The sequence below is a fragment of the Bacillus sp. LH1 genome (assembly GCF_057924895.1).
Window position 1 is genome coordinate 1,898,060 of the sequence record NZ_CM175007.1, and the last position, 57,671, is coordinate 1,955,730.

A 57,671-nucleotide genomic window follows, 5' to 3' on the forward strand; every position below is an offset into this window, starting at 1 on the left:
TAGCAATGGAAGAAATGCTTCATATTATTCATGCAGGGCTTGTTAAAAAGAATAACCCAAAACGGATTACGATTGCAGGTGCAGGGATTTCTGGATTAGTTGCAGGTTCTTTATTAAAAGAGGCTGGGCACGAAGTAACGATTATAGAAGCAAATAACAGAATAGGTGGCAGAGTGTATACGATTCGGGAACCATTTAGTGTGGGTTTATATTTTAATGCGGGACCGATGAGAATCCCTGACACCCATAAGTTAACCTTAGCGTATATTCATAAATTTAAACTACCTTTAAACCTTTTTATAAATAAAACTTTTGCAGATATCATTTATACGAATAACATTCAAACGAGATTGAATGTGTTTGAAAATGATCCAAGTGTACTTGAATATCCGGTTTTGGATAAAGAAAGAGGAAAAACGGCAGAAGAGCTAATGATTGAAGTATTAGAACCAATACTAAATTACATTAAGAAGGATCCTGATAAAAACTGGCTTATCGTTGAAAAAAAGTATAAAACGTATTCGCTTGGTTCATTTTTAATGGAGTATTATTCAGATGGTGCGATAGATATGATTGGGGTACTTCTTGATATGGAAGCTTATATGGGAATGTCCTTAATTGAAGTATTACGTGAAATGATTTTCTTTACTTCAACAACGAAATATTATGAAATAACTGGTGGAATGGATAAGTTATCGAATGCATTCTTACCACAATTAAGGGAACATATTTTAATGCCGTATAAGGTTGATAAAATTATACAAGAAGATAATAAAGTAATGTTACAAGGAAATCATGAACAAACGTTAGAGCAATTTACAATAACAAGTGATTTTGCTATTATTACAATTCCATTTTCAGCGTTAAGATTTGTAGAAGTTCAGCCATACTATTTATTCTCTTATTTTAAAAAAAGAGCAATTCGTGAATTAAATTATATTGCTGCAACTAAAATTGCAATAGAGTTTAAAAGTAGATTTTGGGAGAAAGCGGGACAGTGTGGCGGTAAATCTATTACTGATTTACCGATACGGTTTACATACTATCCGAGTTATGGCATTCATACTTCAGGACCAGCTATCGTTATAGCAAGTTATACGTGGGCAGATGAGGCGTTAACATGGGATAGTCTCCCGCAAAGAGATCGTATTCGTTACGCATTAAAAAATTTAGCGGAAATATACGGTGACATCGTCTATAGTGAGTTTGTCACTGGAACATCTTTTAGCTGGAGTAAAAATCCGTATTCTTGCGGTGCATTTACAGCTTTCGAACCAGGCCAAGAGCTCGAGTTATTTCCGTATATTACACCACCATCTGGAAAAGTACATTTTGCAGGAGAGCATACGACATTAACACATGGATGGATGCAAGGGGCGATTGAGTCTGGAGTTAGAGTTGCATATGAAGTAAATGAACAGTGAATCTCTTATATTTACAAATGGTCATTCTTTTAATAAAATGATAAATATAAATCGTAATTATTACGCTTTGAATACATTTGAAGTAAAGAAATGGATGGTCGGTTGAATGAATAAAGTGGAGATTCATATATTAGGTGGTTTTTTAGGTAGTGGAAAATCAACATTATTACAAAATTTATTGTTAGCAGAGAAAAAGAAGAATAGAAAAGTTGCAGTATTAATGAATGAAATTGGTGAATACTCAGTAGATACAGATATTATTGGAAAAGAGAATGTTTTAAGAGAACTTCTTAAAGGATGTATTTGTTGTACGTTAAAAGAAGAGCTTGAAATACAATTACATTCGTTATACCAACAAGAAAGACCAGATGTAATTTATATAGAAACGACAGGTGTTGCGCATCCAATTGAAGTGTTAGACGCGTGTGTCTCGCCAATTTTAGCTCCTTTTCTGGAAGTGAAATCAATTGTAGTCGTTTTAGATGCAGTAAGGTGGTTAAATCGAAGTATATTAAGTGCAAATGTACAACAGCTATTGCATGAGCAACTGAAATTTGGTAGTCACATTCTTGTTAATAAAGCAGATTTACTAACAGATGAAGATAAGAATACAGTATTTGAAGAAGTAAAGGCAATAAATGATCATGCGAAAATGTATGAGACAAAGTATTGTAATATATCTTTAAAAGATATAGAAGAAGCAGAATTTCCAAATGATGAGGAACACGAGACACTACATGTCAAACAGCATTTACATATACAAACAATGACATATCAATTTACGAAACCGATTGATCAAGACAAATTATATGAATGGCTTTCGAATTTACCAGATAGTATTTATCGAGTGAAAGGTTTTGTGAAATTCCATGGAGATAAATACCCTCACCTATTCCAATATTCGTTCGGAGTACCAACTTTATTAGAACAAGACTTCGGTTTCCCGACAAACTTAGTAGTAATAGGAGAAGGACTAGATAAGAAACAATTGGCTGAAGGGTTAGAGAAAGTAGAACTTAACTCTAATTAAGGGGAAAAGACTAACTTAAAAATAAGTTAGTCTTTTTGTATGGTCATTACTGAAATGAAACAGTATTTTCAATTGGATTGCAGAATATATATTGATTGTATGTCCGTTTCCATTACATAGGAAGGTGATTATATATTTGTGCCGAATGTAGAGGGTACTACAAGAGTTTTCCATTATCTATCGAATTAGTTAGTCATGATTACGGACAGGGGATTTTGGCGTGTTTGATTCTATCAGAAAGTAAAGCATGGGGAGGATCACAATGTCGATGAAAAAACGTAAGTGGCTAAAAACAATGTTTACTGGTTGTGTTTTAGGTTCGTTATTAATAACGGCAGCTTGTTCAGGAAAGAAAACAAGTACAGAGGATGAAAAAACGATTAAGGTAGGAGTCCTTGCTTCTTTAACAGGACCGCTAGAATCGTATGGAAAACAAACAGTGAACGGATTTGAATTAGGGTTAGATTATGCAACTGGTGGAACTGGGAAAGTAGATGGGAAAAAGATTAAGTTTGTTGTAGAAGATACAGAAACGAAAGCGGATGTAGCAGTTAAAAAAGCTACGAAGTTATTAGAAGAAGAGAAAGTTGATTTTTTAGTTGGATCGTCTAGTTCAAGTGATACGTTAGCGGTTTTACCACTGGCTGCAGAATATGAAAAGATTATGGTTGTAGAACCGGCAGTTGCGGATAGTATTACCGGGAAGAACTGGAATAAATATATTTTTAGAACTGGAAGAAGTTCCTCACAAGATGCGATTGCAGGAGCAGCAGCAATTGCGAAAAAAGATGTAAAGATTGCAACATTTGCCCCAGATAACGCTTTTGGTCGTGAAGGGATTGCTGCATTTAAAGCGGGTGCGAAAAAATTAGGTGCGAACATTGTGAATGAGCAATACGCGGATACAAATTCAACAGATTTTACAGCGAATATTCAAAATATCATTAGTTCAAAACCAGATTATTTATTTATCGTTTGGGCAGGGGCAAATTCACCTTGGAAACAGTTGAAAGATATGAATGTGGAAGCGCAAGGTATTAAAATTTCTACAGGTGCGCCAGATATACCAGCATTAAAAACAATGGATGCATTAGTAGGTATGCAAGGTTTTTCTGTATATTATCACACACTTCCAAAAAATAAAGTGAATGATTGGCTAGTTGAAGAGCATAAAAAACGTTTTAATGGTGCAGTGCCAGATTTGTTTACAGCAGGAGGAATGTCAGCAGCAATTTCTATTGTAGAAGCCTTAAAGAAAACAAAAGGTGATACAGATGTAGATACCTTGATTAAGAAAATGGAAGGAATGGAATTTGATACACCGAAAGGAAAGATGAAGTTTAGAGAGAAGGACCACCAAGCGATGCAGACACTGTATTCTATCACATTGAAAAAGCAAGACGGTGTTGATTATCCGGTGCCAGTGTTAGAGCGAGAATTAACGATGAAAGAAACAGAACCACCAGTTCAAAATAAATAGACTGAATTTTCTGTTGTTTTTGTATAAAGAGGGGGGACTCTCTTTATACATATTTCTTTCATACTCACGGCTTTAAAGGGAGGGATTTCGTGACACATTTGCTAGAGACGAAAAATCTTAGTGTATCTTTTGGTGAACATCAAGTTATTAAAGATGTAAATTTAACTGTCCAAAAAGGAAAGCTCATTTCTATTATTGGGCCAAATGGTGCGGGGAAGACAACGTTATTTAATTTACTAAGTGGACAGATTTCACCCACAACAGGTGAAGTGTATTTTAAAGGGCAAGATATTACAAAACTATCGATTTCAGATCGAACACGCTTAGGAATCGGTCGCTCTTTTCAGCTTACAAACATATTCCCAGAATTAACGGTACTTGAAAATGTCCGTTTAAGTGTTCAATCATTCGTACAAGATTACTATAGTTTTTTCCCGAGTTCAGCAAAATTAAAGCAACAAGTTGGAGAGGCGAGACGTTTCTTAAAAACAGTATTACTTCATGAAAAAGAGAACGTATTAGCGAAAGATTTGGCACATGGAGAGAAAAGGAAGCTAGAACTTGCGATGTTATTAGCTTTAAAAACGGATGTGTTATTACTTGATGAGCCGACGGCAGGTATTTCGGTTGAGGAAGTCCCTGCTATATTACAAGTGATTGAAAATATTAAGAAACATCCAGAGAGCACAATTGTACTTATCGAACACAAAATGGATATGATACTAGGTTTGTCAGATCATCTTATCGTTTTATTTCATGGAGAGTTATTGGCTGAAGGATTGCCAGAAGAAATTATGAAAGATGAGCGTGTACAAAGTGCTTATTTAGGGGGATTATATAGTGGCACTATTACAAGTGAATAATATAGAAACGTATTTAGATCAGTTTCATATTTTGCAAGGAGTATCTCTTGCTGTTGAGAAAGGGACGATTACTGTACTGTTTGGTAGAAATGGGGCAGGGAAAACAACGACATTACGTTCAGTGATGGGGTTTCACCGCATTGCAGATGGTGAAATTTATTATGATAGTGCAAAAGTGAGTGGATTACCTACACATTTAATTTCAAGGAAAGGAATAGGGTATGTACCAGAAAATCAAGGTATTTTTCATGATTTGACAGTAGAAGAAACTTTCGCTCTTGCTAGGGGAAAAGGTGAGGAAGTAGAAGGGAAAATAGAGTGGATGCTGGAACTATTTCCGGATTTAAAGCAGTTTTGGAATAAGAAAAGTGGGCTCTTGAGCGGAGGGCAAAAGCAAATGTTGGCTATTTCAAGAGCGTTTATTAATAGTGATGGATTATTACTTATTGATGAACCGAGCAAAGGGCTATCCCCGATAATGGTGGAGAAATTAATGGTAGCTATTTTGAAGATGAAAGAGAAAACAACAGTTTTACTTGTTGAGCAAAATTTTATGATGGCCAGTCAAATTGGCGATTATTTTTACATTATGGATAACGGACGAATTGTTCATAACGGTTTTATGAATGAATTAAAAAAGGATAAGGAAATGTGTCATAAATATTTAGGAATCTCTTAACATGAATCCGAGGTGAAAAGGATGGATGTGTTAATCAATTTATTTGTAAATGGGATTTCAACAGGGATGCTCATTTTTTTGTTAGCATCAGGTCTTTCACTTATTTTCGGTTTAATGAGCGTTTTAAACTTTGCACACGGTGGTTTATTTGCATGGGGAGCATTTACAGGTGTTTGGTTATTTAATGTGACAGGAAGTTATATATTAGCTTTAGTTGGAGCAGTAGCCATGGGAATGTTCCTAGGATTTATTTTAGAAAGGTTTCTTATTAGGCCGGTATATGGAAATCATGTTCGACAGCTGCTCGTTACGCTTGGAGGAATGCTCGTTCTTAGTGAGTGTATTAAAATATTTTGGGGGCCAAACCCTATGAGTGCAAAATTACCGTTATGGTTACAAGGAAGTTTTACATTCGGAGGTATTATATTAATTAAATATCGTCTATTTGTTATTTTGATTGGGATAATTATTTACATTGCACTACTACTATTACTCAAAAAGACGAAGATAGGTCTTATGATCCGTGCAGGTGTAATGGATAAAGAAATGGTTCAAGCGCTTGGTATTAATGTAAAAGCGATATTTTCTTTCGTCTTTTTATTAGGGGCAGGGATGGCAGCTTTGGGAGGATTCTTATTAGCACCGTATTCGGGCGTTATTTTCGCCGAGATGGGCATGCAGTATGCAATTTTAGCTTTTATAGTAGTAATTATCGGTGGATTAGGAAGCGTTCAAGGTTCAGCTATTGCTTCTTTAATTGTCGGATTAGCTGGTGCTTTTACAGCGTATTTTATACCAGATTTATCACTTGCAATTAATATGTTAATGTTACTATTTTTCTTAATAGTGAAGCCAACTGGACTTGTTGGTGAAAAGGGGTGAAATGGTGAACAACACATCGGACCGAATTAAAGTATACTTCGGAGTATGTATGCTCATTTGTTTAAGTGTATTTCCGTTCGTAAATGATTCACGGAGCCTGTTAATTTTGTTCACTCAAATCTTCATCTTTGCTATTTTTGCAATGAGTTTTGATGTATTACTTGGGTATACAGGAATTGTATCGTTCGGTCATTGTATGTTCTTTGGGATAGGAGCATATGGGGTAGCGCTTTTATTTGATCGACAAGGCGTATCAATAACGAACTTTTTAATTGGAATAGTAGCTGCAATTATCGTTTCAGCAATCGTTAGTTATATAATTGGTTTGCTTTCTTTACGATTGAAAAGTCATTTTTATGCAATGTTAACACTTGCTATTTCACAGTTATTTTTTGTACTTGCTGAAAAATGGCGTGGGCTTACTCACGGAGGAGATGGTTTTACATTTGGTGTACCAGACGTATTCCGTGATCGTTTTACGTTTTATTATGTAACACTTATATGTTTACTTATCATTTTTGTTCTGTTACGTCTTTTCACCAAATCTTCTATTGGAAAAGTATTAAAGGCAATTTCCCAAAATGAGCAACGTGTTGAAGCACTAGGATATAAAGTGCTTCATTATAAAATTATTGCTAGCATTGTTGCAGGAGTAGTAGCTGCGATTAGCGGTGGTTTATTTGTTATCACATTGCGTTTTGTTAATACGACTGTATTTTCAATTGAAATGACATTAAATGCATTATTGATGACGATGATTGGTGGGGTTGGAACGTTAATTGGAGCAATTGCAGGAGCTGGAATTATTGAATCTCTAAAATATTATTTATCAGAACTAGCTACAGAGTATCCGATCTTTGAACGATGGACGATTATTCTTGGTTTATTGTACATTATCGTATTGCTAGTTTTCCCGAAAGGATTAGTTGGCACGGTTAAGGGACTGAAGAATATGAAGCGGAATAAGAAGGAGAAAAGTGCAGAAGTGGAGCAAAATGTGTGAAAAATCAATTGTATAGAATATGAAAATCCCTCTTTTAGATTCATAAAGGAGGGATTTTTTATTAACCGAATAGTTCATCAGGGATTTGTTTGAAAGAGTTTTGATTTGTAAAAAAATGAACAGCTAATTTTTCAACTGGAACATCTTCAATTGGTACCAATTTATCATTTTTAATCGGCAAAAAGGCTATCCCTTTTCCGTCCTGAATAAACTCTTCCATAAGCGAATAAGAATCTAATTGTTGAAGTTGACGCTGAGATAAATTATTTTCTTTTAGAAATTGTATCGTCTTATTTCTAAAAGGGCACTTTTTGTCATTGCTAACGAAGAAGAGTTCCTTTGAATAGTCAATGATACATTTTTCTTGATCTTTTAGTAAGCCTATAGAAATTGAAGTAGTAAATACTTTTTTAAAACCTGCACCAGAATCATCCTCATAAGTGATGACCATATCAACTTTTTGTTGCTGCAGTAATTTTGGCAAATGACTACTATTTTCTACATATATTTGATAATTCATGAAATTTTCTTTAATACGCTTACTTAAATAATTAGTCAAAATCGATTGTGACGTCGCGATTATATAAGAAGACCCACTTGTTTTAATTTTATCTTTCGCTTCTTCTAATAGAGTTAATATTTGATTCGTGTAATCTAATAAAATGTCACCAGAAGGTAATAAGGAAACGCCTTTGTTATCTCTATGTAGTAAGGGTGTTTCTAATTCTTGTTCTAATTTTTTGATTCTTTCAGTTACGTTCGGTTGAACATAACCTAACTCTTTAGCAGCTTTACTAATAGAACCCTCACTGGCTACAGTTTTGAATATAATAAGATCATTTATTTCCATATATCTCAGCCCCTTATGCACTATCATTATAAATGATACCAAACATAATTTATACCTATTTTACGTTAGCTACTTATCGATTTATCATAATGTATATAAGATTGAAAGCGAGTGATAAACATGATTGGAATGCAATATAAGGTCATTTTGCCAAAGGATTATGACATGGAAATTATTAAGAAAAGGGTAAAGGATAATGGTTATAAAACTGATGGTTTCCAAGCACTAAATTTTAAAGCTTATTTAATTACGGAAACGGAGAAAGACGGGAATTTTTATAACTGCTATGCACCTTTATATATTTGGAATGGGCATGAAGGGATGAATAAATTTATCTTTGAAGGGTATTACGATAATATTTTACAATCGTTTGGTTGGCAACAAATACATATAGGTGTTCCATTAGTTGTTAATCTAAGTGATGATTTTAAGAAATGTAAGTATGTTGTTGAATACGTGGGGAGTATTTCTCAAAAGAATTCATTGATTGAAACTCAATTTAACTTTTTTAATAAGAATGTCCAGAATACAGAAAATTGTAAAGGGAATGTAATAGTGTATAACCCAGATAAGTGGGGATATAGTCAGTTTGAATTTTATGAAGTAAAGCCTGAAATTGAAGAGATAGAGGATATTACATTATATGAGGTTTTACACATTTCACAGTAGATGCGGAATTGAAATAGAAATAAATTATTTATAAAAAATCCATTTTGATTCAAGTAATAATGTTCAAAATGGACTTTTCTTAATTATCTTATGTATATTCAAAACAAATTACTGCTTTTCTTAATTCTTTATTAAAGAATAAGTAAATACGATCGGCACCATAAGCTTGAAAATAATATCCTGTAACAAATCCAACATATGTAAAGGGATGTCCATATTCATCTTTTGGTACATATAGAAGATTCGTAAAGTCAAAAATTTCGTCTTCGTTATCGCAGTCTTCTAATAATTCTTCACCTTCTTCTGTCATAAAACGAACATCATCTAGGATACCATTTACCACAGGATAATTTAATCCCCAGCCATTTGTTTGTTTTTCAACAAACTCTTGTTCTAATACTTCTACAGATGTTATTTCTTTTCCTAAGCTAGAATAAGGATAAATTTTTTGATTACGTTGAAAATACTCTTTACGGATTTGATAATCTCTTTTATTACTCTCATAGGCTTGTTCTATTATGTCAGAATTATTTTGTTCGATTTCGAAATAATTCCAATCCGCTTCAAATTTATATTTTCCATTAATGACATCGAATCCTAATGTATCTGCTTTCGTAAAATTTGTGTGAAATGGTTTGGTGAAATCACCCACGCAACCATCATGGATTTCTTTTGCTGACACAATATGTACCCATTCGTCCAATTCCGGTTCAATACATTGTAAGTTTATAGAACAAATGGGTAAAAAGTGCTTTTTATGTTGTTCCAAATCATCATAAAATATGTCTTCATATTCAGGGAATGGTTTTATAAATTGTTTAGAAATATGCATGTTCTGCCCACCTTTACATTAGTGATTTGTTTAATTTTATCATTTTATTTTAATTTTTTCTTATTTAAAAATTTATGATACACATAGTTATGGGAATAAAGAGTTCGTAAGTAAGGTGGATGTCTTATTGTTAAAATTTTATCATATGTCGAACAGTTGAGAGATGAAGCAAAGTAAGACTTCATACTTATACATAGCCTTATTACATTCGACACATAACGACAATATGCTGTTCATTTATCTGTTAGTATAATATATAGTTTTTGAGGATTTTTATCATTTTTACATTGGGGGAAGGGAATTTATGTTTAAAAAAATCGCAACAGTCACTTTAGCAGGGACGTTAGCTTTCAGTTTATCGGCATGTGATGAGAAGAAAGAAGTAGCTAAAACTGTATCAAATAATAAGAAGGAAGAGCAAAGTAGTGCCAAAAAAGAAAATACGAAGAATGAAGATACAAGAGAATATAATGTTGAAAAAACTACTCAAATTAGAAATCAAAAATTAACAGTCCATAAAGTACAAATAGCACAAGTGGCAGAATATGATAAGCTGGAAAAAGGTAATGAGTTTGTTATTGTTCATGTTACAGTAGAGAATATTGGTAATCAAAAAGTTAGAATTAATCCATTAGATTTTTACCTTGAAAGAGGAGATGGAAGTATCGTGGACCATACATTTTCAACTAGTAATAAAAACGTTTTTAAAATTAAAGATGTAGATCCAAACGGTAAGATAACAGGAGCCATAACGTTTGAAGCGAAAAAAGGTGATTCTAATCTTGAATTAATTTATAGACCTGATGTTATGTCTAAAGAGGAAGTAAAGGTAGAACTTAAATGATATATCCTGTAAAAGCCCAATTGGTGTAAACAAGGGTTTTTTATGCAAACTTATACAGGTTTTACATGAAGACGGTATGCTCAAATGAATTTACGCTACGATAAAAGAAAATAATAGATTAGATGGTGTGAATTTCAAACATACGGTTTTGAAAACAAAAAATAAATGCATGATAAGGATTGGCGTTGGAGCTTAATCCTTTTTTTATGAAGATGTAGAGAATGGCAAGTAGAACTAATACTACACGAGTGATGCCTTTAGTTAAGTAAAAGTAAGTTGAGTTATATAAAAAATGTGATTTTCTCTTGCATTACTATCACTTGAGTGGTAAAGTGATAGTAAGATTCACGATAGGAAGTGATCAAACATGCGTGATAATACGATAGGATCATTAATATGGTTACGTTTAATACGATTTACGAACCAAAGTAATCAATTGTCAAATGAGTTTTTAAAACGTTTTGATTTAACGACAGCTCAATTTGATGTGCTTTTGCAAATACGTACGTATCAACCACTAACACAAATGGAGTTAGCTGAAAAGGTAACTGTTACACAAGGTGGCATTTCTCGAATGTTAACTCGTCTTGAAAAAGAAGGATATATTGTACGAAAACAAGATTGGAAAACGAAAACAATTAGTCTTACAGAGCAAGGAGAAGCAGCTTTAGAGAGAGCATTGCCAGAACAACTTGCATTTCAATCTTCGTTTTTTGATGATGTATTAAATGAAGAAGAGCAGAAAATATTATACGAGCTGATGACGAAAGTTCATAAGCATAGCGAAAAAAAAGAATTACCGCAAGAGTAATTTTTTTTACACTATCAATTGACTAATCAAGTGATGGTGTAGGTAATACGGAGATAAACTTGACTTACCAACGTTTTTAGAAAAAAACTAATACTACTTTATTAAAGGGGAGAGTAACTATGGAAAAATACCGTATAGATACAAGAAAAGGAATTGAGTTTGGATTATATTCAATTGGTGATCATGTTTTAAATCCACATAATGGGGACAAAATTACGCCAGAGAAAAGAATTCACGAACTAATTGAAACAGCTAAGTTAGCAGATGAGGCAGGGCTTGATGTGTTTGCTGTCGGCGAAAGTCACCAAACACATTTTACAACGCAAGCTCATACAGTTATTTTAGGTGCGGTCGCGCAAGCTACGAAAAATATAAAAATTGCAAGTTCCGCAACGATATTAAGTACATCTGATCCAGTTCGAGTATATGAGGATTTCGCTACCATTGACTTGATTTCTAATGGACGTGCAGAAATTGTGGCTGGTCGTGGATCTCGTATTGGAGGATATAGTTTACTTGGTTATGACGTGAATGATTATGAAGAATTATTTGAAGAGAAGATGGATCTTTTATTAAAAATTAATAACGAGGAACATGTAACATGGAATGGACAGTTCAGAGCACCGCTCGCACATGCATCGGTTATTCCAAGAGCGAAAAATAATAACTTACCAATTTGGCGTGCAGTTGGAGGTCCACCAGCTAGTGCAATTAAAGCAGGACGTGCAGGTGTGCCAATGATGATAACAACACTTGGTGGTCCAGCAATTAACTTTAAAGTGTCAGTAGATGCTTACCGCGAGGCTGCTCAGCAAAGCGGATTTGATCCAGCTAGTTTACCAGTTGCGACAACGAGTTTATTTTATACGGCAAAAAATTCACAAGATGCACTTAGTGAATATTACCCTCACATTAATGCTGGTATGCTTACACTGCGCGGTGATGGGTATCCGAAACAGCAATTTACAAATGCAATAGATTACCGTGATGCTTTAATGGTTGGTAGCCCACAACAAATCATTGAGAAAATGCTTTACCAATATGAATTGTTTGGCCAACAACGCTTTATGGCACAAATTGATTTTGGCGGTGTACCATTTGATAAAATTGAGAAAAATATTGAATTAATTGCTACTGAAATTTTACCAGCCGTTAGAAAACATACAGCAAAATAAATAAAAAAACTGAGAGTTTAATCGACTCTCAGTTTTTTTATTTGTTCTGGAAAAATGACAAAAAAATGAACTTTTAGTCGAGGAAGAGGGAAGTTGTTTTCTATTTTTGAATAACATTATTTCGAGTTTGAATTTTGAAAATACATTTTTCTCTTGACAAAAAATAAGCATTTATCGTGGGTGCTTTCGAGGACATTTTTCCGAGTAAAAGTCAAGCGTATGAAGAAAAAACGATTGTTTTATAGATATAAAAGTAAGAAGTATATTGAAAAAACACATTTTGCTAATGAGAAAAATCTGATTCAAAAAAATGACAAAAGACATATTTCAGACAAAATGATGTCAATAATACGTCAAAAATAACCTGAATTTACTATGCAGGTATATTATACAATTCGATTAACGAATAAAACACTACAGAAATAGTGAAAAGGTAAAAAATAGCATTACAATAGTTTGAAAAACTGAAACTTCATATTTTTCGACAATACATACAAAATGTTTTTGTCTTTTCGTATTTCTTAATAATTGAGTTTGATAAGATTGCTCAATTAACTTTTATTATAAAAACTATGAAGGAAGTGATTTTAGTATGGAAACGCTCGAATTGGCACGAATACAGTTCGCATCAACAACGATTTTCCATTACTTTTTTGTTCCGCTGTCAATTGGTTTAGCTTTTATTATTGCGATCATGCAAACGTTGTATGTGGTAAAAGGGCAAGAGGTATATAAGAAGATGGCAAAGTTTTGGACGCAATTATTCCTTATTAACTTTGCAGTAGGTGTAGTAACAGGTATTTTACAAGAATTTCAGTTTGGTATGAACTGGTCAACGTATTCACGTTTTGTAGGTGATGTATTTGGTCCCTCGCTTGCAATTGAAGGATTACTGGCATTTTTCATTGAGTCTACATTCCTAGGTTTATGGGTATTCGGTGAGGACAAATTACCGAAGCGAATTCACTTAATGTGTATTTGGCTCCTTTCAATTGGAACGATGTTATCAGCATTCTGGATTTTAACTGCAAGTGCATTTATGCAGTCACCTGTCGGGTATGAAATGGCAGCTGATGGTCGTGCGCAAATGAATGATTTCTTAGCCATTATTCAAAACCCACAACTATGGGTACAATTCCCGCATACAATTACAGCGGCAATTGCAACAGGTGCATTCTTTATTGCTGGTGTAAGTGCATGGAAAATTACAAAAGGACAAGAAACTGTAGTATTTAAAAAATCTTTCCGAATTTCTATCATTGTTGGAACAATTACAACGGCGCTTGTATTATTCTTTGGTCATGCACAAGCGCAACAATTAATTAAGACACATCCAATGAAGATGGCGGCAGCTGAAGCGCTATGGAATACAAGTGAGGATCCAGCACCATTTACAGTATTTTCGAAAATTGATACAGAGAAGAAAGAAAATTCGTTTGAAATTCAAATCCCTTATATGCTAAGTCTATTATCGTATGATAAGTTTAGCGGTCAAGTTGAAGGGATGAATCAAATTCAAAAACAATATGAGGAAAAATATGGACCTGGAGATTATATTCCTCCAGTGCATACAATGTTTTGGAGTTTTAGAGCGATGGTAATGAGTGGAACATTCATGCTTCTTCTAGGAGCTTACGGATGGTTCTTATCAAGAAAAGATCGTTTAGCTGAAAAAACGTGGTATTTAAAATTAATGGTGTATGCAATTTCTCTTCCGTTCATCGGTAATACAGTAGGGTGGATTATGACTGAAATGGGTCGTCAACCTTGGGTAGTATTTGGTGTAATGAAAACAGAAGATGCTGTATCACCAAATGTAACATTCGGTGAAGTATTATTCTCACTTATTTCATTCACATCAATGTATTTAATTATGGGTGGAATTTGTGTGTACTTATTCGTTCGTACCATTAAGGGCCACACGAATAAGAAAACGAAAAAGGATTATCAAAGCCATGATCCATTTGATAAGGAGGAAGAGTATGTTATCTCTTAATGAGTTGTGGTTTTTAGTTATTGCAATCTTGTTTGTTGGATTCTTTGTACTGGAAGGTTTCGATTTTGGTGTAGGAATGGTTTCGAGGTTTTTAGGAAAGAATGATTTTGAAAAACGAGTTTACTTAAATACAATAGGACCGTTCTGGCACGCGAATGAAGTATGGCTTGTTTGTGCTGGTGGAGCCATGTTTGCGGCATTTCCGCACTGGTATGCAACTTTATTTAGTGGTTTTTATATTCCATTTGTATTTATGCTTCTTGCTTTAATTTTAAGAGGTGTTTCCTTTAAATTTCGTGCGAAAATAGATAATCATAAATGGAAGAGTGCATGGGATTGGGGGATGTTTATTGGAAGTATGTTACCTCCTATCCTTTGGGGAGTTGCGATTGCAAACTTTATGGTAGGTGTACCTATTGATGAGAGTAAAAATGTTGTAGGTGGATTCTTGCAATTACTTCATCCATTTGCGTTACTTGGAGGAGTAATGTTTCTCCTACTATGTATTGTCCACGGATTACAATTTCTTACGATACGTACAACTGGTAAATTGAGAGAACGTGCACGAATTGCTGCAATAAAAATTGCACCATTTTCATTACTTACACTTCTTGTTTTTGCTGGTGTGGGGTTATGGAAAACCGACATTTTCACTGCTCATGGAACAGAATGGATTATGGTACCAATCGGAGCTTTTGTAGCACTATTAGTGTCCACTTTATTAAATAAAAGAAGAAGAGATGGTTGGGCTTTCTTTATGACGAGTTTAACGATCATTTTACTAAGTGCGAGTGTATTTATCGGTATGTTCCCACGTGTTATGATTAGCTCTTTAGGAGCAATGAATGATTTGACAATTTACAACGCAGCATCAGGAGCTTATGCATTAAAACTTATGACTTACTTTGCGATTGCTATTTTGCCTTTCGTTATCGGAAGTCAAATATGGAGTTATTATGTATTTAGACAACCTGTTAAGTCAGACAACGATTTGGAGTACTAATGAAAAGAAAAAGAGGACTTCCGTCTTATCCCGGTAGCCGTATTTTATATGTAGCGTTAACGATTATTAGTATTTTAGAAGCTTTTAGTATTATTGCGCAAACAGTCTTTTTAGCACGAGCTATTACGTTTTTATTTCATGGAGAGACAGTACAAACAATATTAAGTGAAGTTGTTTATTTTGGTATCGCGTTTGCAGCGCGTAACATAGTAGTTCGAACATCACAAATATTAGTGGAACGTTTTGCTGAAAAAACAGGGTCGTTACTAAGAAAACAATTGATAGAGGCATATTTCACATTAGGTCCAAGGTATGTTCAAACTGTTGGAACTGGTCATCTGGTTACCTTATCAATTGAGGGGATTGAGAAATTTAAAACATATATTGAATTAACGATTCCTAAAATGATTAGAAGTAGTATCGTTCCAGGTCTAATTGTACTATATGTTTTTACGCTAGATATTGAGTCTGGAATCATTTTAGTTGTAACGATTCCTATCGTGATCATATTTATGATTCTTCTCGGATTAGCAGCGCAAAAAATGGCAGATAGTCAGTATGAGATATATCGTGTACTTTCGAATCATTTTGTAGATACGTTAAAAGGTTTAGAAACATTAAAGTATTTAGGGAAAAGTGAACAGCACGAAGGAAAGATTGAAAAAGTAAGTAAAAGATATAGAAAAGCAACGATGCGTACTTTGCGAGTTGCTTTTCTTTCTTCTTTTGCATTAGATTTCTTTACGAGTTTATCAATTGCGTTTGTGGCAGTTGGATTAGGGATACGTTTAATAGATGGAACGATTATACTATTACCAGCCCTTACAATTTTGATTTTAGCTCCGGAATATTTTCTGCCGATTAAACAAGTGGGAGCAAATTATCATGCGACATTAGATGGACAAATTGCGATGGAGCAAATAGAAGAGATTTTGCAACAACAAAAAGGAATACAAAAGAAAGATTTAAATGAAGATATAGTATGGAATGCCTCTAGTAGCTTGAAATTACAAGATATCAAAGTTAATAATACTGAATCTGAAAAGGCTATATTAGAAGGAATTAATTTTACTTGGGAAGGTAACGGTGCTATTGGTGTTATTGGTGAAAGTGGTGCAGGGAAATCGACGTTAATCGACGTATTAGCAGGTTTTTTATCTCCTTCGAGTGGAAAGATTTTAGTAAATGGTGTAGAAGTTGATGGATCTACTCGTGAAGATTGGCAAAAAAATATTGCTTATATTCCGCAGCAACCTTATATTTTTCCGCTTTCATTAAAGGATAATATTCGTTTTTATGAAACAAATGCAACAGATGAAGAAGTTGAAAGAGTTATTAATGAAGTCGGCCTTCGTTCACTCGTTACATCACTTCCAAATGGGATACACGAAAGAATTGGAGAAGGTGGACGTATGCTAAGTGGCGGACAAGAACAGCGTGTTGCTATGGCGCGTGCGCTTTTAAGTAAAAAACCAATCATTTTATTAGATGAGCCTACGGCACATCTTGATATTGAAACCGAATTTGAAATAAAGCAAGCGATGTTACGTCTATTTAATGGAAAGTTAGTATTTTTAGCAACTCACCGTCTACATTGGATGAAACAAATGGACCATATTCTTATTCTAAATAAAGGGGAAATGAAAGAAAGTGGGACGTATGAAGAACTTTTAGAGAATGAGACATTACATTTTCATAGGGAAGAGAGGGGAGAGAAATGAGTAACTGGGTTAAACCTTATATAAAACAAAATAAAGGTAGAATGACTTTAACTATTTTCCTTGGTCTTCTTGGAGTTAGTTCAGGAGCGATGTTACTTTTTATTTCAGGTTATTTGATCTCAAAATCTGCCCTTAGACCAGAAAATGTAATGGCTGTATATGTTCCTATTGTTGCAACAAGAGCGTTTAGTATAGGGCAAGCTGTATTTCATTATATAGAGCGTCTAGTCGGACATGATGTCGTACTACGTATATTAGAAAAAATGAGAACGAGGCTATATAGAATAGTAGAACCACAGGCGTTATTTTTCCGTTCTCGATTTCAAACGGGTGATATGTTAGGAGTGTTATCCGAAGATATAGAGCATTTGCAAAACCTATATTTACGTACAATATTTCCTAGCATATTAGCGCTAGTTGTTTATAGTATCTTCGTACTTGTTATCGGTGCATTTGATTTTGTTTTTGCACTTATTGTAGGTTGTATGTTAGCTATTATCGTTTTTCTTCTTCCGTTTGTATCATTACTTTTGATGAAGAAACATCATGTTACTTTAAAGCAAGGAAGAAACCGTTTGTATCAACAACTGACAGATGCTGTTTTTGGATTATCTGATTGGCAAGCAAGTGGTCGTAAAGATGAATTTATTAATGAGTATGTAAAACAAAATGATCAGTTGTTAAAAATCGAAAAGAGAGTGAAACGCTGGTATCATATTCGGGACAGTATCATTCAATTAGTAGTAGGTATTGTAGTTATTTCGATGATCATATGGACTGGGAATGAAGCGGCAAGTGAACAAATTGCTCCTACAGTTATCGCAGCTTTCGTATTAATGACTTTATCTGTAACAAACGCGCTTATTCCTATTGCAGATGCCATCGATCGAATACCGTCGTACGTAGAATCTACCCATCGTCTTAATGGCGTAGAAAGTGATAGTGTTTTACATGATGAAACGGATTTGCATGGAGAGAAAGATTATATTGAACCAAAACATGTAGATATTGAACTGATTCACGTATCGTATAGTTATCCAGATAGTAATGAGATTGTATTAAAAGATGTATCATTACAAATAAAAGCAGGGAAGAAAATTGCTATTTTAGGGAGAAGTGGGACAGGGAAATCTACTTTACTAAAATTATTAACAGGGGCGTTAAGCCCAGTAAATGGCCAAGTTGTATTGAATGGTGAACGAGCTCATACGAATCTTTTATCTAAATATATTTCTGTATTAAATCAAAAGCCGCATTTGTTTGATACGACAATTGGAAATAATGTACGAATTGGCAAACCGGAGGCGACGGATGAAGAGATATGGCAAGCTTTAGAGAAAGCACAATTAGCTTCACATGTTACTTCTCTTCCAGACGGATTACAAACAAAAATGCATGAAATGGGAAAGCGGTTTTCTGGTGGGGAAAGACAAAGGGTTGCTTTTGCTAGAACTCTTATGCAAGAAACACCAATTATTGTACTTGATGAACCGACTATCGGTTTAGATCCAAAAACAGAATTGTCTTTAATCGAAACAATGTTTTCTGCAACGGAAGAAAAGACGGTTATTTGGATTACGCACCATCTTGTAGGAATAGAACATGTAGACGAAGTTATATTCCTTGATCGTGGCCAAATTGTCATGCAAGGTAGTCATAAACAACTTCTGAAAGAAAATGAAAAGTATCGTAAACTTTATGAGTTAGATAAAGGAATATGATTTGAATAAGCAATAATTGTAAAAATAGCTACGCCTAATGGTGGAGCTATTTTTTTGTTAGATTGCAGGTGTATATGATTGTTACGAATTAAAAATGAATTTCATATTATACATATAGTGGAGGGGATGTACATGAAGGAGCAATATAAAATCATTGTTTTAAGTGATGAGTTATCAGGGGAGAGGATTCGAAATACGTTAGACAAAAATAAATGTAAAACAATAGTTCATGTTGTAGACGTTTCAGATGTTGTTCGTATAGAAAGTTCTTTTCAATATATAGTCATTTGGAGAGGGGACGCAGAAAAACTTACAAATGACTTGATAAATAGGGGCGTGCAAAGTTCAAAAATTATTAATTTAACAAAATACATGTATGAATGGAAGGATAAATTAATTTCTATCTATCAAATAAATCCGGATCTTATGTCTTTATACATTTCTATGAAAAAAGCAAAGAGTGATCCGACGTATGAATTGTTTGCTACCGGTTTGTCTTATCCACATTGTGGCATAAGTACGGAGCTTCTCTCAAAAAAGTCAATAAAATTAACACTTCCATCGCAAGATCTATACTATGATTATTTAATAGCGTCACAACTTTTATCAAACAATCATTCATTTCAATATTGTTTAATAGGAATAGCCTATTTCTCGTTTTACTTTGATATGTCGTTATCATCTGAATCATATAGAATTCACAAAGTATATTATCCATTGTTTCAAGATGGTCATCATACTGTAGTTCATTCTCCTCTACCCACTGATGGATTCTCACATCTAAATACTCCGAAACCACTTCTTTCTATTTTTAATTTGCATTTTGAATATATTTTATTAGACGAACTAAAAGATGAATCATTGACGCTGCCTTGGATAAATGCTGAATGGAATACAACTTCTCTTCATATTCCTTTTGAAGAACACGGGAAAATAAGAGCAGCTTCACATGCTAAATTGGCGTATCCTCATACTTTAGTTGAAAATAAAATGATTTTTAAGAAATATTTAGAATTACTGTTAAAAAACGATATAAAGCCATTAATTGTTGTGTTCCCTGTTACTTCACATTATTTCAATTGTAGCAGTAAGAAATTAAAAGAAGATTTTTATAAAGTTATAAATGATTTTCAAACTCAATATTCTTTTCAAATTATAGATCTATTTGATTCACCATTATTTTGTGATGATGATTTTTATGATAGCGATCATATGAATAAAAAAGGTGCAAATAAAATGTCCGCGTTATTAAATATGTTTATTTAGGAACGAAAAGTATGATATTTTGTTTCATGTTTGCATAAAAGTATATAGGCTCCATACAGTTAAAGTAATGTGATTTTTGTGTCGCGTATATAAATAATATGCGAAGAGGTGAGAGAGTTAAAATGAGAACTCGTATTGAAAGAAATGAAGAGATGGTAGAGCAACTTCCGTTGGTAAGTGTATTAATTCCTACGTATAATCGTCCTCGTTACTTTGAAAAGGCGTTATGTAGTGTATTAGAACAAACATACCCTAATATAGAAATTATAGTTGGAGATGATAGCACGAATGATGAAACAGAAAAAGTGTTACAAAAATACTTATGTGACCATTCAAATATTATTTATATAAAGAATAAGTCAACTCTCGGACAATTTGAAAATGCGTTAATGTTATTTAATGAAGCGAACGGTGAGTATATAAATTTTTTAATGGATGATGATGTATTTCATGTAAATAAAATTGAAAAAATGATGAAGTATTTTTTCAATGATTTAGATAATGAAATTAAGCTTGTAACATCTCATCGGCAAGTCATTGATGATAAAGGGAAAGAACTGCGACATATTTATTCAACTGTCCGTTTATTTGAGGAAGATACGATTATAGAGGGAACAGAATTAGGAAATAAGGTAATTGTGGATCAAAAAAATTATATCGGAGAACCGACAACAGTTTTATTTCGTAAAAATGATTTACAAGAACCGTTTGGGATTTTTGATAAGAGGCGGTATTTATGTAACGTAGATATAGCTTCATGGTTATCTTTATTAAGTAAAGGAAAAGCAGTATATATAGCAGAGACGCTTAGTTACTTTCGATTACATCCAGATCAACAGTTAAATGAATCTAATAAAATGATGGATGGGTTAGAAGATTTTTCACACAGTATTATAGCAGGAGAACAATATGGTTTCTTATCCACCGAAAAAGAGTTAGACAAAGCGATAACTAATTTTCTAGATTATGCAAGAAGGATAGTTCCATCATCGATATTATATACATTAGACTATTACCAAAAAATTAGAGCGAAGAAAATAAACATAGAAAAGAAAAAACAACATATAAATAATAATTCTTCATTACCGAAAGTAAGTATACTTATTCCTGCATACAATAGACCTTATTACTTGGAATTAGCACTCAACAGCGCTTTGAATCAAACATATGAAAATATTGAAATTATTATTTCTGACGATAGTACAAATAATGAAGTCAATGCTATGATTCAACCGTACTTACGTGAATATGAGTGTATTACATATGTTAAAAATGAAACGCCGTTAGTTGCCGAAAACTTTAATAAGTGTGTAGAACTTGCGAATGGGGACTATATAAACTTTTTATTAGATGATGATTTATTTCATCATGAAAAGATCGAGAGAATGATGAAATACTTTTTGACGTTAGAAAATATTTCATTTGTGACGTCATATCGTGAACTGATTGATGAGAATGGAGAGATATTACCACCTTCAACATTAAATATGAAAATCGCGAAAGAAACTACACTTTTTGAAGGAAAAGAATTAGGAAATTATATGTTAAAAAACTTAAAAAATGTAGTTGGTGAGCCGACAACTGTTTTGTTTAATCGGGATTTGTTTGACGGGAAGTTTGGATATTTTAAAGGAAAGGCTTATTCTGCTATTAATGACATTGCAACTTGGCTAGATATGATGAGGAAAGGAAAAGTAGTTTATATGCAAGAACCTCTTAGTTATTTTAGACAACATAGTGGACAAAATCAAAAACAAATGCATTTTATTTTAATGACAATTGAAGAGTGGATTGAATTAATTATAGATGCATATAATAGTGGATTTTTAAGCTCCGAAAGTGAGTATAAAGAGAGTTTATCTTATTGTTTAGAAAATGCGGGATTTATAGTTAAGGATGCAGTAAGAAATGGCGAACTAGATCAAATTTATAATGAAAAGATAAAAAAAGGGTTAAACAAGTTAGTTGCTCATATGTTTGAGAAAGAATCTTGTTATTGTCAATATTGCAATCAACAATTTGAAAAATTTTCACCTTGGCCAGCGCATTATGATTTTCCGAAATATAAATTTGAGATGTGGAATAAAGATACAGGGATATGTCCAGTTTGCAATTCGATGGATCGTGAAAGATTGTATCGTGCGTACATTGAAACGGAAACGGACTTGTTAAATAGAAACTATACAATGCTTCATATTGCACCTGAAGCGAAGTTAAGAGATTGGTTTAACGAGTATAAAAATATTACGTATGTATGTGGTGACTTAGAACCAAAGGATCCATTAATGAAGGAAATTGATGTTACAAGGATTACATATGATAGTAATACTTTTGATGTAATATTATGTAGCCATGTGTTAGAACACGTTCCTGATGATGACAAAGCAATGCGAGAGTTATATAGAGTGTTAAAGCCAAATGGATGGGGAATTATTCAAGTACCGATCGTAATGAATGTAGATTTTATTATAGAGAATGAATTAATTGTAACACCACAATTGAGGAAATTAGCTTTTGGTCAAGAAGATCATGTGAGAATTTACAATCAATCGGGATTTATTCAACGATTAATGAATGCAGGATTTAAGGTAGAATTATATAACATAGCGGAAAAACAAGGAATGAAAAGTGCTAGGAAATTTGGATTATCTGAAACAGATATGCTCTATATTGTCCGAAAATGATAGGAAGGAATAGATAGATATGGAGAATATTCCTTTTTTACGTGCTTCAACTGTACCTGTAAGTGAGTATTTGGACGAATTGAAGGAAATTGATACATCTCACATATATACGAATTATGGACCTATAAATCAACGTTTTGAGGAAACAATTATGTCGTCATTTTTTCAAAACAGGGGAGCTGTTACAACAGTAGCAAACGCAACGTTAGGGTTAATGGCGGCTATTCAACTAAAGAAAAGAAGAAAGGGAAAGTATGCTCTCATGCCTAGTTTTACATTCCCTGCGACTGCCTTAGCCGCTATTTGGTGTGGACTGGAACCGTACTTTATTGATATTTCAATAGATGATTGGTATATGGATAAAACCGTACTTTTGGATAAAATAGAAGAATTAAAAGAAGAGGTTGCGATTGTTATCCCGTACGCCACTTTTGGATCATGGATGAACTTAGAAAAATATGAAGAATTAGAGAAGAAGGGGATTCCGGTTGTCGTAGATGCGGCGCCGGGATTTGGTTTAATGAATGGAGGGATGCATTACGGTCAAGATTTTAGTGGAATGATCGTATATAGCTTTCATGCAACAAAGCCTTTCGGAATTGGTGAAGGAGGGCTCATATATAGTAAAAACGAAGAAGATATACAACGTATTAAAAGAATGGGGAATTTCGGATTTGATAAAAATCGTGAATGTACGATGATGGGGTTTAATTGTAAAATGTCTGAATACGCAGCAGCTATTGGGATAGCGACTATAAAAAAGTGGGATCAAAAATTAAAAGAACGCAGCCGTATTTCTGAATGGTATAAACAGTTGTTACAAAATACTGGGTTAATGAAAAAAGGGTGGAAAGTCCAAAAGACAGAAGCGGTTATTCACCAATTTATGCCTATCATTTGTCCAGAAGAAGTTCGCAATATACAAGTAATAGAAGAACTGAAAAAACAGAAAATAGAAGCTAGATTATACTTTTCACCATCTTGCCACCAACAAGTTCTTTTTAAAAACTATAAGTCTACAGATTTAACAAAGACGAATAAAATAGCAAAACGAATCGTAAGTTTACCTTTATGGGAAGGAATGACGAAAGAACTAGTAGAGCAAATTGTAATCTGTTTAGAGCAGAAGGTGGTGTCGGTAGATGAATAGTTTTTATAGTCAAGAAGAACTAAAGCAAATTGGATTTTTATCTGTTGGGAAAAATGTATTGGTTAGTAAAAAAGCAAGTATATATAATCCGAGTGCTATATCAGTTGGCAATCATGTAAGAATTGATGATTTTTGCATTTTAAGTGGTAAAATCACAATTGGAAGTTATTCGCACATATCAGCGTATACAGCGTTATATGGAGGGGAAGTTGGGATTGAAATGCATGATTTTGCAAACATCTCAGCTAAAACAATCGTATATGCAGTACTTGATGATTTCAGTGGAAATACATTAATGGGGCCAACCGTCCCGAATCAATATAGGAATGTGAAAGCAGAAAAAGTTATTTTAAAAAAACATGTGATTATTGGTGCCAATTCTATTATTTTTCCAAATGTAATTGTAGGAGAAGGTACGGCAGTCGGCGCGATGAGTATGGTAAAAGAGAGTTTAGATGATTGGTATATTTATGCTGGAATTCCCGTAAGGAAAGTAAAACCTCGTCAAAAAAAGATGCTAGAGCTAGAAATTGATTTTTTAAAAAGCATTCATTCTTAACAAAAAAGAATGAATGCTTTTTATTTTTATCCCGCTATTTGCCGATAAAGATTCGACTGGTGAGGGCTAATTAAAGTTTCACTTTATGATAGAGCAGAGTGTATCTTAACTTATTATGTTTTAAATTTTGCTGACCAAGGCAATACTGAGCCATAGTGAATGTAAAGTTGGAGGGCGAGCGTATATGTTTGATGAGGATGGGATTGTTTTAATTATGGAACCAGCTGATGAAAGAAACTTGAGGAGATTTATTTTTTCAGTGCCAAAGTCAGTGTATGAAAAGAAGGGGCTTACATTACACTATGGAACAGCTATAGGACAAGGATATATGGATATAATTGAAGATATTATAAGCGTACATATAGAAATAGATGTTGTAACGATAATAGGGCATGTAAGAGGATAAATAGCTATTTGAAAAAGGTTATAAACAATTTAGCTAGAAGTTATGTATAGAGAAAATTACAGACAATGATAAAGACGAAGGGGGTCTAAAATGAAAATAAAATCAATTTTATTAGTATTTATAGTTTCAATTGGTTTAATGGGATGTTCAATAGTGGAAGAAGGAAAGAACTCCATAGATTATGCTCAAAAGGCGACAGACTATGTAAATGAAATAAGTGCATTTGCAAATGATGCACCAGCATTAGCAGAAAAGGCCGTTAATGATAGCGAGGCTCGAAAAGAATTAGAAACGAAGCTTAGTGAAATTAAACAAGATATACCCGCATTCAATGAATTAACGCCACCTGATGTAGCAAAGGATATTCATCAACAAATCGTCGGATATAACGAAAAGTTAAATACGTTAATTGATACGGCGATGACAAAGATAGAAGAAGGGAAAGTGGATGTAGAGCAATTTAAAAACTCTGAGCTTATGCAGACGGTAGATCAAGTTCGAGATTTGAAAGATAAAGTGCAAAATTTAGGTCAATAGTAAAAAGCTCCGTTTGTGATAAACGGAGCTTTTTGTATAAGTGATTACTTAATAAAATACACCACAACACCCATTAAAATGATAGCATTCCCAATTACTTTTCTTTTCGTTACTTTTTCACCTAAAAAATACCAACCGAAAATTAATATGATGATATAACTTAATGATTCTAATGCAGAGACTTGATTTATTGTCAGTCCCTTTAAGGCGATAATATTGAATCCTGCGTTAAGTACAAATAAAGAGTAACCGATGATTACATATGGATTTACATATTCTTTTAATTTAGAATCATATTGCTGTAAAGTAGCCTTTTTTAATAAAATTTGTGAGTAATTGGCCAATACGATTCCAAAGATCAATAACAACATATAACTATTCATCTTTTGTCACCACCACAATTCCGACGATAATAATAGTCGCACCAAGTAAATGATTCCACTGTATCGTATCTCCAAATAGAACCACTGACCAAAGCATTGACCACAGTATAATAATTCCGCGATGTGAATATGCTTTTGATATTTCAAAATGCTTAATTGCTTGTTGCCATAAAATTGCATATCCGAATAAAAGTACAACTAGTCCGAAATAAGCAATAAAAAATGAGATGGAAGCAATGGGAAACTTAGCTGCCCATTTCATGTAAACCACAATGATAGAATATATCAAAAAAGCTACATGTAAAAATACGTAATTTTTAATAGTTGGTTTCATTTATTCACTCTCTTTTACATATAAATATATATTTATATCTATCTTTTCCTAATAATAGATATTGGAACGTATTTTGTTTAATCTTTCACATTCCAAATTATATAGTATCATGGCTTTTATTGTAAAACAATAGAAGCTATGCATTCATTTTTTCCAAGGTTCTACAATATGTATCGTTTTATTTGTTGCATCCAACTCTACTTGAACACCGATAGGTATAGTAATCATTGGATGTGTATGACAACAATCGAAGTCAGCTAGAAAAGGAATTCTTTGATTTTGAAGTACTTCTAATAGTATTTCAAAAGGTTTTCGATTGGTACCACAATCATCAAATTGCTCGTGTTTTCCAAGAATGATACCTGAAATTTTATCGAACACACCGTTAATTTTAAGTAATGAAAAGCTTCTTTCAATAATAGCTGCATCTTTTGAACTGTCCTCAATAAAGAGAATATCGCCTTCTTGAATATGTGGCATATAGGGGCTACCCAAAATTCCTTGTATCGTGTTTAAATTCCCGCCAATAATACGCCCAGTAGCTTTTCCATCAATTACTGAAATCCAATTGTTTGGTCGAAGTTCTTTCTCCTTCGTCTTTTCTTCCCAATTAATAAATTCATCTGACCAAAATAATGGTTGTTTTATATGATAAGGAAGAGAATGATCATGTAGTAAAGTTTCAGCAAAATATTTGTATGTGCAATCAACAAAAGGTTCAAATTCGCCAAAGGAAGGGACGAGAGCTGGTCCATAAAATGTAGGGATGCCTGTTTTGGCGTAAATTGCTAGTAATAAAGCAGTTGCATCTGAATACCCAATCATTATTTTAGGGTTATTTAGAAAAGCATCATAATCAATATAAGGTAATATTGAATTTGAATTCATCCCACCAATTGTTGACATAATACAAGAAACATTAGGATTTCTTATCAAGACATTTAGTTCCTCAGCACGCTCTTGTATACTACCAGAACGATAAAAATCATATCGACCTGTTAATGAACCTTCTAATATATGAAACCCTTTCTGTTGTAAGTAAGATTTTGCTCGTTCAAATCTTTTTGGAGAAGTGTAGGTTACTGGTGAAGAAGGGGAGTAGATCCCAACTGTGTCTCCGGATTTTAATGATTTTGGAAGTAGCATTTGTATGAATCCCTTCTATTAAGTAGTTTATCTCGCTATTTGACGGGTAGCCCGATTGGTGGGGCTGATTAAAGTTTCGTTTTATTTACGAGATTTTATTATTGAATATTCTTACGTTTCAACATTGTAAGTTTAACATAAATAAATTAAAATAATCATTGCTGTATATGAATAAATATACCTTTTACCTTGACTATATAAAGGAATTGTTGTTAAGGTTAAATGTGAGTGTATAAAAGGTTTGCTAAAGGAGTTTTGAAATGAATCGGTTAAAATGGGGAAGGATGACAGTCCTATTAGTCATTATTTTAGGGATATGTTGGTTCTTATTCCAAGGAAATCAAAAGAGCGTAGCGAATGTAGAGGGACAACCTTTGCAAGTGGCAGAACTACCTAAAGCAGGATTTACTGAAAAAGTAGTCCCGCCAAAGTACATCCCACCAGAAATTAACGCAAAAGCAGCTATGATTATCGATGCGAGTGATGGAGATATTATTTATCAATATAATGAAAATGAAGCTTTTGCACCGGCTAGTATGTCTAAGATGATGACAGCGTATCTTCTACTAGAGAGTATACATAACGGGAAAGTTCGCTGGGAAGATCCAGTGAAAATAAGTGCGAAGGCGGCACAAACAGAGGGAGCGAGAATCCCAGTACAAGTTAATGACACATTAACTGTTAAAGATTTATATCATGCATTAATGATTGAGTCAGCTAATAATTCAGCTGTGGCTTTAGCAGAACATATGGCAAAATCGGAGAAAGATTTCGTTCAGCTTATGGATGCAAAAGCGAAACAGTTAAAAATGTCGGAACATGCTAAATTTGCAAATGCTTCTGGATTACAAGAGCCAGATGGAAGTGAAACAAAAATGACGGCTGGTGATGTAGCACAATTGGCATATCATCTTATAAAAGATTATCCGGAAATATTAGAAGTGACTCACTTACGTCAAAGTCAGCTAGCATTTAATAATATTAATGTTATAAGCACAAACGACATGTTAAATAAAAATAATAAAAGTTTATATATAGAAGGAATGGACGGACTAAAGACTGGATTTACAGATAGTGCAGGATACTGTTTTACTGGGACTGCAAAGCAAGGCGATAATCGAATTATTACAGTGGTCATGGGGACATCAAGTAAAACAAAACGTTTTACAGAGACAAATAAGTTAATGTCGTATGCATTTGGATTAGTTAATTAAGTAAGTAAAATACGAATCTAGATCGCTACATAAGTAAGACTGTTTGTTGTTACTAATTTTAGATAACAACAAACAGTCTTTTTATTTTCATTTTAAAAAGGAAAAAGGCTCTAAATACAAGTGTTATCATTTGAGTTTATTTGTTGCTGTGATATTATAAAGTTATAAGCTTATTAATAATAAGTTTGAGGGGGCGTAATATGATATATACATATGAAATAGCCTCAATTGAAAATTGGAGGGAATTATGATGGCAAAAGATTTTTACTCAGCAATTGAAGACAGAAGATCTATTTATGCAATTAGTAAAGAGCAAGTAGTTTCTGATGAGAAAATTCAAGAAGTGATTTATCATGCTGTAAAACATACACCTTCAGCTTTTAATTCTCAAAGTGCTCGCGTTGTTGTTTTATTAGGAGAACAACATGATAAATTATGGGATATTACGAAAGAAACGTTACGAAAAATTGTACCTGAAAATAGCTTTGCACCTACTGAAGAAAAAATGAATGCATTTAAAAGTGGTTATGGAACGGTTTTATATTTTGAAGACAGTGAAGTAGTGGAAAGCCTTCAAGCTAACTTTGCATTATATAAAGATAATTTCCCAACTTGGTCTCAGCAATCATCAGGAATGTTACAATTTGCAATTTGGACAGCTTTAGAAATTGAAGGGTTTGGTGCTACGTTACAGCATTACAATCCGCTGATTGATGAAGAAGTGAGAAAAGAGTGGGATGTTCCAGAGAATTGGAAACTTATTGCGCAAATGCCATTTGGTAAACCGGTAGTACATGCTGGTGAAAAAGAATTCCAACCGCTAGAGGACCGTGTGAAAATTTATAAATAATTTAAAAAGGTGAACAGGAATATAACCTGTTCACCTTTTTTTATACGTAATAAGGGTTTTTTTGTCCGGCATTTTTCATCTGATTTTTTAATTCATTTTTACGTGTTTCAATAGCTGATACTTTTTGTAATGTTATCATTGAAACGAATTGAATAAAAGCATAGTATAGCTCTATATTTTTTTGTATTGGATCATCTATTATATTTCTCACAAATATGCCTCCTCTTTTTATTCCAATAAAAATCCGCATTAACGGGCAGCCCGAGTGGTGAGGGTTAAAAATTAGCGGAGGATGTATAAAACCCTTACCGATTAAAGTTTCATTTTATAAAATGAAACTTTAATCAGTTCGCTAAAATTCTTTTTTATTAAGATATGTATATAATACTATAAACATCCTATAAATTCCATTATCGGAAAAAGAGAACAGTTGGTATAGTGTGTGTTTTCTTTAAAGGAGAAATGGCTTTTGTGAAATAAATCTTACAATTCGTCAAATTATTTCAAAATTGTAGATAGTATAGAAATTTAGTTTTCTAAAAATATTATACTATTGATAAATAGAGTGATTTTTGTCATGATGAAAGTATACTTTATGTAAGGAGCTTTATAAGGAAATACATACTTGAGTTTGTATTAGGTTAATAGAATTTTTTATAATAGATAGAAAAGGGATATTTTATATTAAAATATTAAATAGAATGTCGAATTTTTATGTGATATATAAGAAATTTGAAAAAACCATTGCAAAAACACTATGTTTAATGATAAAGTTCACATGAAGTTCACACGGATTTCACTTTGTTCATTTAAAATGAACTACGTGTGAAAAATAAAACTCTTGCTAAAAAATGGAACTGGATGAATATTTTACTTTGATAATATTGTAAAGTATTAAAGTTTTAAGTTTTTTTTTAAGAGGATAGTAGGGAAAGGAAGTAAAGACAACTTATGAAAAAAGTAATTGCAGGTTTAGCAGCAGCTTCTGTAGCTGGCGTTGCAGTTCCAGGAATGGATTCTGCTCATGCACAAGTTTCAAATGAAGCGCTAAAAGAAATTAATGGACAAACTCAAACTCAAACTCAAACGACTGTAACTGAAACAAAAACTGTAGAAACAACTTCTGAATTAAAATACACAGTAACTGCTGATGTATTAAATGTTCGTTCAGGTGCTGGTACAGGACATAACGTTATTTCTAAAGTGAAATCAGGCCAAGTGCTACAAGTAGTTGGACAAGAAAATGGTTGGTTCAAAGTAAACGTAAATGGTCAAACAGGTTATGTAAGTGGTGACTTCGTAACGACTGGTGGCAAAACAGGAACGACTGTTCAACAAGGAACAGGTACTTACACAGTAAACGTTTCTTCACTTAACGTACGTACAGGCCCAAGTACATCTCATACAGTATTAGGTTCTGTAAACAAAGGTAAAACAGTACAAGTTGTAGGTGAAGTACAAGATTGGTTTAAAATCAACTTCAATGGTGGAACTGGATACGTAAGCAAAGACTTCGTAACAAAAGGTGGTTCTGCTGTATCTAACGAAACAAAACAACCAACTACAAACAACAATACTACAACGGTTCAAACTGGTGGTTCTTATGTTGTTAACACTGGTGCTTTAAAAGTACGTACAGGCCCAGCTACATACAACGCTGTAATCGGTGGAGTAACAAATGGTAAAGTATTAAACGTTACTGGCGCTGAAAATGGTTGGTACAAAATTAACCATAACGGCCGCACAGGTTACGTAAGTGCAGACTTCGTTAAGTTTGTAAAAGGTGGAGTAAACAACGTTACAAATAACGTTCAACAACCAACAACAGGTGGAAATACATCTTCAATCGCTGGATTCGCTAGATCATTAAATGGTTCACCATACAGACCTTCTGGTACAACACCTGCTGGTTTTGACTGCAGTGGATTCATTCACTACGTATTAAATAAAACTGGTCATGAAGGCAAACGTCAAACAGTTGCTGGATACTGGAGCTCTAAAACAAAAACTAGCAATCCACAACCAGGTGATTTAGTATACTTCCAAAACACTTATAAACCAGGACCTTCTCACATGGGTGTTTACTTAGGAAACGGACAGTTCATTAGTGCTGAAACAACTGAAACTGGCGTACGTATTAGTTCAGTAAGCAACTCTTACTGGAGCAAGCACCTTTTAGGTTACACAAAAGCATACTAAGAAAAAGTAGTTTTATATACTTTTCGTATAGAGAAAAGGCTTTCCAAGGAAACTTGGGAAGCCTTTTTATAGTTAAATAAATTGGAAGTGTAATAGTTTTTATTTTAACTTTCCATTTAAAAATTGATCATATAAGTCATGGAAATAGTTAGGACGAAATAAGTTCGCTGCATGTCCTGCTAAAGGTATTTCCTTATATAAAACGTTGGGTAAAATAGATTTTAAATCAAATAGGCAAGATTTATAGAGATGATCATGCTCTCCCATTACCCATAGTATAGGGTGAGGAAGTGATTTTAATTTAGATTTTAAATCGAATTCTAACCGATGTCGTAATGACTGGGCAATTATGGATGAATGTAATTGTAATCCGAAACGGTAGTAAATATTTCTTGAAATGACTGCGAACGGATTTGCTTTTAGTATACCGCTTGGAAAAATAGTATTTGCGTATTGAGAAAGCCATTTAGAGTATTCATCTCCTCGCTTCTCCCAAAAATTTTGAAATACATTATATAAACGAGAAGGGTTATTGTAATGTCCTCCAATATGACAAATACTTAATACTTTTTCTGGATGCATTTGTGCAAAAATTGTAGAGATGTAACAGCCGTAACTTAGCGCACAAATATGTGCTTTTTTAATACCTTCTTGTTCATATAAGTTTAATAATTGATCTACGAGGCGCTGTAATGAAAAGTCGATTGCTTCTCCTTTATCATCACCGTGACCTAATAAGTCATAAGTTATAATGTTGTAGGAGGCAGAAAATCGTTTTTGCTCTTTTTTGAAGGCGCGACGATTGCCAACTAATCCATGAATAAAAATAATTGTTTCCTTTTCAGAATGTATATTTTTTTGCAAAAAGGATACTCCTTTCACTAACTGGAGATTTATATCGTGTTGTAAATTATTTATCTATCATTTACATAGAATAATATTAAGTACCAGGTAATAATATCAGATGTTTATATCTGTTGTAAAGATGAGTTTTTATGTATATTTTGTAAAAATAGAAAAAGTGTGTTTACATTCAGTTTACATTTGTATCGTATTCTAATTTTAGAAAGAACAGTTTGGTTTAACACGAGGAGATGAACAGGAATGGAAGTTAGAAATGAAATGAAGAAAAAAGGGAGTTGGAGGCAGTTTTTACGCCTTATTCAAGATACAAATCCTCCGAAAGGAATTTTAGTTTTTGCGTTATTAATGAGTTTGCTTTCTACGGGAGCGAGTTTATTTATTCCTATGCTTACAAAAGGATTAGTAGATAATTTTTCGCTTTCTTCAATTAGTGCAGGACAAATTGTTGGATTAGTTGCTTTCTTTGTAATGCAAACTATTGCGGCAGGGTTGTCTATATATTTACTAAATTATATTGGGCAGAAGATTGTAGCGGGACTAAGAGAACGTTTGTGGAAAAAGGTACTTATCTTGCCGGTATCTTATTACGATCAAAATAGAACAGGTGATACAATTAGCCGTATGACGAATGATACAGGTGTAGTGAAAACGTTAATTTCTGAGCATTTGTCAAACTTATTAACAGGTGGTATTTCAATTGTTGGATCGTTAATTGTATTATTTGTTTTAGATTGGAAAATGACTGCGTTACTTTTAACGGTTATTCCGTTGTCTGTATTAATTTTAGTTCCACTTGGACGAAAAATGTATAAGATTTCAAAAGCGCTTCAAGATGAAACGGCATCTTTTACAAGTGTGTTAACGCAAGTGTTATCAGAAATTCGTTTAGTGAAATCTTCAAATACAGAAAAAAGAGAATATGAAACGGGTAACACAGGTATACAAAAGTTATTACAATTTGGTTTGAAAGAAGGGAAAGTGCAAGCATTAATTTCGCCAGTTATGTCGTTTGTTTTAATGGCACTACTTGTTATTATCGTAGGATATGGCGGGATGCGAGTTTCTAGCGGTGCATTAACAACCGGTGAACTTGTAGCGTTTATTTTGTATTTAGTTCAAATTGTAATGCCGATGAGTCAATTATCTATGTTCTTTACACAATTCCAAAAGGCAATTGGTGCAACGGAAAGAATTAGTACGATTTTAGAATATGAAGTAGAAGATCATGAAACTGGTGTGAAAGTGACAAATGCTAAGCAACCGATTGTTCTTGAAAATGTACATTTTGAGTATAACGAAGAAGAGCAAGTTTTGAAAAATATTGATTTCACAATTGAATCTGGAAAAGTGACAGCAATTGTAGGACCAAGTGGTAGTGGGAAAACAACGTTATTCTCATTACTGGAACGTTTTTATGAGCCAACTAGTGGTGCCATTAAATTAGGAAAAGAATCAATTACGAGTTATTCATTAGAGTCATGGCGACGTCAAATCGGTTACGTATCACAAGATAGTCCGTTAATTGATGGAACGATTCGTGATAATATTTGTTATGGTGTCGAGGGCGAAGTAACGGATGAAGAAATTGAAAAAGTAGCTGCAATGGCATATGTTGATGCGTTTATTCATGACTTACCAAACGGTTATGCAACAGAAGTTGGAGAACGCGGTGTGAAGCTTTCTGGAGGACAAAGACAGCGAATTGCTATTGCCCGAGCGTTACTTCGAAATCCGCAAATTCTTATGCTCGATGAGGCAACTTCAAGCTTAGATAGTAAATCTGAGTCTGTCGTTCAAAAAGCATTAAATAACTTAATGAAAGGCAGAACAACATTAGTGATTGCACATAGACTTTCTACTGTTGTAGATGCAGATAAAATTATCTTTATTGAAAAAGGGAATCTTACAGGTAGTGGTACGCATGATGAATTATTACGTACACATGACATGTATCGTGAGTTTGCAACGCAGCAATTGAAAATTAAAGAGGGTGCATTATAAAATGAATCATCAGTGGGATTTTACTCCACTGATGATTCATTTTTAAAAAATATATTAGATGCTAAGTAGAAAGGAAATGGTTCCTTTGATACCTAAAATTTTAATAGTAGACGACGATCCACACATTAGAGAACTCGTTTCTGTATTTTTAGAACGAGAAGGTTTTCAAACATATGAGGCAATTGATGGAGTAGATGCACTTCAGAAAATGGATGACGTAAAAGTCGATATGGTTATTCTTGATATCATGATGCCAAATATGGATGGATTTGATGTATGTTTTGAATTAAGAAAATACTATGATATCCCGGTTCTGATGCTAACTGCCAAAGGAGAAACATCACAAAAAGTAAAAGGATTTCACCTTGGGACAGATGATTATCTTGTAAAACCATTTGATCCTATAGAACTAGTAGTGAGAGTAAAAGCATTATTGAAACGTTACCAAATTACAGTTTCGCAATCGATTCAAGTTGGAAATGTATTATTAAATCGTAAAACATTCGAAGTTACATGTGGAGAACAAACGGTTACGTTACCGTTAAAAGAATTTGAGCTGCTCTTTACTTTAGGGTCTAAATCGGGAAGAACTTGTTCGAGAGAGCAATTAATTGAAGAAATATGGGGATATGATTTTGAAGGGAATGAACGTACACTAGACGTTCATATTAATCGATTACGTGAGAAGTTTCAAGAAGAGCAGTCGAAATTTAGTATTAAAACAATAAGAGGATTAGGGTATCGCTTAGAGGTAAGTAAATGAGAAAAAGAAAACGAATGAGTAAGTTGAAGATGCTGAAAGTATTTGGAGCGGTATTAGCGCTCTTTTCTTTTCTTACTGTCATTTGGTCTATCGCATTTTATGTAGCAACTAGTTTATTGAATGCTTTTGACGTAAACGTATCGCCGTTTGTTGCCTTTCTAATTAGTGATATGGTCGGTTTTGTCTTTATTATTCTTATTTGGACATTGATTGGAATATTAATGAGACCAAAACGAGAGGCGATGATTTGGACTATTATTGAACCGATACAAAAAATTGCAAAAGGAGACTTCTCCGTAAAAATAAGAAATGAAGAAAAGTATGATGGTGAAATTGGCGTGCTCGTAAAAAGTATAAATGATATGACAGATGAACTGAATACGATGGAGAAAATGAGACAAGAGTTTGTATCGAATGTTTCTCATGAAATACAGTCACCGTTAACTTCTATAAAAGGATTTGCTAGAGCACTACAAGACGATAATCTTTCTGAGGAAAAAAGAAAGCATTATCTGACCATTATTGAAACTGAAACAACGAGATTATCTAAACTAAGTCAAAATTTACTAAAGCTAACTCTTTTAGAATCAGAAGAGTATACACCAGAAAGAGTGAGCTATCGATTAGATCAACAATTAAAGCAAATTGTGTTAAATAGTGAACCACTCTGGGCTGAAAAAGAAATTGAGTTAGAACTAGATTTAGAAAAAGTATATGTTATTGCTGACCAAGAAAGTATGAGTCAAGTGTGGATTAATTTAATTCATAATAGTATTAAATTTACTCCAAGCGGTGGTACGATTACTATTCAGTTAAAGGAACATGAGACAGTAGTGGAAGTGCGTATCCGTGATTCAGGAATTGGTATATCAGAAGAACAGAAACAACATATTTTTGAGCGTTTTTATAAAGCGGATTCTTCACGAAATCGTGCCTATGGAGGAAGTGGCTTAGGTTTAGCTATTGTAAAGAAAGTACTCGACCTTCATCATGTGGAAATAAAAGTTGAGAGTGAGGAAGGAAAAGGTACTGAATTTATTGTGCGTATGCCAAATCATGAAGAGAAATAGTGTTAGAAGGAGAACCTTCTAACACTATTTCTCTTTAAAAATGCATTTACCGTTACTGCAATTATATTGATAAGCTTTTCCTTCGCTATTCATACGATATGAGTAATCGGATTCTTTATCTTTCTTAAAGTCAACGTATGCTTCCACACCGTTTTTATCGTCATCTATATCAATGAATTGAACGTGTCGTATAGAATAATCTTTCTTTTCTCTTAAACCTATTCCTTGCAAGTTTGTATGAATACCATCTACTAACTGGTCAAACAACGACCAGTTTAAATTAAGATGTTCAAATGACTCAGTATGTCTTCCTAAAATACCGTTGTCTTGTATTATTTTTTTATTATCATCGTATGTATAAGAGTAGGTGAAATATGGTTCGTCTTTATATACTACTGTTGCATAATAGCCAATATTATAAAGGGGAGTATATTTTCCGGTTATGTTTTGTATTTCTTCTTGCTTATAACCTTTTTTAATATGGAGATAATGGCTAGTATCTTTTTCTATTACTTTATAATTTAGTGGGTTACCAAATATAAAGTACAGTGCAAACAATATGATACATAGTCCGACTGCAGTTAGTAACAAGAACCATTTTTTTCTTTTCATACTCATACACTCTCCTATGCTGGATTTGTTTTTATTTTACATGAATAATGGTAAAAAAATGAAACTTATAAATAAAACCTTTCTATAGTTACCTACAAGTAACCTACGCACATGAAAGTGCATCATTGCCTTTTTACATAAACATAGATACAATTTTAATATAATACATAACTGAGATGATTAAGGAGTGTTATACTTGGCAGAATTATTACAAGGTAAAAATGCTTTAATTACAGGAGCAGGTAGAGGGATTGGTCGCGCTGTAGCAATCGCATTAGCGAAAGAAGGCGTAAATGTAGGCTTATTAGCTCGTTCAGAAGAAAACTTAAAAGCTGTAGCGAAAGAAGTAGAAGCAGAAGGTGTAAAAGCTGTTATTGCAACTGCTGATGTTTCTTCATACGAAGAAGTAACAACTGCGATTGAAACGTTAAAAAATGGTTTAGGATCTATCGATATTTTAATTAATAACGCTGGTATTTCTAAATTCGGTAAGTTTTTAGAACTAGATGTTGCTGATTGGGAAAAAATCATTCAAGTAAACTTAATGGGTGTATACTATGCAACTCGTGCAGCTTTACCGAGCATGATTGAACAACAATCTGGTGATATCATTAACATTTCATCTACAGCAGGACAAAAAGGCGCACCTGTAACAAGTGCATATAGTGCTTCTAAATTTGGTGTCCTTGGCTTAACAGAATCGTTAGCGATGGAAGTTCGCAAACATAACATTCGTGTAACAGCTTTAACTCCAAGTACAGTAGCAACTGATATGGCTGTAGATTTAGGATTAACTGATGGAAACCCTGATAAAGTAATGCAAGCAGAAGATATTGCAGAATTTATCGTAGCGCAGCTGAAATTAAATAAACGTACATTTATTAAATCTGCTGGGCTTTGGTCTACTAATCCATAGGAATTAAATTTAGCTTTAAAAGAAGGGATATCTATTCTGTAAGGGGGAGATATCCCTTCTTTATTTTTTGTATTCGAGACAGAATTTTCGGTATAATTAAAAGTAAATGGTAGAAAGCATTGGGAAATTGAAAGGGATGGCAGTTGTAAAAGAGTGATGTAAGGAGGAAAAAGGGATGAAAAAGGGATGAAAAAGAAGTTTCAAAAATTATAACATGTATCGTGTATAACGAGATTAGCTCGTGGACCTCCAGTATACATAACACTATATTATATATTAAAAAATTGGAGGATATAAGTAGATGAGAACTGAAAAAGAAATGTTAGACGTAATTATAAATATAGCAAAAGAGGATGAAAGAATTCGAGCAGTTATCATGAATGGATCGCGTGTAAATCCAAATGTGAAAAGAGATTGTTTTCAAGACTATGATATTATGTATGTTGTAAATGATATACAATCTTTTACGTCTAATCATAATTGGGTTCATAGATTTGGAGAAATAATGATAGTACAAATGCCAGAAGAAATGTCGTTAGTTCAACCAGATGAAGACGGGAAGTTTCCGTATTTAATGCAGTTCATGGATGGGAATCGGATTGATTTAACGCTAGTTCCAGTTGAGTTAATAAAAAAGTTCGTTGGACAAGATAGTTTAAGTAAACTGCTTCTTGATAAAGATAATTGTCTGGAAGAATTCCCGCCAGCAAGCGATAAGGATTACTTAATAAAAAAGCCTACAGAAAAAGAGTTTTTAGATTGTTGTAATGAATTTTGGTGGTGTAGTACGAATATCGCAAAAGGGTTATGGCGAGAGGAACTTTCTTATGCAAAAGGAATGCTTGAAGGACCAGTGCGAGATATGTTCATCGTAATGCTAGAATGGCATATTGGTATGAAAACAGACTTTACAGTTAATACAGGGAAGCTTGGAAAGTATTTCGAGCAATATATTGAAGAAGATATGTGGGAGCAATTTAAAAGGACATTTTCTAATGCAGAATATGAAAATATATGGGAGTCATTCTTTGTTATGGGTGATTTATTTAGGGAAGTGGCGAACGAAATCGCTAACACATATGAATATCAATATCCGCAAGATGAGGATGATAAAGTGACGAACTATTTAAAACATGTGAAAGCTTTGCCAAAAGATAGTACATCAATTTATTAATAATATAAAGTAGTAAGGCTTTCCTAATTAAGGACAGTCTTATTTTTGTTTATGAATAACAATTTCTCTAACAAAGTGCAGATGAATCACATATGAAAATTTAGGGAGGTTTTTTATCATGTATTATTTTTATTCGCCAGAAATGTTTGCTCCATATCAATGGGGACTAGAACGAGATGTTTCGTATGCTTATATGCCATATAACTCATTTTATTATGGAGATTATATAAGCGCATTGCCATACGCATATATCCCTCAAAGCTATGAAGTACAAATGAAAGCAGATGATCGTGGATCGTGGACACCATTTACATGGGTTGAAAAATATGCGTACGCATTTTCAGGACCGTATAATAAAGCGGAAGTAGCTCTTACATTTGATGATGGACCAGATTCAGAATTCACGCCAAAAATATTAGATAAGTTAAAACAACATAATGTAAAAGCTACTTTTTTCTTACTTGGTGAAAACGCAGAAAAATTTCCGAATGTAGTAAAGCGTATTGCAAATGAAGGGCATGTAATTGGTAATCATACGTACAGTCATCCGAATTTAGCGAAAGTAAATGACGCTGAGTACCGTAATCAAATTATAAAAACGGAAGAAATATTAAAACGTTTAGCCGGCTATGCCCCTAAATTTATACGTCCACCGTATGGTGAAATACTTGAAAATCAATTGAATTGGGCAACTGAGCAAAATTTTATGATTGTACAGTGGAGTGTTGATACAGTTGATTGGAAAGGTGTAAGTGCCGATACGATTACAAATAATGTGTTAGGGAATTCATTTCCAGGTAGTGTCATACTGCAGCATTCTACTCCAGGTGGGCATTTACAAGGATCTGTTGATGCACTAGACAAAATCATTCCGCAGTTAAAAACGAAAGGGGCACGTTTTGTAACACTTCCAAGTATGTTCCAGACATCAAAAGAAAGAAAGTGAATGTGTTATAAATTGGAAAAATAAGGGTTGTGTCGTATAATGGAAGTGTAAGTTAGGGGGGGATATAATTGATTGATGCACTAGTAAACATAGGAATAAGCATATTGATTGGTATTATTTTTATACTTGCGGCAATTATTCTTCAAAAAAATCCACCGACCGATATTAATGCGGCATATGGTTATCGTACGAAACGATCTATGAAAAATAAGGAATTATGGGATGCGGGTAACAGGTATAGTGCAGAAGTGATGAAGCAAAACGGATTTATCATGATGTTAATTGGAAGTGTTATTAGTATACTGTTTAGATATCCACATACAATAATAGTGATTATAGTGGTTATGCTGTTATTAATGATTCGTTTATTTATACAAGTAGAGAGTAGATTAAAAATCCTTGAACAATAATAAAAAATAGGACTCTACGCAATATTATGCTAGGAGTCCTATTTTATTTATAAACTATTATTTTTTAATAATTCTTTTCCTTGCTCTATAACAAATTCATAGTATGCAAGATCATACGGATAAATATCTTCAAATGTTATCGTAATCGGTGTATTGTTTAAGACTGAAATAGTCGTTAAAGATGAAATCTCTCCTTTTAATAGTTGTAGAAAAGAAGTTGCATGTACTTTCATCACATCGTCTACTTCTTCACCTGGTGCGAATGGAAGTGGATTGATGACGTTGTGAAAATACATATGACAAAACTCGCGATCAGTAAGATTTGAAATTTCATAATCTATTTTAAAGATTCCCTTGTATGTTAAATCATTAGTTTGAAAGGAAAGCCCTAATTCTTCCTCAATTTCACGAAGACCACCAATTTGTACATCTTCATCATGCATAATATGTCCAGCTGAAGTAATATCCCATATACATGGAGCTTCTTTTTTATTTTTAGAGCGTAACTGGAAATATAAGAATATATCTTTAGCATCTTTTTCTACAAACCAACAGTGAAATGTTTCGTGCCAATCACCGTCACGATGCACTTCATCGCGTAATTTCTTCCCAAGTGTATTTCTTTCAGAATCAAATATTGTTAACCACTCTGTCATTTTAATTCCCCTTTCTGCAAATTTTATTATACAATATTCGTATTGAATTTTGGGAAAATAAAGAAAAAGGGGCGATTATAAGTGAAGATAGAGCGTATGGAAATAAAATCGATTATTTCAACAGAGGAAGAGTTACGAAAAATATTGGGGCAGCCAAGTGAGCGAGCATTGAAAAAAGTTATTTCATCATTAGACCACCATTGTGTAGATTTCCTTTCTAAATCTCCTTTTCTAGTATTATCTACTGCAAATAAGTTGGGGGAGTGTGACGCCTCGCCGAGAGGAGACGCACCTGGATTTGTATACGTACTCAATAATAATAAAATTATCATTCCAGAAAGACCAGGAAATCGTCGTATAGACTCCATTTTGAATATTATTTCAAATCCACGTGTAGGACTAATCTTTTTTATTCCAGGTCTTGGGGAGACACTCAGAATAAATGGCCGAGCGTATATTACAAACGACGAAGAAATTTTGAAAGAAATGCAGGCGAATGGACGCAATCCGTTACTTGGAATTGTTGTTGAAATAGAAGAGTGTTACATTCATTGTGCAAAAGCGTTTATTCGTTCTAAGATGTGGGAATCAGAATCTTGGTTAAATAAAAAAGAGTTACCTTCAGCAGCAAAAATGTTGCTGGAGCATGCGAAAGTGAATACTTCAGAAGAAGATGTTGCACGTTCTTTAGAAGAAAGTTATACAAAAAGATTGTATTGAAAATTTTATTAATATAGCTTTGTAGAGCGGATGTGTACGGGTTTTAGAATGGGGGATTTATCCCGCATTAACGGGCGGTAAGACCCCTACCTCAAAATTCAGCGAAAACAAAGAAGTCAGGTGGGGATCAACTGCCCGTAAAAGCCCGATTGGTGAAGGCTAATAATCAGTGGGGATAAACAAAATCCCCACTGATTAAAGTTTCACTTTATATATGAACCGTTGATTTATAAACTGGAGAAATGACAAAATAGGTAAATTGAGTGACAGTTGCATAATGCTATTGTGAAATATAATAAAAAATTATTTTGAAAATAGTTAGTAAAAATAGGCTTGCTTTTTAAAAAGTTGATAACTATAATAAGTTAACAAATAGACATGAACGAAAAAGTAATGATAAGGACACGAAATCATTTTTACGGTTTACAGAGAGGGAAGTCAAGGGTGTGAGCTTCCTAACACGAGAAATGGTTTTACCACCTTTGAACTTCAATAGTGAACGAGTAATCTAGTAATTATTGACGGTATCAGCCGTTATCTGAACTTGAGCAATCTAGGGAGAAATACGTCTAGATTGGAACAAGGGTGGAACCACGAAAACACATTCGTCCCTTTCCTAGGGATGAGTGTGTTTTTTTACGGATTTAGAGATTGAAAATTTAAAATAATTAAAAAATAGTATTGATTTTGTTTTTTATGCGAGTATAATGAGTTAACAAATAAACATGAACGAAAAAGTAACGATAAGGACAAGAAATCATTTTTACGGTTTACAGAGAGGGAAGCCAAGGGTGTGAGCTTCCTAACACGAGAAATGATTTTACCACCTTTGAACTTCAATAGTGAACGAGTAATCTAGTAATTATTGACGGTATCAGCCGTTATCTGAACTTGAGCAATCTAGGGAGAAATACGTCTAGATTGGAACAAGGGTGGAACCACGAAAACACATTCGTCCCTTTCCTAGGGATGGGTGTGTTTTTTTTATTACTTGGAAGGGAGGTGCGGTAACATGAAACGATTTATAAGTACGGAAATAACCACCACCTGCATGACAAAAAAGCAGAATAAGGTGATTTATAGGTGTAACAATTAAACTTTTAGGAGGAGATTAGAAGATGAATAACGTTATAAATGTTGGAGTATTAGGTTTAGGTACGGTCGGAAGTGGTGTTGTTCATATTTTGAAAGAACATTATAAAAAAATCGCTCTTGATACAGGATACGAAGTGAAAGTGAAAACAGTCGTTGTACGTGATTTGGAAAAAGAACGCGATGTTTGTATTGACGGGATTGCAGTAACAAGTCATGCAGATGAAGTTCTAAATGATTCGAATATTGATATTGTAGTAGAGGTAATGGGCGGAATTGAAGAAGCGAAGCAGCATATTGTTAAGGCTTTACGAAATAAGAAACATGTCGTGACAGCAAATAAAGATTTAATGGCTGTATACGGTGCAGAGCTTCTTCAACTGGCGAACGATAATGATTGTGATTTATGTTATGAAGCGAGCGTAGCAGGCGGTATTCCAGTGTTAAGAGGACTAACTGACGGGCTAGCATCAGATCAAATTGAAAAAATAATGGGAATTGTAAATGGTACAACAAATTATATGTTAACAAAAATGAGTCAAAATGGATGGTCTTATGAAGAGGCTTTACAGGAAGCGCAAAAATTAGGTTTTGCAGAATCGGATCCGACAGCAGATGTAGATGGACTAGATGCGGCGAGAAAGGTAGCAATTCTTGCAAACTTAGGTTTTTCGATGAATGTTTCATTAGATGATGTGCAAGTAAGAGGGATTCGAAAGGTCGAAAAAGAAGATTTACAAATGGCTGAAAAGTTAGGATTTACTATGAAGTTAATTGGGAAAGCAGAAAAACAAGGATCAGCCATTCATTTAAGTGTAGAACCGACGCTTTTACCGAGCCAGCATCCATTATCAAATGTGAATAATGAATTTAATGCAGTATATGTTCACGGTCAAGCGGTAGGAGAAGTAATGTTTTACGGACCTGGAGCTGGAAAGTTGCCAACTGGTTCTGCTGTAGTAAGTGATATTATTTCCATCGTTAAAAATATGAATCAAGTGCCGAAAAATAAAAGTGCGTTAAAAGAACCAGTTCCTTATGAATTACAAGGTGATGAAGAAGTAGTTTCGAAATATTTCTTGCGTATTTCATTACGAGATGAGCCTGGGATGTTACAAAAAATAACAGAATGTTTCGTTAATTACTCTGTAAGTTTAAAAGAAGTTATTCAATTACCTTTAAACCGTGAACTGGCAGAAGTTGTTGTTGTGACACATCGAACTTCCAAGTATCAATTCGAACGAGTTTTAGGAGCGATAGAAGCTGTCGCAAGTGAAATAAACAGTTACTACATTATTGAGGAGGAAAAACAATATGTATAAAGGACTATTGAAACAATATGCTTCTTATTTACCGGTGAATGAAAACACACCTGATGTCAGTTTAATGGAAGGAAATACACCTCTTATTCCGTTATTAAATATATCAAAGCAATTAGGGATTCAGCTATATGGTAAGTACGAAGGAGCGAATCCGACAGGTTCTTTTAAAGATCGTGGTATGGTGATGGCAGTTGCTAAGGCGAAAGAAGAAGGTTCAGAAGCAATCATTTGTGCATCAACAGGTAATACATCAGCATCAGCTGCAGCATATGCGGCACGTCTTGGGATGAAATGTATAATCGTAATCCCTGAAGGAAAGATTGCGCATGGAAAATTAGCGCAAGCGGTCGCTTATGGAGCTGAAATTATTTCAATAGAAGGGAATTTCGATGATGCACTTAAGGCTGTAAGAAATATTGCTGCAGAAGAGCCGATTACATTAGTAAATTCAGTGAATCCTTATCGAATTGAAGGACAAAAAACGGCAGCATTTGAAATTTGTGACCAATTGCAAAATGCACCAGATGTTCTAGCTATCCCTGTTGGGAACGCAGGGAATATTACAGCATATTGGAAAGGTTTCTGTGAATATGAGAAAGAAAAAGGTTATAAGAAGCCAAGAATTCATGGTTTTGAAGCAGAAGGAGCAGCTGCAATTGTAAAAGGGCATGTAATTGAAGAACCTGAAACAATTGCAACAGCGATTCGCATCGGTAACCCAGCAAGTTGGTCGTATGCAGTAGAGGCTGCCGAGCAGTCTTGTGGTGAAATAGATATGGTATCAGATGAAGAAATTTTACATGCGTATAGGTTATTAGCAAAAACTGAAGGAGTTTTCGCTGAACCAGGATCAAATGCTTCATTAGCTGGCGTAATTAAACATGTTAAATCTGGAAAAATCAAAAAGGGAGAAACAGTTGTTGCAGTAGTAACTGGAAATGGTTTGAAGGATCCTGATATCGCTATTTCTTCAAATCAACTAGACATCGCAAGTTTGTCAAATGATATAGAACAGATTAAAGATCATATTAAAGGGGTGATTATGTCGTGATACCATTAAGTGTTCGTGTCCCTGCTAGTACGGCAAATGTTGGTCCTGGATTTGATTCAGTTGGAATAGCTTTGTCATTGTATTTAGATGTGGTGGTTAAAGAAAAAGCTGATAAATGGCAAGTAATCCATTCCTTTGAAGAATCAATTCCGACAGACGATAAAAATTTAATCGTTAGCACGGCATGTAAAGTCTGTCCTTCTATATCACCCCATATAATAGAAGTTACTAGTAATATCCCATTAACAAGAGGGCTAGGAAGTAGTGCATCAGCGATTGTAGCTGGGATAGAACTTGCGAATCAACTAGGCAATTTGAACTTAACTGCTGATCAAAAAGTTCAAATTGCTACAAATTTTGAAGGACATCCTGATAATGTTGCTGCTTCTATATTAGGTGGAACTGTAATCGGAGCACTTGATGGAAAGGATATTTCCGTCGTAAGAATTGAGAGCAAGGAGTTAGGGGTAATTTCTCTTATTCCGAATGAAGAATTAAATACAGATGAAAGTCGATCTGTATTACCAAAGATGTTTCCGTTTCATGAGGCAGTTAAAGCTAGTGCGATAAGTAACGTATTAGTAGCTGCATTATGTCAAAAGCGGTGGGAAGTTGTAGGTGAAATGATGGAGAGAGACCATTTTCACGAGCCATATCGTTTAGAACTCGTACCGTTATTACCATCTATTCGTAAATGCGCAAAAGAATTTGGTGCGTACGGTACAGCACTTAGCGGTGCGGGACCATCTATTTTTATATTAACGCCATATGAGAAACGTCAAGAAATCGCTGAGCAATTAGCGAGAGTATTTACAGATATGAAAGTATGTGAGCTTGAAATCGACCATAAAGGTATTATTGTAAATAAGGAAGAGCATATTGGATCGTAAAGAAAGCTGGCATGGCTAGCTTTCTTTACGTTGCAAACCTATTTTAAATTGGGTTTTTTCGGAAAAAAATATAAAACAAATGTTGATTTTGAATAATGTAAGTAAAGAGTGCATTCATTTTGGAGGTGATTAAATGAATAAAGAGTCACCAGAAGAAAAAAGAGAGCGTATGAGACAAAGTGAATTAAAAAGTAATCCTACGGGTTCTTTACATGACGGACTCAATAGAGCGGAAACAGGTAGTCCAGTTGATATAGCAGGCGGTATGAATTGGAAAGGTACAGGGATAATCATTTTAGTACTACTTTTAGGATACATTGTATACACTTATTTTTTCAGTTAAAGAATGCTTGTTAAAATTTTGATTTGTTTAGTTTCATAATTGTTGAGAAAAAATGCAGTTACTGTATTACATATCTTCTAAGCAAGTTATAGTTGTTCATATCAACTTTTAATAATCCAAATAGAGCTAGCAAAATGCTAGCTCTATTATTTTTTGCCACATTCCTGTAACAAACCACCTGTATATTCATTGGTGGAGGTGCAGAGGATGAAAAAAATGATAGCGATATGTCTTCTAACAACTATGCCATTTTCGACTTTAGTCGGTTGTGACGTAAAAGGTAGTAATGCTGTACAAGAGTCTAAAATAAAGAAATCGACGTATAAAGATTTTACTTATGATGTAAATCCAGAAACATTCACATTAACTGTAGAACATGAGGGGGTAAAGGAACAGGCATCACGACCCCTACCGAAAATGAAGGTATCGAATGTAAAAAAAGAAAAGGATCGTACATCGTGGGAATATCCAGATCAAAAAGTAAAAATAAAATTAGAAAAGAAAAAAGACCACTTAAACATTGAAGTGGAATCGACTGGTGCAGAAAGCTTTACATGGCCGAAAGTAGAAGCTGAAAATTATACACTTCCGTTATGGGAGGGTAAGCAAATTCCGAGCAATGATGAGAATTGGAAGAAGTTTTTAAAGGATGATGCATATTCATTTGCTGAATCATTTTCTATGAAGTTTTTCGCATTAAATGGTTCGAAATATTCAATTGTATATATTGCAAACAATATGTTTAATAATGAATTGAAGTTTCATTCGGATCCGAAAATAGGATTTGATTTTACACATGAATTTCCGAGCATAAATAAAAATAAAACATATGGATTTCAATTATATGTGACAAATAATGATGCGGTAAGCATTGCTAAACTGTATAAGGATGATATTGTTCGAAAAGGTGAATTTAAAACATTACAAGAAAAGGCTAGAAAAAATAAAGAAATCGAAAAGTTATATGGAGCGGCGCATTTTTATTTTTGGAATCAAAATGGTCTATCAGAAAATAATATAAATTGGCCAAAACTAAGGGAGCAAATAAATAGCCCGCTGTTTAGTCATATAAAAGAACTTATTCAAAAGAATAGTTCAGAGCCTGGGGAACTGAATGTATTAGATCAAGTAAGTAAACAAGATTTCATTGATAAGTATCAAAAAAATGTTATTTTACGTTATATAAACGAAGTATTATCCATGAAGGAATTTTATAAAGAGGATATTTTTCAAAACGTTGATCAGGAAGCTAGTGTGCTATTAAAGAAAGGTGTAGGTTACTTAACGAACACAGAATTGTATAGCTTAAATAAGCATTTATTAAAGTCGTTACTTGGTGATGCGGTTGAAGAGGTAAGTAAATGGGGTAATGCAGATGGAACGGACATACTAAAGGAAATGAAAGAGGTAGGAATAGAAAAAGCGTGGATTGGTCTGCCGAACTGGGAACAAGGATTTATGCAACCTAATTTCGTGACAAAAGCGAAGGAAATGGGGTATTTAGTCGGTCCGTATGATTCATATCATTCCATTCACGAAAAAAGTGATAAAAATTGGAACACAGCATCCTTTAATGACCCATCATTATATGAAGAGGCTACTGTAACGAAGAAAAACGGAGAAAAGGTGCAAGGCTTTTTAGGCAGAGGTCGCAAGTTAAACCCGACTTTATCGCTGCCTAGTGTAAAGGAACGCATGAATGATATATTACAAAATGGTCCTAAATATAATTCATGGTTTATTGATTGTGATGCGACAGGTGAAATTTACGATGACTATTCAGCGAAACATATAACGACACAAGAGCAAGATTTAAAAGCACGTTTAAAACGAATGGACTACATTGCGCAAGAAAAGGGTATGGTCGTTGGTTCTGAAGGTGGAAATGATTTTGCTAGTAGTACGATTGCATTTGCACACGGAATTGAAACACCTGTTATTAAATGGGACGATGAAGATATGCGGAAAAATAAAACAAGTCCGTATTATGTCGGTGGATATTGGTCACCAAATCAAAATGTGCCTGAAAAATATGCAAAACAAGTACCATTGAAAGAAGAATATAAACAAGTATATTTAAACCCAGTATATTCAGTACCATTATATAAATTAGTATACAATGATTCCGTTATTACAACGCATCATTGGGAATGGGGAAGTTTAAAGGTAAAAGATGAAGTTGGAAATCGAATGCTGTCTGAATTATTGTATAATGTTCCTCCGTTGTACCATTTAGATGAAGTAGAGTGGAATAAACATAAAAAAGAAATTACAGAGCATCTAAAAGTTTGGAATGAAGTTCATGAAAAAGCAGTAAAAGAAGAGATGACGAATTTTGCGTATTTGTCAGAAGATAAGCTAGTACAATCTGTTTCTTATGGAAAAAATATTAAAATCATTGTGAACTTCTCAAATGAAGACATGGAAGTAGAAAAAACGAAAATAAAAGCAAAGTCGGCTTTTATTGATAATCAGGGGAAGAAAAGCATGTATACGCCGTTTGAGAAATAATAACGTGAAATATACTGTATTCATAGAGGTTTTATCATTAGCTGGACTCTTTATTCATATCGTTTATCTGGAAAAAGATATCCTAATTTAAAATGAAAGAGTTAATGAATTTATAAATTCGCATGTTGCGAAGTGCTAAATTTTTGAAATTGGTAAATAGTGACTTGCCAAAAATAAGTACGAGAGTATAATGTGAAATGGAATACATATTGGGTTTTAGTAGTAACCTTACAAAATTGTAAGGTTAATGAAAGGAAATTCAATATGAAGATAAATAGACTTACATTATACTTGGTAAAGAGAAAGAGAGGCGAATGGGTATGAGCTCTGAATTAGAACAAAATACGAGAAGTAATAAAAAGCGTTCTAAAAGAAAGTCAATAAAATGGTTCATATTAATTCCATTTTTCCTACTTATTTTTGGAGGAGTAGGATATGGTTCGTTTATATATAATAAAGCAAAAGCTGTTGTAAATGATGCGTATGCGAAAATTGAAAAGTCATCAAAGCGTGATAAAGAAGTTGAACCTTTAAAGGATAATATTTCAATATTAATCATGGGTGTAGATGGAAGTGAAATGAGAAAAAGCCAATATGGCGAAGCAGTTCGAACAGATGCACTTTTATTAGCAACAATTAATAAAGATGATAAGTCTGTTAAGCTAGTAAGTATTCCACGTGATTCACGTGTTTATATTCCAACTAGAAAAAAATTAGATAAAATTACTCATGCTCACGTATTTGGTGGCGTAGAAAGCACACGCGATACGGTGGAAAGATTCTTAAATGTCCCTGTTGATTATTATGTGAAGTTTAACTTTGAATCATTCGTACAAATTGTCGATTCAATTGGTGGTATTGATATTGATGTACCAGTTACTTTCACTGAACAAGATAGTAAAGACCAAGCTGGTATGATCCATTTAGAAAAAGGTTACCAACATTTAAATGGAGAACAAGCACTTGCACTTGCAAGAACGCGTAAAATTGATAGTGACGCAATGCGTGGACAGAGACAGCAACTTGTAATAGAAGCAATTGCTAAAAAAGCGATGTCTGTTCAATCAATTAGCAAGATGGGCTCTTTACTAGATGCGGTTGATAAAAATATGAAAACGAACTTAACATTTGACGATATGCTTGCCATTACAAAAAATATGGCAGGATCTAATTTGGAAATGGAAAAATTGCAAATAGAAGGCACAGATAAACGTATCGGTGGTATTTATTATTACATTCCAAATGAAAAAAATGTAAAAGATATTTCAAAAAAATTAAATGATCATTTAGGTGTAACGCCAAAATCAGTCCGAAATGAATAATAAAAAAAGATTGGCTTTTGCCAATCTTTTTTTTTGGAATGTATTTGTAACTTTTCTGTAACGATTTTTTAGTTTAGAAAAATTATACTCATATGTATGAGTATAATGGATAGGTAAAAAAGTAAAAGGACATATTCAAAATTTGTGGTAAGGAAAGATATCATATGCAGAAATGGTTAAGTATGATGGGAATTATCTTTATATTGACTGGATGTAAAATGTCTGAAGCTCCAACAAGTCTAATGGAAGCTCCTACAAATGAAAAATGGATTAATGAATTAAAGGAACAAATTGATAAAGATTTACCTGTTAATTATCGCTTACTTACTCCAATGTCTAACAAAGATAAACAGATGATTTGGTCAATGAATTTTAAACAAGATAATAAGAAAGAAGCCATCTTATTTTATAAATTGCCGAATGAAGATCATAGCGTATATTTAGCCGTATATGAAGAAATCGGAAATGGCTGGAGAATAAAGTCCACACATAAATTTGATGGTGGAGATGTAGATATCGTTGAAGTCGGTGATTTTACAGGGAACGGGAAGAGAGAGTTGTTAATCGGAATCTCTGTAAATCGTGAATCGTTAGAACATGTTATGTATGTTTTTTCGGAAGAAAATGAAGAGATGAAGGAAATATATAATCGAAGTTATACGAAGTTATTCATAGAGGATCTAAATGAAAATGGACTGAAAGATATAAGCCTTGTTACATTTGAAAAAGATGAGAAGCTGACAGTTGAGTTCATGGAACAATTTAAGACTTTATCTGAAGTGTCATACGATCCATTTATAAATAGTATTCAAAGAATACAAATGGGTCGTATTTCTAAATCATTAAAGGCAGTTGTAATCGATGCGGGAACAGGGGCTCATTCAGGTATAACTTATGTAGCAAAATTTGATCAGGATCATTATGAAGTATTACCTATGGATGGGAAAGAAGATTTATTTAATGAATATGTTGTAGAAAGTAAAGATGTTAATGAAGACGGCATTATTGAATTTGTTCGTACTGTACGCCCAAAAGGTTGGGAAGATAAATCACATGGTGATAGTCCGCTTTTCGAACGTTACATACAGTGGAGTGAATCTGGAATTAAACCAATTGAAGAACGATATATAGATATAGAAAAAGGGTATTATGTGAAAATCCCTAAAGAGTTAATAGGGAAAATTACAATACCAGATCAGCAAAAAGAATCAAATTCTCAAAAGTTTTTGGATACAAGAACAAATAAAATATGGCTTGAAGTTCATATTTTTAAGCGGAAAGAATGGTTCAATATAAAAGGCTACAGCGCAGCAATTAAAACGGCTTCTCACGTATATGCAGTACCGAAGCAATCGGAATTTGAAAAAGTGAAAGCATATATAAAACCGCTAGCGGATTATCAACAAGAGTAGGGGGTGGGAATTATGTCAAAAATTTTAGTTTTAGAAGATGAATTAACGATCCGTAGCTTTATTGTTTTAAATTTAAAACGTGCTGGATTTTATGTAATAGAAGCTACTACTGGAGAAGAAGCGTTACAGATTTTGAGTGAACAAACTGTTGATATAGCACTGCTGGATGTAATGTTACCGGGGATTGATGGTTTAGAGGTTTGTAAGGCTATCAGGAAAGAAAATAAAAAAATGGGTATTATTATGTTAACCGCACGTGTACAAGATGAAGATAAGGTGCAAGGACTAGGAATGGGTGCGGATGATTATATTGCAAAACCGTTTAGTCCAGTAGTATTAACTGCACGTATACAGTCTTTATTAAGAAGAATAGAAGTACATGAAGAAAAAACGAATATTGTTACGTCAGGTCCATTTTCGTTAAATATTATAGAAGAAAGATTGTATAAAGATGGACAATTAGTCGATTTAACACCTACAGAGTATATGATATTACAGTATTTAATGAATCAGGCTTCAAAGCCAGTTTCGCGTGATGAAATTTTAAATATGATTTGGGGAACCAATTACGTAGGTGAGACGAAAGTAGTAGATGTAAATATGAGACGGTTACGTCAAAAGATAGAATGTAATCCATCAGAACCTGAATTTATTCTTACGGTGTGGGGAAAAGGATATGTGTGGAAGGAAAGTATGAGATGAAACGGAAAGTGACTTTATATTTTATGACGGTCATTACACTTATGCTTGTATTATTTGAAGTTGTATTTTCAGTCTCAATTTATCGATACTATTATAATGGTATTGTGCAATATATAGAGTCTCATGCGAAAACGAGTACACGTTTTTTTTCAGAATACAATTCACTATACTTTATTCGATTACAAGAATATAGTGGTGACATAATTAGTAGCTTTCAATTAGAAGGAACAGAATTACAGTTAATCGATCGTCACGGCTCGGTTATACAATCTTCAAGTGGTGAAAAGGTAGAAGGTAAAGTGAATATTCCACAATCATTATTAGAAGGTGAAATGTATAATCAAGTTACTACGAAAGGTAATAAAAAACAACTAGAGGTGCTAAGCCCACTTATACATCAAGGACAAACTATTGGTGTTTTAAAATATACGACTGTTTTAACAAATGTAAATAAAAAGATTATTGAAATTATTACGTTTACTATTTCTGTAGGTATTGTTATTTCGGGAGTCGTCTTCTTAATTAGTAGACGTTTGGCAAATTCATTTGTTGAGCCAATTGAATCCATTATTCAAGCCTCTTCACAAATTGCAGAAGGCACATTAAAGCAAAAAATTAAAGAAGATTATCCTGGAGAATTAGGTGACTTGGCACATAGTTTAAATTATATGGCCTATAAAATAGATAAGGCTGAGCAGATGAAAAATGAATTCATTGCTTCTATTTCGCACGAAATACGAACGCCTTTAACAGGAATTAAAGGTTGGAGTGAGACGTTAAAAACAGTAGATCATTTAACAGAAGAAGAAATAAAGCAAGGTATGGGCATTATTTCAGGTGAGACAGATAGATTGATTCATTTAGTAGAAGAATTGCTAGATTTTTCAAGATTACAATCAAATCATTTTAATTTATATAAACAAAAGGTTCAATTGTACGATATACTAGAGGAGACGATTTGGCAATTAACTCCTAAATCGGAAGAGAAGGAAATTCAATTTATTACTACTATAGACCGAATTGAATTGATGGGAGATCGAAATAGGCTAAAGCAAGTTTTCTTGAATATTGTTCAAAATGCAATTAAGTATTCACATAAAAAAAGCACAATACACATTGAAGCGACTAAAATAGAAGGACAAGCAGTGATTAAGGTAAGAGACGAAGGGATTGGAATTGCTAAAGAACATTTACCATATATTGAGCAATCATTTTACCAAATTAATAATCATGCTGCAGGTGCAGGTATTGGTTTAGCTATCGTTAAAAAAATGGTGGAGCTTCATGGCGGTGCGCTTAGTGTTACAAGTAAAGAAGGAATAGGAACAACAATTTTGATAAAACTCCCATTATAATACAAATAAAATCTATTTATATGGTGAAATAAAAATAAATAGATGTATAATTATATTGGGCGATTTATATATAAGATTAATAGGGAGAGGAATTCGATAGAATGGAAAAAGCTTTAAAAATTAAACAAATAGTAGTCGTTTTAATAGCGATTGCCGCAGTAGCTATTGGGTATTACATGTTTCAATCAATTACTTCACCAGCAAAAGCTGTTGCGAAACAAGAAAATGTAGTGCAGCTTGCAAGTGAACAGCCGAAAGTTGAAATGAATAAAACGGCACCAAGTCGTTTTAATGGAAAAGAAAGAAAAGTTGCTTATCTTACATTTGACGATGGGCCAGGGAAATATACGGCTGAATTATTAAATACGCTAAAACAACATGATGCGAAGGCGACGTTCTTTTTAATTGGAGCGAATGTAAAAGAATTTCCTGATTTAGTGAAACGTGAAAATGCTGAGGGTCATTATGTAGGCATGCATAGTATGACACATAATTTCGCAAAGTTATATAAAAATGGCGAGTATGTAAATGAGATGAAAGAAGATCAAGGTTTAATCGCTAATATTATTGGGAAATCACCTAAATTAACACGTCCTCCATATGGTTCGATGCCTGGATTGAATGAAGGTCTCCGAAATAAAGTGGTAGAAGGCGGATTTAAAGTATGGGATTGGACAATTGATTCATTAGATTGGAGATACAATAAAATGCCAGTTGATGCAGCTGCAGCACAAATTGCTCAAAACGTATTAACAAACGCAACAAAACCACAAGAAGTAATTTTAATGCATGATATTCACCCGCAATCAGTTGCTGCTGTGCCAGCAATTTTAAAGGGGCTAAAAGAAAAAGGTTATGAGTTTGAAGCTTATCATGAAGAGAGTCACTTCCCAGTGAACTTCTGGCATGATAACCGTATGTAATGGAGGAATGAACGTTGAAGTATGGAAAAGTAGCAGTAGTTGGAGCATTATCAGTAGGACTTTTAACAGGTTGTTTCGGTGAAAAGCCAGAAGAAAATCTATATACAGCTTTTGAAACAGCAGCAACACAAGAAAAATCTTTAGTGGATGAAGCAAAAAAATTAGAGCAGTTAGAGAAACAAGGGCAAGAATTATATGCTCAAATTTTGCAAGAAGGTAAAGAACATAATGAAGCAGTTGTGAAGAAAATAGAGCAAGCTACTGCAAATGTAGATGATCGTGAAAAAGTATTGAAAAGTGAGAAAGAAATGCTAGAAAAAGCACAGAAGGAAACGAAATCTGTTCAAAGTAATATAGAGAAGATTGAAGATAAGAAGTTACAAAAACAAGCAAAAGCAGTAGAAGAGTCGTATAAGAATCGTTATGATGCATTCCAAAAGATGAATGAAAATTACACGAAAGTGTTAGCGACTGAAAAAGAACTGTATGAAAAATTAAAAGTAAAAGAAACGAAATTAAAAGAAATCGGTGAAAAAGTTAAAACTGTTAATGAATTAAATGTGGAAGCACAAAAGTCGAAAGAGCAGTTTAACAAATTTACAAAAGAGTATAATGACAGTAAATTAGCATTCTACAAAGGTGCAGAAATTAAGATTAAAGATCAGAAATAAAGAAGAATCTAAAGTGTAATAAAAAGCCGGAGAAACATCGTTATAAATGTTTTTTCGGTTTTTTACGTTAAATGAATAGAAAAGACTGGAATTGATATCATAAAAGAGTTATAGTGAGTTATTCTAAGGGAAACATTGTAAAGTAAGGAGAATAGGAATATGTCATATGAATTTTTACTCAAATTAGGTTTAGCACTCTTTTTAGGATTATTCATCGGGATAGATAGGCAGCTAAAGAATAAACCACTTGGTGTGAAAACAAGTATGGTTATTTCTGTAGCAAGTTGTTTAATTACGATGGTTTCAATTGAATCTGTGCATGTATATTCTGTTCCAGGACATACAAATATGGATCCGATGCGACTGGCCGCTCAAATTGTTAGTGGAATTGGTTTTCTTGGCGCAGGTGTCATTTTACGAAGAAGTAATGACGTTATTTCTGGATTAACAACAGCTTCTATGGTGTGGGCTGCTTCAGCTTTAGGAATCGCAATTGGTGCGGGATTTTATTTACAAGCGACAGTTGCTATGGTTTTAATTATTTTAGCGATTAATGTACTTCCGCAACTTGTGAAAATTGCAGGACCGTATTCATTAAGACAAAAGGATTTATCTATAAAAATTACTGTTAAAGAGCATCATGAGTTAGATGGTATATTTAAGCAAATTAAAAATTTAGGCATGCATGTGAAACGCGTGAAAATTAAAGATATAGATAGTGGAGCATTTCAGCAACTAGAGATGGTTATTTTAGCTCCAGAAGATTTATATACAACAGAATTATATAGTTCCCTGAAAGAGATTGATCGAGTAGTTTCAGTTGAAGTGGAAAGTAGATAATTGTGATAAAAAAGAGTGAAGTGAATTCACTCTTTTTTATTTGGATTTTTAAGGAATGAAATTGATATAATGATGAGTAATAAAGGGGGAGAAATGATGGGAATACATATTAGAAGAGCAATAAAGGATGATATACAAGGTATAGCAAAGGTGCATGTCGATAGTTGGAAAGCAACGTATAAAGGGATATTTGCTGACGAAATTCTAGATAATATAGCATATGAGAAACGAGAAAAACAATGGGAAGATATTTTTCAAAAAGAGGGTAATCATCAATTTAGATTTGTAGCAGAGAATTTAAATGGAGAAATAGTTGGATTCATCGATGGGGGAGTAGAAAGAACTGGTACATATAATTGTGATGGAGAATTATATGCAATCTACCTTTTACAAGAGTATCAAGGAATGAAAATAGGACAAAAGTTATTTCAAGCTTTATTATCGGATTGTATAAATAATGATATGCAATCACTTTTAGTTTGGGTTGTTACGAATAATCCTTCTAAAAAGTTTTATGAAAAATTTAACCCAGAAAAAATTGATACAAAATTTTTAGAGCGATTACAGGTAGAAGAGACAGCATATTGCTGGAGAGATATAAATAATATTATTATGTAAATTTTATGTTTGAAAGAGGTATACCAATTAAGGTATACCTCTTTTGTTTAAACATTTTGGATAGATTACTAATGAAAAATAGTAAGTATGTAGTTTGAAACTGAGTATTTTTTTGTGTATTTTTAACTAGATTAAAGAAAAGAGGGAAAACAATAAAAATTAAAGCAGATAAAAAAATTCTGAAATATACTATTGAATTGAATATCATTATCAATTAGAATCATAGTTGATAACGATATTCAATTATCAATTGTAATATGAAATTCTCATAGCGTTAATATAAAGAGGAGGACCAACATGCAGCATGCGAAACAAATCGCAGAACATGCAACATTACAAAGCTTTTTAAACTGTTATTTAAGAGAAACAGGGAGTGGAGAATGGATTACAGAGGATGAAAGAATGAAGAGTATCTTCAGTAATACGTTGAATAGAGATACAGTCCCCACATATTTATGTTGTCGGCTATCGGCACAGAACGTTACTTTGTATGGAGAAGTTATATATAAATCATCAACAGATCGCCATTTGTTTGGAGAACAATTTTATTATCAAATTGGAGATAGTAATTCTGTTATTACAGCAGATTATGTTACAGTTATTACATTTTTAATAAAAGAGATGTCTATCAACTACGGAGAAGGAACGAATCCTGCGGAACTTATGCTTCGAGTCATTCGTAGTTGTCAAAATATTGAGGAATTTACAAAAGAGAGAATAGAAGATACATCCGCATTATACGGTTTCCATACAACTTTTATAGAAGCGGAGCAGTC

55 protein-coding genes and 2 other annotated features (2 of these 57 running past the window's edge) are annotated in these 57,671 nt (G+C 33.6%); of the genes, 46 read left to right on the top strand and 9 right to left on the bottom strand.

The features are described from left to right. The 7 genes from ACX9TM_RS09990 to ACX9TM_RS10020 all read left to right on the top strand — a co-directional run. Window positions 1–1,424 carry the 3' portion of a flavin monoamine oxidase family protein gene (locus ACX9TM_RS09990; protein WP_065382191.1) on the top strand. The gene continues 13 nt to the left of window position 1, outside the view, so only the last 1,424 of its 1,437 coding nucleotides appear in the window; the start codon falls outside the window, past its left edge; its stop codon occupies window positions 1,422–1,424. A 106-nt stretch (window positions 1,425–1,530) separates the two neighbouring features. Next, on the top strand, window positions 1,531–2,454 hold the full coding sequence (locus tag ACX9TM_RS09995; protein ID WP_001044939.1) for a CobW family GTP-binding protein: 924 nt from the start codon (window positions 1,531–1,533) through the stop codon (window positions 2,452–2,454). 262 nt (window positions 2,455–2,716) lie between these two features. After that, complete coding sequence (locus tag ACX9TM_RS10000) at window positions 2,717–3,934, top strand: substrate-binding domain-containing protein (RefSeq protein WP_065382192.1); 1,218 nt, start codon at window positions 2,717–2,719, stop codon at window positions 3,932–3,934. Window positions 3,935–4,023: 89 nt separating this feature from the next. Continuing rightward, entirely contained in the window at window positions 4,024–4,797 is a 774-nt protein-coding gene (locus ACX9TM_RS10005) for an ABC transporter ATP-binding protein (protein WP_000149338.1), read from the top strand. Further along, window positions 4,775–5,476, top strand: coding sequence for an ABC transporter ATP-binding protein (locus ACX9TM_RS10010; protein WP_001196696.1), 702 nt, complete (start codon window positions 4,775–4,777; stop codon window positions 5,474–5,476). The genes ACX9TM_RS10005 and ACX9TM_RS10010 overlap by 23 nt, the downstream gene beginning before the upstream one ends. Before the next feature lie 21 nt (window positions 5,477–5,497). Continuing rightward, a complete protein-coding gene (locus ACX9TM_RS10015) occupies window positions 5,498–6,358 on the top strand; it encodes a branched-chain amino acid ABC transporter permease (RefSeq protein ID WP_065382193.1) in 861 nt (286 codons plus the stop codon). Between the two features lie 49 nt (window positions 6,359–6,407). Then, the gene (locus ACX9TM_RS10020; protein WP_002040965.1) at window positions 6,408–7,361 is read left to right on the top strand and encodes a branched-chain amino acid ABC transporter permease; all 954 of its coding nucleotides are present in this window, start codon (window positions 6,408–6,410) and stop codon (window positions 7,359–7,361) included. A 61-nt stretch (window positions 7,362–7,422) separates the two neighbouring features. Here the strand turns inward: ACX9TM_RS10020 and ACX9TM_RS10025 are convergent, their stop codons facing one another. Next, window positions 7,423–8,211 (bottom strand): LysR family transcriptional regulator, encoded by a 789-nt coding sequence (locus tag ACX9TM_RS10025; protein ID WP_000405005.1) that lies wholly within the window; start codon window positions 8,209–8,211, stop codon window positions 7,423–7,425. A gap of 120 nt (window positions 8,212–8,331) precedes the next feature. On the opposite strand from ACX9TM_RS10025, the gene ACX9TM_RS10030 reads away from it, so the two are divergent. After that, window positions 8,332–8,880 carry a DUF4865 family protein gene (locus ACX9TM_RS10030; protein WP_000579891.1) on the top strand — a complete coding sequence of 183 codons (549 nt, stop codon included), beginning with the start codon at window positions 8,332–8,334 and terminating at the stop codon, window positions 8,878–8,880. 88 nt (window positions 8,881–8,968) lie between these two features. Here ACX9TM_RS10030 and ACX9TM_RS10035 read toward each other — a convergent pair whose 3' ends face one another. Continuing rightward, window positions 8,969–9,712, bottom strand: coding sequence for a hypothetical protein (locus ACX9TM_RS10035; protein WP_000548215.1), 744 nt, complete (start codon window positions 9,710–9,712; stop codon window positions 8,969–8,971). Between the two features lie 304 nt (window positions 9,713–10,016). Here ACX9TM_RS10035 and ACX9TM_RS10040 point away from each other — a divergent pair, with 304 nt between their 5' ends. The 13 genes from ACX9TM_RS10040 (at window position 10,017) to ACX9TM_RS10100 (ending at window position 25,585) form a co-directional block, all read left to right on the top strand. Next, window positions 10,017–10,556: a DUF4352 domain-containing protein gene (locus ACX9TM_RS10040; protein WP_000473156.1), complete on the top strand. Its 540-nt coding sequence runs from the start codon at window positions 10,017–10,019 to the stop codon at window positions 10,554–10,556. A gap of 367 nt (window positions 10,557–10,923) precedes the next feature. Continuing rightward, entirely contained in the window at window positions 10,924–11,367 is a 444-nt protein-coding gene (locus ACX9TM_RS10045; RefSeq protein WP_001205510.1) for a MarR family winged helix-turn-helix transcriptional regulator, read from the top strand. 119 nt (window positions 11,368–11,486) lie between these two features. Next, on the top strand, window positions 11,487–12,542 hold the full coding sequence (locus ACX9TM_RS10050) for an LLM class flavin-dependent oxidoreductase (RefSeq protein WP_000417543.1): 1,056 nt from the start codon (window positions 11,487–11,489) through the stop codon (window positions 12,540–12,542). A 592-nt stretch (window positions 12,543–13,134) separates the two neighbouring features. Beyond that, the gene (gene cydA / locus ACX9TM_RS10055) at window positions 13,135–14,538 is read left to right on the top strand and encodes a cytochrome ubiquinol oxidase subunit I (protein ID WP_000448870.1); all 1,404 of its coding nucleotides are present in this window, start codon (window positions 13,135–13,137) and stop codon (window positions 14,536–14,538) included. Then, window positions 14,525–15,541, top strand: coding sequence for a cytochrome d ubiquinol oxidase subunit II (cydB, locus tag ACX9TM_RS10060; RefSeq protein WP_000950085.1), 1,017 nt, complete (start codon window positions 14,525–14,527; stop codon window positions 15,539–15,541). Before cydA ends, cydB begins: the two co-directional genes overlap by 14 nt. Continuing rightward, on the top strand, window positions 15,541–17,262 hold the full coding sequence (cydD, locus tag ACX9TM_RS10065) for a thiol reductant ABC exporter subunit CydD (protein ID WP_065382151.1): 1,722 nt from the start codon (window positions 15,541–15,543) through the stop codon (window positions 17,260–17,262). The genes cydB and cydD overlap by 1 nt, the downstream gene beginning before the upstream one ends. Beyond that, complete coding sequence (gene cydC, locus ACX9TM_RS10070) at window positions 17,259–18,983, top strand: thiol reductant ABC exporter subunit CydC (RefSeq protein ID WP_063536121.1); 1,725 nt, start codon at window positions 17,259–17,261, stop codon at window positions 18,981–18,983. Before cydD ends, cydC begins: the two co-directional genes overlap by 4 nt. 132 nt (window positions 18,984–19,115) lie before the next feature. Next, window positions 19,116–20,249: a hypothetical protein gene (locus ACX9TM_RS10075; protein WP_065382152.1), complete on the top strand. Its 1,134-nt coding sequence runs from the start codon at window positions 19,116–19,118 to the stop codon at window positions 20,247–20,249. A 122-nt stretch (window positions 20,250–20,371) separates the two neighbouring features. Beyond that, a complete protein-coding gene (locus tag ACX9TM_RS10080) occupies window positions 20,372–22,933 on the top strand; it encodes a glycosyltransferase (protein WP_065382153.1) in 2,562 nt (853 codons plus the stop codon). 19 nt (window positions 22,934–22,952) lie between these two features. Beyond that, a complete protein-coding gene (locus ACX9TM_RS10085; protein ID WP_049107610.1) occupies window positions 22,953–24,083 on the top strand; it encodes a DegT/DnrJ/EryC1/StrS aminotransferase family protein in 1,131 nt (376 codons plus the stop codon). Then, window positions 24,076–24,642 (top strand): acyltransferase, encoded by a 567-nt coding sequence (locus tag ACX9TM_RS10090; RefSeq protein ID WP_001084193.1) that lies wholly within the window; start codon window positions 24,076–24,078, stop codon window positions 24,640–24,642. The genes ACX9TM_RS10085 and ACX9TM_RS10090 overlap by 8 nt, the downstream gene beginning before the upstream one ends. A gap of 184 nt (window positions 24,643–24,826) precedes the next feature. After that, window positions 24,827–25,048, top strand: a complete 222-nt coding sequence (locus ACX9TM_RS10095; protein WP_000459099.1) for a hypothetical protein — start codon at window positions 24,827–24,829, stop codon at window positions 25,046–25,048. Window positions 25,049–25,138: 90 nt separating this feature from the next. Next, a complete protein-coding gene (locus ACX9TM_RS10100; protein ID WP_000695202.1) occupies window positions 25,139–25,585 on the top strand; it encodes a DUF6376 family protein in 447 nt (148 codons plus the stop codon). Between the two features lie 44 nt (window positions 25,586–25,629). On the opposite strand, the gene ACX9TM_RS10105 is transcribed toward ACX9TM_RS10100, so the two are convergent. The 3 genes from ACX9TM_RS10105 to ACX9TM_RS10115 all read right to left on the bottom strand — a co-directional run bounded on the left by ACX9TM_RS10105 (window position 25,630) and on the right by ACX9TM_RS10115 (window position 27,448). After that, window positions 25,630–25,968 (bottom strand): EamA family transporter, encoded by a 339-nt coding sequence (locus tag ACX9TM_RS10105; protein WP_016717227.1) that lies wholly within the window; start codon window positions 25,966–25,968, stop codon window positions 25,630–25,632. Beyond that, window positions 25,961–26,302, bottom strand: a complete 342-nt coding sequence (locus tag ACX9TM_RS10110) for an EamA family transporter (RefSeq protein WP_048656261.1) — start codon at window positions 26,300–26,302, stop codon at window positions 25,961–25,963. Before ACX9TM_RS10110 ends, ACX9TM_RS10105 begins: the two co-directional genes overlap by 8 nt. Window positions 26,303–26,446: 144 nt before the next feature. Continuing rightward, entirely contained in the window at window positions 26,447–27,448 is a 1,002-nt protein-coding gene (locus ACX9TM_RS10115) for a S66 family peptidase (protein WP_048656262.1), read from the bottom strand. Window positions 27,449–27,708: 260 nt separating this feature from the next. On the opposite strand from ACX9TM_RS10115, the gene ACX9TM_RS10120 reads away from it, so the two are divergent. Then, window positions 27,709–28,662 (top strand): D-alanyl-D-alanine carboxypeptidase family protein, encoded by a 954-nt coding sequence (locus ACX9TM_RS10120; protein WP_017656797.1) that lies wholly within the window; start codon window positions 27,709–27,711, stop codon window positions 28,660–28,662. 247 nt (window positions 28,663–28,909) lie between these two features. After that, window positions 28,910–29,512 (top strand): nitroreductase family protein, encoded by a 603-nt coding sequence (locus tag ACX9TM_RS10125; protein WP_171287435.1) that lies wholly within the window; start codon window positions 28,910–28,912, stop codon window positions 29,510–29,512. Window positions 29,513–29,552: 40 nt separating this feature from the next. Here the strand turns inward: ACX9TM_RS10125 and ACX9TM_RS10130 are convergent, their stop codons facing one another. Beyond that, the gene (locus tag ACX9TM_RS10130; protein ID WP_001244279.1) at window positions 29,553–29,723 is read right to left on the bottom strand and encodes a hypothetical protein; all 171 of its coding nucleotides are present in this window, start codon (window positions 29,721–29,723) and stop codon (window positions 29,553–29,555) included. Window positions 29,724–30,463: 740 nt separating this feature from the next. Between ACX9TM_RS10130 and entFM the strand changes: the two genes are divergently transcribed. Then, window positions 30,464–31,711: an enterotoxin EntFM gene (gene entFM / locus ACX9TM_RS10135; protein ID WP_063219865.1), complete on the top strand. Its 1,248-nt coding sequence runs from the start codon at window positions 30,464–30,466 to the stop codon at window positions 31,709–31,711. A gap of 99 nt (window positions 31,712–31,810) precedes the next feature. Here the strand turns inward: entFM and ACX9TM_RS10140 are convergent, their stop codons facing one another. Continuing rightward, window positions 31,811–32,575 (bottom strand): alpha/beta fold hydrolase, encoded by a 765-nt coding sequence (locus ACX9TM_RS10140; RefSeq protein ID WP_065382155.1) that lies wholly within the window; start codon window positions 32,573–32,575, stop codon window positions 31,811–31,813. Between the two features lie 240 nt (window positions 32,576–32,815). On the opposite strand from ACX9TM_RS10140, the gene ACX9TM_RS10145 reads away from it, so the two are divergent. From ACX9TM_RS10145 to hitS, 3 genes are all read left to right on the top strand, one after another. Continuing rightward, window positions 32,816–34,576, top strand: a complete 1,761-nt coding sequence (locus ACX9TM_RS10145; RefSeq protein ID WP_065382156.1) for an ABC transporter ATP-binding protein — start codon at window positions 32,816–32,818, stop codon at window positions 34,574–34,576. Window positions 34,577–34,661: 85 nt separating this feature from the next. Continuing rightward, on the top strand, window positions 34,662–35,339 hold the full coding sequence (hitR, locus tag ACX9TM_RS10150; protein ID WP_025710347.1) for an envelope stress response regulator transcription factor HitR: 678 nt from the start codon (window positions 34,662–34,664) through the stop codon (window positions 35,337–35,339). After that, window positions 35,336–36,409, top strand: a complete 1,074-nt coding sequence (gene hitS / locus ACX9TM_RS10155) for an envelope stress sensor histidine kinase HitS (RefSeq protein ID WP_139256975.1) — start codon at window positions 35,336–35,338, stop codon at window positions 36,407–36,409. The genes hitR and hitS overlap by 4 nt, the downstream gene beginning before the upstream one ends. Before the next feature lie 24 nt (window positions 36,410–36,433). Here the strand turns inward: hitS and ACX9TM_RS10160 are convergent, their stop codons facing one another. Further along, the gene (locus ACX9TM_RS10160) at window positions 36,434–37,027 is read right to left on the bottom strand and encodes a DUF3139 domain-containing protein (RefSeq protein ID WP_065382415.1); all 594 of its coding nucleotides are present in this window, start codon (window positions 37,025–37,027) and stop codon (window positions 36,434–36,436) included. A 190-nt stretch (window positions 37,028–37,217) separates the two neighbouring features. Between ACX9TM_RS10160 and ACX9TM_RS10165 the strand changes: the two genes are divergently transcribed. From ACX9TM_RS10165 to ACX9TM_RS10180, 4 genes are all read left to right on the top strand, one after another. Further along, the gene (locus ACX9TM_RS10165) at window positions 37,218–37,937 is read left to right on the top strand and encodes a 3-ketoacyl-ACP reductase (protein WP_000818985.1); all 720 of its coding nucleotides are present in this window, start codon (window positions 37,218–37,220) and stop codon (window positions 37,935–37,937) included. Between the two features lie 301 nt (window positions 37,938–38,238). Continuing rightward, a complete protein-coding gene (locus tag ACX9TM_RS10170) occupies window positions 38,239–39,111 on the top strand; it encodes an aminoglycoside 6-adenylyltransferase (RefSeq protein ID WP_065382416.1) in 873 nt (290 codons plus the stop codon). A 118-nt stretch (window positions 39,112–39,229) separates the two neighbouring features. Beyond that, window positions 39,230–40,057, top strand: coding sequence for a peptidoglycan-N-acetylglucosamine deacetylase (locus ACX9TM_RS10175; protein ID WP_000291203.1), 828 nt, complete (start codon window positions 39,230–39,232; stop codon window positions 40,055–40,057). A 71-nt stretch (window positions 40,058–40,128) separates the two neighbouring features. Continuing rightward, entirely contained in the window at window positions 40,129–40,467 is a 339-nt protein-coding gene (locus ACX9TM_RS10180; RefSeq protein ID WP_025687792.1) for an SdpI family protein, read from the top strand. Window positions 40,468–40,514: 47 nt separating this feature from the next. Here the strand turns inward: ACX9TM_RS10180 and ACX9TM_RS10185 are convergent, their stop codons facing one another. Next, the gene (locus ACX9TM_RS10185) at window positions 40,515–41,123 is read right to left on the bottom strand and encodes an NUDIX hydrolase (protein ID WP_000141376.1); all 609 of its coding nucleotides are present in this window, start codon (window positions 41,121–41,123) and stop codon (window positions 40,515–40,517) included. Between the two features lie 81 nt (window positions 41,124–41,204). Between ACX9TM_RS10185 and ACX9TM_RS10190 the strand changes: the two genes are divergently transcribed. The 15 genes from ACX9TM_RS10190 to ACX9TM_RS10260 all read left to right on the top strand — a co-directional run. Further along, window positions 41,205–41,843, top strand: coding sequence for a pyridoxamine 5'-phosphate oxidase family protein (locus ACX9TM_RS10190; protein ID WP_065223528.1), 639 nt, complete (start codon window positions 41,205–41,207; stop codon window positions 41,841–41,843). Window positions 41,844–42,227: 384 nt separating this feature from the next. Next, window positions 42,228–42,459, top strand: a binding site (T-box leader). A gap of 115 nt (window positions 42,460–42,574) precedes the next feature. Beyond that, window positions 42,575–42,806 (top strand) — a binding site (T-box leader). Between the two features lie 155 nt (window positions 42,807–42,961). Then, entirely contained in the window at window positions 42,962–44,257 is a 1,296-nt protein-coding gene (locus tag ACX9TM_RS10195) for a homoserine dehydrogenase (RefSeq protein ID WP_016124457.1), read from the top strand. Continuing rightward, entirely contained in the window at window positions 44,250–45,308 is a 1,059-nt protein-coding gene (gene thrC, locus ACX9TM_RS10200) for a threonine synthase (RefSeq protein WP_065382400.1), read from the top strand. Before ACX9TM_RS10195 ends, thrC begins: the two co-directional genes overlap by 8 nt. Next, complete coding sequence (gene thrB / locus ACX9TM_RS10205; protein ID WP_000612682.1) at window positions 45,305–46,198, top strand: homoserine kinase; 894 nt, start codon at window positions 45,305–45,307, stop codon at window positions 46,196–46,198. The genes thrC and thrB overlap by 4 nt, the downstream gene beginning before the upstream one ends. A 133-nt stretch (window positions 46,199–46,331) precedes the next feature. Next, window positions 46,332–46,541: a DUF6366 family protein gene (locus tag ACX9TM_RS10210; RefSeq protein WP_001031479.1), complete on the top strand. Its 210-nt coding sequence runs from the start codon at window positions 46,332–46,334 to the stop codon at window positions 46,539–46,541. A 207-nt stretch (window positions 46,542–46,748) separates the two neighbouring features. Next, window positions 46,749–49,052 (top strand): glycoside hydrolase, encoded by a 2,304-nt coding sequence (locus tag ACX9TM_RS10215; protein WP_063225452.1) that lies wholly within the window; start codon window positions 46,749–46,751, stop codon window positions 49,050–49,052. Between the two features lie 320 nt (window positions 49,053–49,372). After that, a complete protein-coding gene (locus ACX9TM_RS10220; protein WP_002182662.1) occupies window positions 49,373–50,374 on the top strand; it encodes an LCP family protein in 1,002 nt (333 codons plus the stop codon). A 164-nt stretch (window positions 50,375–50,538) separates the two neighbouring features. Then, complete coding sequence (locus tag ACX9TM_RS10225; RefSeq protein WP_001174862.1) at window positions 50,539–51,786, top strand: hypothetical protein; 1,248 nt, start codon at window positions 50,539–50,541, stop codon at window positions 51,784–51,786. 12 nt (window positions 51,787–51,798) lie between these two features. Next, window positions 51,799–52,488: a response regulator transcription factor gene (locus tag ACX9TM_RS10230; RefSeq protein ID WP_000036073.1), complete on the top strand. Its 690-nt coding sequence runs from the start codon at window positions 51,799–51,801 to the stop codon at window positions 52,486–52,488. Continuing rightward, the gene (locus tag ACX9TM_RS10235; protein ID WP_000824534.1) at window positions 52,485–53,843 is read left to right on the top strand and encodes a sensor histidine kinase; all 1,359 of its coding nucleotides are present in this window, start codon (window positions 52,485–52,487) and stop codon (window positions 53,841–53,843) included. Before ACX9TM_RS10230 ends, ACX9TM_RS10235 begins: the two co-directional genes overlap by 4 nt. 101 nt (window positions 53,844–53,944) lie before the next feature. Beyond that, window positions 53,945–54,766: a peptidoglycan-N-acetylglucosamine deacetylase gene (locus tag ACX9TM_RS10240; protein WP_000409484.1), complete on the top strand. Its 822-nt coding sequence runs from the start codon at window positions 53,945–53,947 to the stop codon at window positions 54,764–54,766. Between the two features lie 14 nt (window positions 54,767–54,780). Next, on the top strand, window positions 54,781–55,437 hold the full coding sequence (locus ACX9TM_RS10245) for a YkyA family protein (protein WP_000873571.1): 657 nt from the start codon (window positions 54,781–54,783) through the stop codon (window positions 55,435–55,437). Between the two features lie 159 nt (window positions 55,438–55,596). Further along, window positions 55,597–56,277 (top strand): MgtC/SapB family protein, encoded by a 681-nt coding sequence (locus ACX9TM_RS10250; RefSeq protein WP_000119510.1) that lies wholly within the window; start codon window positions 55,597–55,599, stop codon window positions 56,275–56,277. A 96-nt stretch (window positions 56,278–56,373) separates the two neighbouring features. Continuing rightward, window positions 56,374–56,895: a GNAT family N-acetyltransferase gene (locus tag ACX9TM_RS10255; RefSeq protein ID WP_000511208.1), complete on the top strand. Its 522-nt coding sequence runs from the start codon at window positions 56,374–56,376 to the stop codon at window positions 56,893–56,895. A gap of 297 nt (window positions 56,896–57,192) precedes the next feature. Further along, window positions 57,193–57,671, top strand: the beginning of a protein-coding gene (locus tag ACX9TM_RS10260; RefSeq protein ID WP_001163352.1) for an IucA/IucC family protein. The gene runs 1,330 nt beyond the window's last position; the window shows 479 of its 1,809 coding nt (coding positions 1–479); the start codon lies at window positions 57,193–57,195; the stop codon falls past the right edge of the window.

Excerpts from the sequence above, each read along its gene's own strand:
- ACX9TM_RS09995 (WP_001044939.1), top strand. The coding sequence starts at position 1,531 with ATGAATAAAGTGGAGATTCATATATTAGGTGGTTTTTTAGGTAGTGGA.
- ACX9TM_RS10000 (WP_065382192.1), top strand. The coding sequence starts at position 2,717 with ATGTCGATGAAAAAACGTAAGTGGCTAAAAACAATGTTTACTGGTTGT.
- ACX9TM_RS10015 (WP_065382193.1), top strand. The coding sequence starts at position 5,498 with ATGGATGTGTTAATCAATTTATTTGTAAATGGGATTTCAACAGGGATG.
- ACX9TM_RS10020 (WP_002040965.1), top strand. The coding sequence starts at position 6,408 with ATGCTCATTTGTTTAAGTGTATTTCCGTTCGTAAATGATTCACGGAGC.
- ACX9TM_RS10025 (WP_000405005.1), bottom strand. The coding sequence starts at position 8,211 with ATGGAAATAAATGATCTTATTATATTCAAAACTGTAGCCAGTGAGGGT.
- ACX9TM_RS10030 (WP_000579891.1), top strand. The coding sequence starts at position 8,332 with ATGATTGGAATGCAATATAAGGTCATTTTGCCAAAGGATTATGACATG.
- ACX9TM_RS10035 (WP_000548215.1), bottom strand. The coding sequence starts at position 9,712 with ATGCATATTTCTAAACAATTTATAAAACCATTCCCTGAATATGAAGAC.
- ACX9TM_RS10040 (WP_000473156.1), top strand. The coding sequence starts at position 10,017 with ATGTTTAAAAAAATCGCAACAGTCACTTTAGCAGGGACGTTAGCTTTC.
- ACX9TM_RS10045 (WP_001205510.1), top strand. The coding sequence starts at position 10,924 with ATGCGTGATAATACGATAGGATCATTAATATGGTTACGTTTAATACGA.
- ACX9TM_RS10050 (WP_000417543.1), top strand. The coding sequence starts at position 11,487 with ATGGAAAAATACCGTATAGATACAAGAAAAGGAATTGAGTTTGGATTA.
- cydA (WP_000448870.1), top strand. The coding sequence starts at position 13,135 with ATGGAAACGCTCGAATTGGCACGAATACAGTTCGCATCAACAACGATT.
- cydB (WP_000950085.1), top strand. The coding sequence starts at position 14,525 with ATGTTATCTCTTAATGAGTTGTGGTTTTTAGTTATTGCAATCTTGTTT.
- cydD (WP_065382151.1), top strand. The coding sequence starts at position 15,541 with ATGAAAAGAAAAAGAGGACTTCCGTCTTATCCCGGTAGCCGTATTTTA.
- cydC (WP_063536121.1), top strand. The coding sequence starts at position 17,259 with ATGAGTAACTGGGTTAAACCTTATATAAAACAAAATAAAGGTAGAATG.
- ACX9TM_RS10075 (WP_065382152.1), top strand. The coding sequence starts at position 19,116 with ATGAAGGAGCAATATAAAATCATTGTTTTAAGTGATGAGTTATCAGGG.
- ACX9TM_RS10080 (WP_065382153.1), top strand. The coding sequence starts at position 20,372 with ATGAGAACTCGTATTGAAAGAAATGAAGAGATGGTAGAGCAACTTCCG.
- ACX9TM_RS10085 (WP_049107610.1), top strand. The coding sequence starts at position 22,953 with ATGGAGAATATTCCTTTTTTACGTGCTTCAACTGTACCTGTAAGTGAG.
- ACX9TM_RS10090 (WP_001084193.1), top strand. The coding sequence starts at position 24,076 with ATGAATAGTTTTTATAGTCAAGAAGAACTAAAGCAAATTGGATTTTTA.
- ACX9TM_RS10095 (WP_000459099.1), top strand. The coding sequence starts at position 24,827 with ATGTTTGATGAGGATGGGATTGTTTTAATTATGGAACCAGCTGATGAA.
- ACX9TM_RS10100 (WP_000695202.1), top strand. The coding sequence starts at position 25,139 with ATGAAAATAAAATCAATTTTATTAGTATTTATAGTTTCAATTGGTTTA.
- ACX9TM_RS10105 (WP_016717227.1), bottom strand. The coding sequence starts at position 25,968 with ATGAATAGTTATATGTTGTTATTGATCTTTGGAATCGTATTGGCCAAT.
- ACX9TM_RS10110 (WP_048656261.1), bottom strand. The coding sequence starts at position 26,302 with ATGAAACCAACTATTAAAAATTACGTATTTTTACATGTAGCTTTTTTG.
- ACX9TM_RS10115 (WP_048656262.1), bottom strand. The coding sequence starts at position 27,448 with ATGCTACTTCCAAAATCATTAAAATCCGGAGACACAGTTGGGATCTAC.
- ACX9TM_RS10120 (WP_017656797.1), top strand. The coding sequence starts at position 27,709 with ATGAATCGGTTAAAATGGGGAAGGATGACAGTCCTATTAGTCATTATT.
- ACX9TM_RS10125 (WP_171287435.1), top strand. The coding sequence starts at position 28,910 with ATGATGGCAAAAGATTTTTACTCAGCAATTGAAGACAGAAGATCTATT.
- entFM (WP_063219865.1), top strand. The coding sequence starts at position 30,464 with ATGAAAAAAGTAATTGCAGGTTTAGCAGCAGCTTCTGTAGCTGGCGTT.
- ACX9TM_RS10145 (WP_065382156.1), top strand. The coding sequence starts at position 32,816 with ATGGAAGTTAGAAATGAAATGAAGAAAAAAGGGAGTTGGAGGCAGTTT.
- hitS (WP_139256975.1), top strand. The coding sequence starts at position 35,336 with ATGAGAAAAAGAAAACGAATGAGTAAGTTGAAGATGCTGAAAGTATTT.
- ACX9TM_RS10160 (WP_065382415.1), bottom strand. The coding sequence starts at position 37,027 with ATGAGTATGAAAAGAAAAAAATGGTTCTTGTTACTAACTGCAGTCGGA.
- ACX9TM_RS10170 (WP_065382416.1), top strand. The coding sequence starts at position 38,239 with ATGAGAACTGAAAAAGAAATGTTAGACGTAATTATAAATATAGCAAAA.
- ACX9TM_RS10175 (WP_000291203.1), top strand. The coding sequence starts at position 39,230 with ATGTATTATTTTTATTCGCCAGAAATGTTTGCTCCATATCAATGGGGA.
- ACX9TM_RS10185 (WP_000141376.1), bottom strand. The coding sequence starts at position 41,123 with ATGACAGAGTGGTTAACAATATTTGATTCTGAAAGAAATACACTTGGG.
- ACX9TM_RS10195 (WP_016124457.1), top strand. The coding sequence starts at position 42,962 with ATGAATAACGTTATAAATGTTGGAGTATTAGGTTTAGGTACGGTCGGA.
- thrC (WP_065382400.1), top strand. The coding sequence starts at position 44,250 with ATGTATAAAGGACTATTGAAACAATATGCTTCTTATTTACCGGTGAAT.
- ACX9TM_RS10210 (WP_001031479.1), top strand. The coding sequence starts at position 46,332 with ATGAATAAAGAGTCACCAGAAGAAAAAAGAGAGCGTATGAGACAAAGT.
- ACX9TM_RS10215 (WP_063225452.1), top strand. The coding sequence starts at position 46,749 with ATGAAAAAAATGATAGCGATATGTCTTCTAACAACTATGCCATTTTCG.
- ACX9TM_RS10220 (WP_002182662.1), top strand. The coding sequence starts at position 49,373 with ATGAGCTCTGAATTAGAACAAAATACGAGAAGTAATAAAAAGCGTTCT.
- ACX9TM_RS10225 (WP_001174862.1), top strand. The coding sequence starts at position 50,539 with ATGCAGAAATGGTTAAGTATGATGGGAATTATCTTTATATTGACTGGA.
- ACX9TM_RS10230 (WP_000036073.1), top strand. The coding sequence starts at position 51,799 with ATGTCAAAAATTTTAGTTTTAGAAGATGAATTAACGATCCGTAGCTTT.
- ACX9TM_RS10235 (WP_000824534.1), top strand. The coding sequence starts at position 52,485 with ATGAAACGGAAAGTGACTTTATATTTTATGACGGTCATTACACTTATG.
- ACX9TM_RS10240 (WP_000409484.1), top strand. The coding sequence starts at position 53,945 with ATGGAAAAAGCTTTAAAAATTAAACAAATAGTAGTCGTTTTAATAGCG.
- ACX9TM_RS10250 (WP_000119510.1), top strand. The coding sequence starts at position 55,597 with ATGTCATATGAATTTTTACTCAAATTAGGTTTAGCACTCTTTTTAGGA.
- ACX9TM_RS10255 (WP_000511208.1), top strand. The coding sequence starts at position 56,374 with ATGGGAATACATATTAGAAGAGCAATAAAGGATGATATACAAGGTATA.